We start from the raw sequence: 55,693 nt of genomic DNA, 5'->3' as shown, positions 1-55,693 counted from the left end.
CAGCGCCAAGCACCACGGCATCGCCGCCTGCCTGTGCCAGCCCTGCCAGCGCCTTATCCTTCGCCAGCCGGGTCACATACTCATGCGCAGGCTCTTTCGGAAGAGGATCTTCACAGATATCAACGGGGCGGCAGTGGAAGTGAACACCGATCTGTTCAAGCAGTTCACGTCGACGCGGGGAGGCTGAAGCCAGAATCAGGTGTGGCATAACAGTTTCACTGTATGTAGAAAGTGTGACGAACAGCCCGCAACAGCAGATACAGCCAGGGCCAGACCAGCGCGCTGACCAGTGATGGCAGCAGGAACAGTAATGACTCGCCCGTCGTGCCGGTCACACTTTGCATCCAGTGGAACAGCAGCTGATTGATGCCCACCAGTACCAGCACCATCAGCGACTGCTGCCAGAGCGGAAACATGCGCAGGCGCTTGTACAGTACCAGCACCAGAAAAGCGATCAGCGTCAGCGACAGGGCGCTGAGACCAAGCACGCTGCCCCGCACCACATCCAGCAGGATACCGAGCATAAAGGCACTGCCCAGACCAACCCGATGCGGCAGCGCCATCACCCAGTAGATCAACATCAGCACAACCCATTCAGGCCGGGCCCATACCAGCAGGTCCGGCAGCGGCATCTGGCTCAGCACCAGCCCTACCAGGAAAGTGGCAAAGATGATTAAACCTCCGCCACGCGCCTCACTCATCCGCAACCTCTTCCTGCGGGGCTGTCAGCACCGGGTGATATTCGACCAGCAACAGATGGCGGCTGCGATCCAGCCGAGCCGATGGCTCCGCTTTTACCAGCGTGAAGGGGCGTCCCGGGTCGCGAATCACTTCCGTCACTCGAGCGACGGGATAGCCGCGCGGAAAACGGCCACCCAGGCCAGAGGTCAACAGCAGATCATCCACACGAATATCGGCTGTATCGGGCACATGCTCCAGCTCAAGCTCATTCAAGACACCCTTGCCAAGCGCAATGCCACGGTAGCCATTCCGATTGATCTCGACGGGCACTGCAGAGCGGGCATCCGTCACCAGCATGACTCGGCTGGTATAGTGCGCCAGCGACACCACCTGTCCCATGACTCCGCCGGCATCCAGAACCGGCTCGCCGATGAAGACATCATCTTCCGAGCCACGGTTGAGGATCACTTCATGCTGGAAGGGGTCGGGGTTCACGCCTATGAGTTCGGCCAGACGCGTGGGCGCCTCAACGCGCTCACCGGCACTGAGCAGCTCACGCAGGCGGATATTCTCTGCAGTCAGCGCCGCCATCTGCTGCACTTTGCGCTCCAGTACCAGCGTCTCTGCTTTCAGGCTCTGATTTTCACGCAGCAGGCTGGCACGATCGACCACCAGATCCGACAGGCTGTCCGCCACCCGGGACGGCATATCGACCACCCACTGCAGCGGCGTGACGACGAGAGAAAGCCAAGCGCGACCTTCCTTCATTTTGGGCCAGTTGAGATCAGCCACCATCAGCAGCACAGCCAGAAACACCAGCAACAGAAACAGCCGACGCGGTGAGCCGCCACGGAAGATCGGTTTAATAACCCACCTCCCGTGCAGCCGGGCACAGGTGACCGAGGTTACTCAACAGTCGCCTCTGCACCCGCAATCACTCGTAGGTCAGCAGTTCAAAGGAGTGCTTATCAAGCATTTCGAGGGCCTTGCCACCGCCACGGGCAACACAGGTCAGCGGATCTTCCGCCACGATCACCGGCAAACCGGTCTCTTCGCTGACCAGACGGTCGATATTGCGCAGCAGTGCGCCACCGCCGGTCAACACAATGCCGTGTTCGGCAATATCAGCAGCCAGCTCGGGCGGGCACTGTTCCAGCGCACTCTTGACCGACTGCACGATGGCCGACAGCGGCTCCTGCAGCGCTTCCAGAATTTCATTGCTGTTCAGGGTGAAGCTGCGGGGAATACCCTCGGCCAGGTTACGGCCGCGCACGTCAATTTCCAGAATTTCGCTGGAGGGGTAGGCCGTGCCCACCTCCTGCTTGATTCGCTCGGCGGTGGCATCACCGATCAGGCTGCCGTAGTTGCGCCGCACGTAGGTCACAATCGCCTCATCGAATCGGTCACCACCGACCCGTACAGATTCCGCGTAGACAATACCGTTAAGGGAGATCACCGCGATCTCGGTGGTACCACCGCCGATATCCACCACCATGGATCCGCTGGCCTCTTCAACCGGCAGGCCCGCACCGATCGCCGCCGCCATCGGCTCTTCAATCAGATAGACTTCACGGGCACCGGCCCCGATGGCCGATTCCTTGATGGCACGCCGCTCGACCTGAGTCGACTTGCAGGGCACACACACCAGTACTCTTGGGCTGGGGGTCATAAAGCTGTTGTCATGCACCTTGCTGATAAAGTACTGCAGCATTTTCTCGGTGACATGGAAGTCGGCGATGACGCCGTCCTTCATCGGTCGGATCGCCGTAATATTGCCTGGCGTCCGGCCCAGCATGCGCTTGGCGTCAGACCCCACCGCCGCCACGGACTTCTGGTTGCCGTTGACACGAATGGCGACCACCGAAGGCTCGTTCAGCACAATGTCCTTGTCACGGACGTAAATCAACGTATTGGCGGTGCCCAGATCGATGGACAGATCGCTGGAAAACAGGCCTCGAATTTTCTTAAACATGATGACGTGGTTACCCTGAGATTGCCTGACAGGCCTTACCGAACTGGCCGCATTTCTGAAAGCACACAACTCTAACAACGGCAGGGATTTTGGGCAAGGTTCAAACATGCTATCTTATGCGCCATTCACCCTTTCCAAACCCAACTGTTGCGGGGCCTGAGATATTCAGCCGCCCTTAAGCCAACAGACTGATCAGAGCGAGAAACGGACCTATGTCACTGGACCGATCCGATGTGGAACAGATCGCACATCTGGCACGGCTGCAGATCGATGCGGCCGATATCGACGGCTACAGCCAATCCCTCAACAGCATCCTGAGCCTGGTGGATCAGATGCAGGCCACCAACACCGAGGGCGTCGAGCCCCTGGCCCATCCGCTGGATGCGGTACAGCGTCTGCGCCGTGATGAAGTGACCGAGCCGAATCAGCGCGAGGCCCTGCAGGCAGTGGCACCGGCCGTTGAAGACGGCCTGTTTCTGGTACCCAAGGTCATCGAATAATCCGCTTTCAGGTTCAAGGATACCCAGATGTTTGACAAGACACTTGCCGAACTGGCCCAGGGGCTGGAGCGCGGCGATTACAGCAGTACCGAACTGACCCAGGCCTATCTGCAGCGCATCAAGGCACTGGATGGCGTGTACAACAGTTTCATCAGCGTCACCGAAGAGCAGGCACTGGCGCAGGCCAGGGCCGCCGATGAGGCACGCGCCGCCGGCAACGCCGGTGCGCTCTGCGGCCTGCCGATCGCGCACAAGGACCTGTTCTGCACTCAGGGCGTGCGCACCTCCAGCGCATCCAAAATGCTGGACAACTTTATCTCTCCCTACGACGCCACCATCGTCAGCCGACTGAAAAACGCCGGCAGCGTGATGCTGGGCAAGCTGAACATGGATGAGTTCGCCATGGGCTCCTCCAATGAGAGCAGCTTCTATGGCGCCGTGCGCAACCCCTGGAATACCGACTGTGTACCCGGTGGCTCCTCCGGTGGTTCGGCGGCTGCCGTGGCCGCGCGCCTGACACCTGCAGCGACCGGTTCCGACACCGGCGGCTCCATTCGTCAGCCGGCAGCACTCTGCGGCGTGACCGGCATCAAGCCAACCTATGGACGCGTCTCCCGCTACGGCATGATCGCCTTCGCCTCTTCTCTGGATCAGGCCGGCCCCATGGCACGCACAGCCGAAGATTGCGCCATGATCCTAAACGCCATGGCCGGTTTCGACCCACTGGACTCCACCAGCGCCGAACGTGACACCGAAGATTACACCACAGCGCTGAACCAGCCGCTTGCAGGCCTGAAGATCGGCCTGCCCAAGGAATACTTCTCCGCTGCACTGGATGCCGGTGTCGCCGAGCAGGTGCGTAACGCCATTGCCGAGTTTGAAAAGCTGGGCGCAACCGTGAAAGAGGTCAGCCTGCCCAACACCGAGCTGTGCATCCCGGCCTATTACATTCTGGCTCCGGCCGAAGCCTCCTCCAACCTGTCCCGCTTTGACGGCGTACGCTACGGCTATCGCTGCGACAACCCGGTGGATCTGGAAGACCTGTACAAGCGCAGCCGTGGCGAAGGCTTTGGCACCGAGGTCAAACGACGCATTATGGTCGGCGCCTACGCCCTCTCTGCCGGTTACTACGATGCCTACTACCGCAAGGCGCAGCAGATCCGGCGCATGATTCAGCAGGATTTCATCAACGTGCTGAATGAAGTCGACGTCATCATGGGCCCGACCACACCCCAGCCGGCCTTCAAGCTGGGCGAGAAGAGCAGCGACCCGGTATCCATGTATATGGAAGATATTTTCACCCTGTCGCTCAATCTGGCCGGCCTGCCTGGCATCTCCGTACCCTGCGGCCAAACTCAGGGCCTGCCGGTTGGCCTGCAGATCATCGGCAACTACTTTGCCGAATCGAAGCTGCTCAACATCGCGTATCAGTTCCAGCAGGCAACTGACTGGCACACACAGATCCCGGCCGGAGTGGAGGTGTAATCATGGAATGGGAAGTCGTCATCGGGCTGGAGATTCACGCTCAGCTCGCCACCAAAACCAAGATTTTCTCCGGCGCCAGCACCGCTTTCGGTGCCGAGCCCAACACTCAGGCCTGCGCCGTTGACCTGGCACTGCCGGGCACCCTGCCGGTATTCAACGAGAACGCCCTGCGCATGGCGGTGATGTTTGGCCTCGCAGTCAATGCCGAAATCGGCAAGCGTTCCGTGTTCGAGCGCAAGAACTACTTCTACCCGGACCTGCCCAAGGGCTATCAGACCACCCAGCTGGCCGAGCCGATCGTAGGCCCTGGCTTTGTCGACATCGAAACCGAGGACGGCGTGCAGCGCCGCGTGCGCATTCACCACGCCCATCTGGAAGAGGATGCCGGCAAGTCGCTGCATGAAGACTTCCACGGCATGACCGGCATCGACCTGAACCGTGCCGGCACCCCGCTGGTCGAGATCGTGTCCGAGCCGGACATGCGCTCCTCCAAGGAGGCGGCGGCCTATGCGCGCAAGATCCACGCCATCGTCACCACACTGGGCATCTGCGACGGCAACATGGCCGAAGGCTCCATGCGCTGTGACTGCAACGTCTCCGTGCGTCCCAGGGGTCAGGAAGAGCTGGGCACTCGCACCGAGCTGAAAAACATCAACTCCTTCCGCTTCATCGAGCGTGCCATCGACACCGAAGTGGCGCGCCAGATCGACCTGATCGAGGATGGCGGTCGAGTAGTGCAGGAAACCCGCCTGTACGATCCGGACAAGAACGAAACCCGCAGCATGCGCTCCAAGGAAGAAGCCAACGACTACCGTTACTTCCCCTGCCCGGATCTGCTGCCGGTCATTATCGATGACAGCTACATCGAGGCGATCCGCGAAACCCTGCCGGAACTGCCGGACGCCCGCCGTGAGCGCTTCATCAGCGAATACAGCCTGTCCGAATACGATGCCGGTGTACTGTCCGCCTATCGCGCCCAGGCCGACTACTACGAGCAGGTGGTGAAGCAGTCCGGCGATACCAAGCTGGCTGCCAACTGGGTGATGGGCGAACTGGCCAAGTTCCTCAATCAGAACGACACCGACATCAAGGACAGCCCTGTTTCAGCCGAACAGCTCGGCGGCCTGCTGGTGCGCATCAAGGACAACACCATCTCCGGTAATATCGCCAAGAAGGTATTCGAGCTGATGTGGAGCAAGGGCGGCAGCGCCGATGAGATCATCGAAGCCGAAGGCCTGAAGCAGGTTACCGACACCGGTGCCATCGAGAAGATCGTTGACGAAGTGATTGCCAGCGCCGACAAGCAGGTGGAGCAGTACAAGGCCGCGGAACCGGACAAGCGCGGCAAAATGCTCGGCTTCTTCATGGGTCAGGTGATGAAGGCTACCGGTGGCAAGGCCAACCCGGGCGCCGTCACCGGCATCCTGAAGCAGAAGCTGGACGCGCTCTGCGACTGAGCAAGCGATAGGCTCTGAAGCAAAAAAGCCGGTTTCCGCGAGGGACCGGCTTTTTGTTTGAAGCGGCTAATACTGCACTATTCAGCGTCGGCATGCTCGCCAATGACTGACCGTCTGCCGCCATGGATGGCGGCAGTCGAGCCCTCAGGGACGAGTTCATGGCGCGTCAGGCAGTGGTGAGCGTGCCGAAGTCGCCACTGCTCATTAAGCCCCTCAGATCAACTCAACAAAACTGCCCACAACCCGATCCGGCAAGCAGTTTTCCACCGGCTCACCATGGTTGTAACCGTAGCTGACGCAGATCACCGGGCAACCAGCGGCGCGGGCGGCCAGCACATCGTTGCGTGAATCCCCCAGCATCAACGCCTGCTCAGGCTGACAGCCAAGGGTTTCCATCACCACATGTAATGGCAGCGGATCGGGCTTTTTCACCGGCAGGCTGTCACCGCCCAACACCTGTGCGAAGTAATGATCAATCTTCAGCGCCTGCAGCAACGGCGTGGTAAACGCCATCGGTTTGTTGGTCACCACCGCCATGGGCACCCCGGCCTGCTGCAGATGCAACAGCACCTCTTCCACGCCCGGGTAGAGTTTGCTGTAGCGCCCGTTGCTCTGGGTATAGGCCGAAAGAAATACCTCGAATGCCGCCTGGAACAGCTCAGACTCCACCGAATCATCCGTTGGATACATCTCGCCGGTCAGGGCGCGCATCACCAGCACCGGCGCGCCATTGCCGACCCACTGGCGCACCCGCTCTTCACCCGCCGGCTCACGCCCCAGCGCCTGCAGCATGTTATCCACAGCCGCGGTCAGATCCAGCGCGCTGTCTACCAGCGTGCCGTCCAGATCAAACATCACGCAGGCGGGCAATCCGCCATTGAACAGATGGCGCATCAGCCAGCTGCCTTCGCCAGCTCGGCACGCATCTGCGCAATCGTCGTGGCGTAGTCATCGGTATTGAAAATGGCGGAACCGGCGACAAAGGTATCAGCGCCCGCCGCGGCGATCTCGGCAATATTGCCGATACCCACACCGCCATCCACTTCCAGACGGATATCAAAGCCGCTGTCATCGATGCGCTGACGTACCTGGCGCAGCTTGTCCAATGTGGCCGGAATAAACTTCTGGCCGCCAAAGCCGGGGTTAACCGACATCAGCAGGATCATGTCCACCTTGTCCATAACATGATCAAGGTAGTGCAGCGGCGTTGCCGGGTTGAACACCAGGCCGGACTGACAGCCGCCGTCACGGATCATCTGCAGCGAACGGTCGATATGCTCGGAGGCTTCCGGATGGAAAGTGATGTAGCTGGCACCCGCCTTCAGAAACTCACTGATCATGTGATCTACCGGCTTCACCATCAGGTGCACATCGATCGGCGCTCCGATACCGTAGTCTCGCAGTGCCTTGCACACCATCGGGCCGATGGTCAGGTTGGGCACATAATGGTTGTCCATCACGTCGAAGTGAACAATATCCGCACCGGCAGCCAGTACGTTTTCAACCTCTTCCCCCAGACGGGCAAAATCGGCAGAGAGAATGGAAGGAGCAATCTTGAAATCGGCCATGGGAACTCGTTCGCTGGTTAACAATGCGCCTATTGTACCCAAGCTGCCAACGCTATTCAGCACCCACGCCAGCAATCCTCTTGCGGCCATGCAAGCCAGCCTCGATAATCAGGCCATGTCTATTCATTTGAAGCTCATCACATTTGCCTTCGGCGCTTTGCTGCCTCTCACTTTTGCTCAGGCGCAAACGGATGCCACGGAGGATGATACCGCTCCGGCACGCCATGCGGCGGGCAGCCTTGATGGCGCAGAACTGCTGCTGTTGCAGCTCGAAGCGAATGCAGAGCTGATTTCACTCAAACTGGAAGAAAACACCTTCTTTCTGGTTTTTCGCCCTGCCGTTGCCCCGGTTCCGGTTGGCAACCTGTTGATCATGCCGGATACGGGTGTTGGCGCGGGGTGGGCCGAGCAAAGTACCGCCATCAGCCGCTATCTTGCCGAACATGGCTGGAATACTCTGATATTGCAGCCACCCAGCCCCCCAACCCCGGCCCTGCCTGAACGCACTCTGCCCAGCATGCGGGCCATTCGAGCCGGCTCGACCACTGACGCCCCACCCGCCACCGGCGACAGTGCTGCCGAATCGGCTCAAGCCGAGTCAGAAGACTCTGCCAACGAAGCACCCGAGATGCCCTTTGCGGAGCAGGTACGCCAACGCCTGTCTCTTGCACGCACGGAATTGCAACAACGTGGGCATGAGGACACCGAGACCAATGTGATTCTGGGCATAGGCAGCAGCGCCCCTTGGGCGGCAGCACTTGCAGCAGATCTGGGAGATGAATGGGATTTGGTGATGATCAATCCGCGCCCAAGTGAAATCGCTGACACCGGCCTGATCGAACTGTTGCCGCGCATCGAAGGCCGAATTATTGACCTTTACTACCTGCCACTGCCCGGCTACCCGGAGGCCGCACCGGATGCGCAACTGCGCCGCCAGCTGGCCATTCGCACAGAGATGCACGATTACCATCAGAGTCGATTACCCGGCGTATTCAGAGGCTGGCAGCGAGAAATGCCACAGCTGGTACGTCAGCTACGCGGCATCATGGAACGAGTACTGCTGGCCGAGCCGGAAACGCCAGAACCCGAGCTGCTGCCGCCGCCCGACACACAGACCCCGCCAGGTATACGCAACCCGCGTCCGGCGCAAGGCCCCGGCGCGGTATGAGTCAGCGCATGCCCCGGGCTGCCTTGATGCGGTCATAGGCCGCCTGTATTTCCTGGGTTTTTTCCTTGGCAAGCTGAACCATGTCTTCCGGCAACCCCTTGGCGATCAGCTTGTCCGGATGATGTTGACTCATTAGCTTGCGCCAGGCCTTTTTGACATCGGCATCACTGGCTTCGGGGCTCACGCCGATTACACCGTAGGCATCCGCCAAAAGACCAGCTTCGTTATAGCCCGGCTGCTGATGTGACTCCCAGGAGTGGCGACGGAAGGCATCTTCCGCGCGCATGCGTGACATCAGCAGTTCCATTTCCTGCTGGGTGAAGCGCAGTTCGGAAAAGACCTGTTGCAGAATGGCCTGTTCAGCCGGGCTTATCTCGCCATCCGACATCGCCGCCTGCAGCTGAATCTCCACGAACATCAATTTCACTGTCGGCCGCTGACGCAACACGATCGCCAGCGGCCTGAGTACGCTGGTGATATCAAACTCTTCCTGCTTACCTTCAGAGAAGTGGTCAATGGCTTCACGCCGGCGGGCTTCAGTAAGGTTCATTCGGGTCATAACCTCACGGGCGAACGCGATTTCGTTTTCAGTGACCCGCCCATCCGCCTTGGCAACCTTGCCCATGACGCTGAAGGTCGCACGAAAAAACAGCTGCTGCGGATTGAAAGCCTGCAATTTGCGGCTCAGACCACGCTGGATCAGAAAGCCGATCGCACCACCAATCAATAAACCGAATGGACCACCACTGATCAAACCGATCAAACCACCGGTGATCGCCCCGGCTCGAAAACGGCGCAACTGCTGAAACAGGTTTTCCATTGCAACTCCTTAAAGCCTGCCCTCATGCAGGCGCTGATCCAGTTGTGCCAGGCGCTCCGGCGTACCAACGTCCTCCCAGCAGCCCCGGTGTCGCTCCCCGCTCACCTGCCCACGTGCCATCGCCGCGCGCAGCAATGGGGCCAGTGCAAAAGCGGTTTCGGTTACACCCTCGAACAGCTGGGGAGTGAGGACGCTGATGCCGCTGAAGGTCAGCCGTCCGCTTCCCTGCTCACTGACACGCCCGGTAGCCTCCAGCACAAAGTCGCCTCGCGGGTGCCACAAGGGGTTGTCAGTCAACACCAGATGGGCACCTCCTGGTGGGGGATTGATGCTGACCAAGCCGTTCAACGGGTGAGTGCTGAACACATCTCCATTCAGCACCAGAAAGGGTTCATCACCCCGTTCACACAACAGTGGCAAGGCCCGGCGTATGCCCCCGCCGGTTTCCAACGGCTCATCTTCAGCTGAATAGCTGATGCGTGCACCATAGCGACTGCCATCCTGGAGACAGTCTTCAATCTGCTGCCCAAGCCAGGCGTGATTGATCACGATATCAGTGATGCCGGCAGCCACCAGCCGTTCAATCGGGTATTCAATCAGCCGCTTTCCCCCCACGCGAAGCAGCGGCTTGGGCGTCGTCAGGGTCAGCGGTCGCATGCGCGTCCCTAGCCCTGCCGCCAGAATCATCGCGCGCATCACTGCCACCAGCGCTCGATCTGCTTGCCGGCAAACTGCGGATGCGCCACGAAGGCAGGTACCACACGCCGATCCAGCCAGCGTACGAACGGCGCCAGCTCCTCATAACGTGATGCGACCCGGTACAGGTAGGCAAAGGTTCTGGGCAGATCATCCAGATACCCTGCCTTGCCGTCGCGCAGCCAGAGCCGAGCGAAAATGCCCAGCACCTTGATATGGCGCTGCATGCCCATCAAGTCGAACTGCTGCTGAAACAGTCCCTGCTCTGCCACATCAAGACCATCCTGCTTCAAACGCTGGCGAAACGCCTCTACCCAAAAACGCACCCGCTCGTCCGGCCAGTCGATATAACAGTCACGTAACAGCGAAACCAGATCATAAGTTACAGGCCCCGATACGGCATCCTGAAAATCGATAATGCCCAGTCGGCCATCGTCGATCAGCATCAGATTGCGCGAGTGATAATCTCGGTGCACGCTGACTTGTGGTTGCGCCAGCGCGGATTCAATCAGCAGCTTGGCCACCAGACCAAGGAGGTGGTATTCCTCTTCCTGCAGCTCCAGCCCCAGCAAACGGGTCAGAAACCACTCGGGAAACAGCGCCATCTCGCGCGCAAGCATCACACGGTCATAGGGGGGTAATGCAGGCTGATCGGTTGTACGTTGAATCTGCCGTAACGCTTCGAAGGCAGCGGCATAGTGCTGTTCTACCGTTGCTTCGGACAGCTGCGGCAGCAGAAGCTGGTCTCCAAAGTCCTCCAGCAGCATGAAACCCAGCTCAAGGTCGCTGGCTATCACCCTCGGTACCGCAATACCCTGTGCATGCCAGGCCTGAGCAATGGCCAGAAAAGGCTCACAATCCTCATGTTCGGGCGGCGCATCAACGGCAATCCAGCTGCCCTCGGGGCCGGTAGCTCGGAAGTAACGGCGGAAACTGGCGTCACCGGAGACTGCCTGCAGTCCGGCGTCCACCTCCATCTCCTGTGCAGCCGCCTGCTGCTGTACCCATTCTGAAAGCTGTTTCAGCCGTTGCCCCATTCGCCCTTATCCTCTAGCACTTGAAGTTGTGAATGCTTTATCATGCATGGCTCGGTATGGTACTCGACTTACGGGCTGGCGTGAAACCGGCCACGACCGCAACTGGATGGCGATCTGATGCCCTTTAACACCCGCGCTGCATTCAAACTCACCCTTGCCATTGCTGCTGCCATCTGTACTCAGTCAGTACAGGCACAGGAGAGCAACGAACGACTCTGGAGCTGCAACCTGACTCCGTCCGGAGAATGGGACTGTGAAGTCAATGAAGCCCTGATGCAGCAACAGGAAAGTACACCGCCTGCCAGCCAGACGGCCGCAGAGGCAGACTCTTCAGCCGAACAGAACACAGCAGAGCTCAATGACTCGGCAACGACGGATACAGCCGTCACCGCCGCGACACCGACAGAAACTGCAGCTGAAACAGGTACAGAGCCTGTCAGTATCAGCACTGCGCCTGCAGCGCCAGCCTCGACTGCCTCAGAACTGAGAACAGGTGCTCCAGCGGCCATTCAGTGGCCCGAACCTGCTGCTGCGCAGTCACGGCCGGCCCCCGTCATGGCCCAACAGGCTGCAGCCACGCCCACCTCCGGGGACTGGAGCTGTGTCGCTGTTGACAGTGAATGGGACTGCAGCCGTCAGAATGAGATTCCCGGCTCTCGCCCAGGTATGGCCATGGCCGGATCGAGCGCCGCCATGACGGGCAAACCGGAGTGGAGCTGCGAAGCTGACGGCAATGAATGGGCCTGTCAGCAGGTCGCCACCCAGACACCTGCACAACCTGCGAGCCCGCGCTCCAACATCGCGACACCTGTCAGCCAGGCCGCCCTGGACTGGTATGCCTACGCCCCTGGCGAGGCACCCGGTGCCTGTACCGGCCGCTATATTGAGCCTGAATTTGCCTTTCTGGAAGATGACCGCCCATTTGATCAGCAGCCGGTCTATATCAATGCGCTCAGGTCCAGCACAGAGCTTGGCGGGATCACCCGGCTGGAGGGCGGTATCGAAATACAACGCGGTGGACGCCTGTTTACAAGTGCCAGTGGCGAGTTTGACCAGGGCGCACGCGTTGCTCGCCTGCTCGGCGGTGTCAATTACCGTGAAAAAGGGCTGCTCCTGCTGAGTGAACAAGCAGAAGCGAATATGATCAGTGGCGATACCCGCTTCAGTGGCGCACAATATGTAATGCATGAGCAACACATGCGCGGCAGTGCTGACAGTATCACCCGTTTCGGTGATCGTCGTATTCTGTTGAACGAAGGCGCGGTCACCTACTGCGAACCTGGCAGCGATGCCTGGCAGATCGCAGCGGATTCCATCGAACTCAATCCCGAAACTGGGCGCGGCGTCGCCAGACATGCCACGTTTGATGTTGCCGGCATCCCTATTCTGTACACCCCTTATCTGTCATTCCCGATTGATGATCGTCGCCAGTCAGGCTTCCTCTACCCCAGCCTTGGCTACTCGGAAAGCAATGGGATCGATATAGCCATTCCCTACTACTTCAATTTGGCAGAGAATTTCGACGATACCCTAACGCCACGTTACATCGGCGAACGCGGGCTGCTGCTGGAAAACGAATTCCGCTTTATGAACAGGTGGTCACACAGCACTCTGAGTACAGCCTGGATGTCCGATGACAGTCGTTATAACGACAGTCGCTGGCTTTTTGGCGTCGATCATAAGGGCACCCCTTATGACAACCTCTATAGCCGTATCGACTTCACCCGCGTCAGTGACGATGATTACTTTGAAGATCTCGGTACCTCACTCGAAGTTCAGCGTGACAACCACCTCGATCAGCTGTTTGAACTACGCTATCTGCAGCCGGGCTGGAATCTTGCATTGCGTACCGAAAGCTATCAGACCATTGGTGGTTCCACCCCCTATGAACGTTTGCCACAGGTGCTGCTGACAGGGCATCAGAACCGTATTGCCGGCATATTGGATATTAGCTATCAGGCCGAGTACACGCGCTTCGAGCGTGACCTCGACAGTATTTACTCTATCACCAATGACCCAACTGCCAGCCTGGCAAAGCGTGATGCTGCAGCAACCATTGGGGACCGCATTCATATTCGTCCTCGCCTGAGCATGTCACTGGATAGCCCCTGGGGGTTCATTCGGCCCGCCGCCACACTCTGGCACTCGTCCTATGACCTGGAAAATGAGCGCGATGGCGCCTTGGGAGGTAGTCAGTCAATCACTGCCAGTATTTACAGCCTGGACAGTGGACTGGTACTTGAACGTGATTTTGGCCTCGCTGAAAGCAACTATACGCAAACGCTTGAACCTCGTTTATTCCTGCTGCATTCGGACGCCGATGAGCAGCCGGATTCACTGATTCCCCGGTTTGACTCGTCTCAGCTTGGCTTTACCTACTCCAGCCTGTTCCATGAAACCGGCTGGAGTGGTAACGACCGGGTGGCTGACACGACTCAGGCAACCATCGGTTTGTCCAGCGCCCTGTATAATGCCCTGGGTGTGGAAAAGCTGCGTGTAGGGGTGGCTCAGGCACAGTATTTTGCTGATCGTGAGCATGTTGGCCGTCCGGGTGACAGCACCACAGGCTCTACTGCAGGCAGCTCCAATCTTGCCACTCTGGCCAACTGGAGCATCACACCCAGCCTGCGGCTGAGTCATGATGGCGAAGTTGATCGCGACAGTTATGAATTTCTGGAACACAACTACAAGCTAAGCTATTTGCCAGGTGACAAACGCCTGCTCTACGTGAGCTATCGTGACAGTATCGAAAAAGATCTCGACGAAGGTGTTCAGCAGCTGGACGTTGCTTTCCGCTGGCCGCTTAACAAAAGCTGGACCAGTTACGGCCGCTGGCAGCATGACCTGGACAACAGCGAAAACCTTGAAACCCTGCTCGGGGTCGAATACGCCAGCTGCTGCTGGAAGGTACGCCTGACCGGCCGAAGCTGGGTAGTTGATCCCAATACGGTTGCCCAAAACCAGTTTGAAACCGACACAGGCGTCTTCCTGCAGTTCGTTTTCCGGGGCCTTGGCGCCTTCGGACAAGGCAGTGGCCGCGAGTTCCTGGAAGATATCACCGGATATGATGAGGATGAAAATGGCTCTTTCTAAACTACGGCACCCCCTTGCGGCCTTACTGCTGCTGATCCTGCCACTGACACCCGTCAACGCCGAGTTGCTCGATCGCGTAGCCGCCATCGTGAATGAAGACGTGGTGCTGGAAAGCGAGCTTGAACAGCGACTGGAGATGGTTACCCAGCAGATCAGCGCCCGCGGCGAAGATACTCGTTTGCCGCCGGAAGACGTACTGCAACAGCAGGTACTGGACCGCTTGATTCTGGAAAGCATTCAGACACAAATTGCCCAGCAACAGGGCATCCGCGTATCTGATCGCCAGCTGAACGATGCGCTGGAACGCATCGCCCAGCAAAACAATATGACGCTGGGGCAGTTCCGCGAAGCACTGATTGCCGAGGGCCAGGATTACAATGCCGCCCGCGAGCAGATTCGACGCGAAATTCTGCTCAGTCAGGTGCAGCAGAGCAACGTCAATCGTCGCATCACCGTCTCTGACCAGGAAGTACAGAACTTCCTCGATTCGGAGTTGGGGCAGCAGGAGGTTCAGGCAGAATTCCAGCTGCGCAACATCCTGATTGCACTGCCGGACGGGGCATCGCCCCAGATGATTCAACAGGCTGAAGAAAGGGCTCGCGAGCTGTATCAGCAACTGCAGGACGGAGCCGACTTTGCCGAGCTTGCACTGGCTGCATCCAACGCCCCCAATGCCCTGCAGGGCGGGGAGCTGGGCTGGAGGCGTGAATCCGAGCTGCCCGAGCCACTTGCTGCAGCCATCAGCAAGCTGAGCCCTGGTCAGATCAGCCAGCCAGTTCGCACTCCCGGTAGCTTCCACATTCTCAAGGTCGAAGACAAGCGTGGTGGCAAGGTCCAGCTGGTCAACCAGGTTAATGTACGCCATATTCTGCTGACGCCAAACGAGATTCGCAGCCCCGAACAGACCCGCCGCCTGATCGAAGAGCTGTACCGCCGTCTGCAGGATGGCGAGCCCTTTGATGAACTGGCCCGCCGCTACAGTGACGATGCCGCCAGCGGCTCGCAGGGCGGAGACCTTGGCTGGACCCAGAATGGCCAGATGGTGCCTGAATTTGAACAGGTAATGAACAGCACCGACAAGGGTGAAATCAGTGAGCCTTTCCAGTCTCGTTTCGGCTGGCACATTCTGCAGGTACAGGACTTCCGCACACAGGACATGGGAGAAGAGATGCTTGAGTCTCAGGCACGCAACAGCATTCGCCAGCGCAAGTTCTCCGAAGAGCTGAACAACTGGCTGCGCGAGATTCGCTCTCAGGCCTATATCGAGCGCAAGATTTGACCGTGAGCTGTCCGCGCCTTGCCATCACCCCCGGGGAGCCTGCCGGTATCGGCCCCGAGCTCTGCGTCCAGCTGGCCCAGCAGGCCTTTCCCTGCCAGCTGGTCGCCGTAGCGGACCCGGAGCTGCTGCGCCTGCGTGCTGCAGCCCTGGGCCTTGAACTTGAAGTACTCCCCTTCAATAGTGCCGAGCCGGCAGTGCCCGCACCACCAGGCGCCATCTACTGTCAGCCAGTACAGCTCACGGCCAAAAGCGAACCCGGCCTGCTGAACCCGGCCAACGCTTCCTATGTACTGGAAACCCTGAGACAGGCAACTCTGGGCTGTCTTTCGGGCAGCTTCGATGCGCTTATCACGGCGCCTGTACACAAGGGCGTAATCAATGACGCCGGCATAGCCTTTACCGGCCACACCGAGTTTCTGGAAGAGATGACCGGCAGCCACAAGGTTGTGATGATGCTGGCCACTGAAGGGCTGAAAGTCGCCCTGGCAACCACTCACCTGCCACTTGCCGCCGTATCCGCCGCCATCACCCAACCGCTGTTGCGTGATGTCATTGCGGTGCTGCTGCATGATCTCAAGCGATCATTTGGCATCGAACAGCCTCGCATACTGGTGGCCGGGCTCAACCCTCATGCCGGTGAAGGTGGCCACATGGGCCGAGAAGAGATCGATGTGATCGAGCCGGTACTGGCGGAGTTCAGACAGCACGGAGCTGATCTGGTGGGCCCCCTGCCCGCTGACACGCTGTTCACCGAACACCATCTCAAGGATGCCGATGCGGTGCTGGCCATGTATCATGATCAGGGACTGCCCGTTCTCAAGTACATGGGATTCGGTCGAGCGGCCAACATCACACTGGGGTTACCGATCATCCGCACTTCGGTTGATCACGGTACGGCGCTTGACCTGGCCGGCACTGGGCTGGCCGACATTGGCAGCCTTCAGACCGCGCTGCGTTTTGCCCTCGACATGGCCCGCCATCAATCAGGTAACTGATCAATGAGTAAAAAACCCGTTGGACACAAGGCGCGCAAGCGTTTTGGCCAGAACTTTCTGCACGATCAGGGCGTCATAGGACGTATCATCCGTGCCATTAACCCCCAGCCGGGCGAACATATGGTCGAAATCGGCCCGGGCCTTGGAGCACTGACTGAAGAACTGCTGGACGCCTGCAATGGCGAACTGGATGCCGTGGAGCTGGATCGGGATCTGATTCCGGTACTGCGCACGCAGTTTTTCCGTTATGCCGACACCTTCACCATCCATGAAGCCGATGCCCTCAAGCTCGACTTTGCCGGCCTGAAACAGGATGAGCGGCCGTTGCGCATTGTGGGTAACCTGCCCTATAACATATCGACACCATTAATTTTTCACCTGCTCAGTTTCAATGGCCTGATTCACGACATGCACTTCATGCTGCAAAAGGAGGTCGTTGAACGCCTGGCCGCAGGTCCGGGCGAGAACCATTACGGCCGCCTGGGGATTATGGCCCAGTATTATTGCCGCATAGAGCCGCTGTTTATTGTGCCTCCGGAGGCTTTTTCGCCGGCTCCCAAGGTCGATTCAGCCATTATCCGTCTGGTCCCCTACGCCGAGCCCCCGGTTCCGGCAAAGGATGTGCACCTGTTGCAAACAGTAGTGCGTACCGCCTTCGGCCAGCGCCGTAAAACATTGCGTAACAACCTGAAAACGCTGATTGATGCCGATCAGCTGGAACAGCTGGGCATCGACCCGGGACTACGCCCGGAACGGCTGACACTGGCACAGTTTGTCAGCATCAGCGATGCTTTGACTGCGTCATGAACCCTGCTCACAGGCAAGAGGAAACCGAAAAACTGATGCAAAATCTGGACTACAGTCGGAACATCGAGATCCGTGTTGACACCGCCTACCTGCCGGAACAGTCCGAGCCGGAGGCGCACCGTTTTGTTTTTTCCTACCGGATCAGCATTACCAACAACAACGCCGAAAGTGTTCAGCTGCTGAGCCGGCGCTGGCGCATCACCGACGGCAACGAACATGTTCAGGAAGTGGAGGGGGAAGGCGTGGTCGGAGAAAAGCCGGTCATCGAACCCGGCCATACCTACGAGTACACCAGTGGCACCGTGCTCGCCACTGAGGTTGGCAGCATGCAGGGACACTACCATATGGTAACGGGTGACAATCAAGGCTTTGACGCTCAGATTCCCCCGTTTACTCTGGCCCAGCCCAACGCACTGCACTGAGTGTCAGAACAGCCCCGGTTGACGCCGGGGCAACGCGGCCCAGTCGACAAACCCACACACACCTGGTCGCTCCTGTTCCAGCCTTTGGGCAAACCAGCGCGCCAATTCCGGGGCCATCGCATTATCGGGCGTGTGCATGAACATGAAGGGTGTCCTGCCCTCATCAATCCATTTCAGTATTTGTCCAACCCAAGGCTCAAGCCACTGGTAGCCCAGCTCCAGTGCCAACGGCGCGATGAAACGCACCATGGGGGTTAATCCTGTCGCCAAGACCCTAAGCGGCAAGTCCGGTTTCTGCTGCAGGGCCTCTCGACTGACAGGGTCAGCTGCCGGGTTGGCAAACAGGGCTCTGGTATCAAAACTGATCCGATTGATCCCTGTTTCCATCAGCAGTCTGTTCAGACATCGCTCCGGCTCCCCACCCTGAAAGAACGCCTGATGCCGAACCTCTACCCCGTAACGCAAACCGGCTGGCAGCTGTTGCAGAAATCGTTCAAGCAGAATCAGGTCACTCGGCCCAAAGCTGGCAGGTAGCTGCAGACAAAGCATCCCCAACCGCTGTTCCAGCAACAGCATATGGTCCAGAAACGCGCCCAGTTCAGCTCCACAGCCGCGCAGACGCGCTGCATGGCTGATGCTTTGGGGAAATTTGAAACAGAAACGGAAATCTTCAGACGTTTGGCTCTGCCAACGCAACAACGTATCGCGCCCGGGCAGCCCATAGAAGGTCGTATTGCCTTCCACTGAATTGAAGCAGGCGGCATACTGGGCCAGATCGGACTGTTGTGAGTCCGTCTGGAAACTGTGATCCCACTGCGGATGTTTCCATTGCGGCAGGCCAATGTAGTAGTCTGACGACATCGGTAGGGTCTTGTTATACTGCGACTTCACATTCCAGTGCCGACATTGGCACGGCTGTACAGGGTACTCAAAAACAATGGATTTCGCCTCACTTCTCGGGATTTTTTCAGGCATTGCCCTGATCGTCAGCGCCATCCTGTTGGGCGGCAACCCCGATGTATTCGTCAACGTACCCGGCCTGATGATCGTAGCCGGCGGGACTATTGCAGCCACTCTGCTGACAGTACAGTTCAAGGATGTACTGAACGCCTTCAAGGCGGCCTGGATCGTATTCACCCAAGACAAAACCAATGCGCAGGAAATGATCGATACCATGCTTGAGCTGAGCCGGGTATCACACCGTCACGGTCTGTTGAAACTGGGTGATGTAGAAAGCGACTCCCATGTACTGAAACGCGCCTGCAACCTGCTGGCCGAAGCCGCTTCCGAGCAGGTAATCAGGAACACCCTGCAGAATGAGATCGACTCGTTGATCGCGCGCCACCATTCGGTACAGGACGTGTTTCGTAAGATGGCCGCCTACGCACCAGCTTTCGGCATGCTGGGCACCTTGATCGGTCTGATACAGATGCTCAGTCAGTTGAGCAATCCGGAAACCATTGGCCCTGCGATGGCCGTTGCTCTTTTGACTACTTTCTATGGCTCACTTCTGGCCACCATGGTGTTCCTGCCCATTGCCGGCAAACTGCACGCACGTACCCTGTCGGAAGTCACCAATCTGGAAATTATCCGTGAAGGCTGCATCAGTATCCTCACCAATGACCATTACATGCACGTCTATGAGCAGCTGGCCTCCTACCTGCCGGAAGCCCAGCGCAAGCCAATTAAAATCGGCAAGGCACAAAAGGCCAGTGAAGAGGATGCTAAAGCAGCTCGCAAGAAGCCCGAGGCTTCTCGGTGAGCAGTCGTCGACGTGAACTGACAGACGACTCCGGCTCTCCAGGCTGGTTGATGACCTATGCCGACTTGATGACACTGCTGCTGGTATTCTTTGTTTTGCTGTTTTCCATGTCCAACCTGGAAAAGGAACGCTTTGCCGATGCAATGCGTTCATTCCAGACCGCTTTCCAACGAGCCGTCTCCGGCGCGCCCAACAGTATCGTGCCACTGGAACATAACGCCCCTACCACTGACTCAACCGCAATTACCGATACCATTTTGCAAACCCCCGAAGAGCGTCCACAGTCCGATCAGGATTCCGATGCGGACCAGGAAGCCCGTGCACTGGAGCTGGAATGGCAGCAGCTGACACGTGACATGCAGCGGGCATTCGAGCTGATGCAGATGCAGGATGCGGTCGAAATCGGCGCCCCCAAAGATGGCAAGCTCTCTCTGCGCGTCAAGGGGGCTGCCCTGTTTGGCTCCGGCTCTGCCGAGTTCAATCGCGCCATGCTGCCGATGCTGGATGCGCTGCTTGAGACGCTGGTGGTCAACCCAGGCTACAAGCTCGAAATTCAGGGCCACACCGACGATATTCCGATCAGTACAGCCCAGTTCCCGTCAAACTGGGAGCTGTCGGCCGTACGTGCCACCACGGTACTGCGCTATATGGTCGATGCCGGCATCAACCCCAAACGACTGACGGCAACTGGCTACGGCTCTTCGATTCCGCTGGTACCGAACATCTCGTCAGAAAACAGGGCTATCAACCGCCGTATTGAATTCGTTTTGGAAAAACGGGCTGTAGAACAATGAAACCAAGGATCCATCTACCTGAACTGGCCGACAACGGCCGCAGGGCCTATCGTCTCAAAGTGAACGAGGACGACCCCATCTGGGTTGAGATACAGGGTATGAGCGTACACCTGGAAGACCTGTCTGAAACCGGTATTGCCTTTTTTGCCGAAGCAGACCTGTCGCTCCGCTGCTATCCCGTCAGGCTGAAATTCCAGATCGAAGACCGCGCATTCAGTTTTGATTGTTCGCTTCAGTTGGTACGCCAGGTAAATCAGCTCTGGTGTGGCGACCTGTCCGGCCTGTCCGAGTTTGAGCACAGAATGCTGTCGCAGTTCGTGACCTGGTGCCAAACACGTGCCATCCGACGCGATAGAATGAAAACGTAATAAACTCTTGACCTTAGCTTAATCCGTGCGTAGTATACGCGTCATCAAGTTGATGCGGGGTGGAGCAGTCTGGTAGCTCGTCGGGCTCATAACCCGAAGGTCGTTGGTTCAAATCCAGCCCCCGCTACCAAATTTTAAGAGGCAGATCAGGTACTTACCGGTCTGCCTTTTTTCGTTGTGTGTTCAGAACACTGTCATGTGACAAGTTGTGACAAAACCTGTGACATAAAAACGCTCCCATCCAACTGGTCGCTTTTTGTCCTGACCTTAAGGCATCCTTGCCTATCATCTGTACTCTTGGCGCTTCACACGAGCCAGCGCCAAGTTTTGAGTGCCCTTTCCTTACACTGATCGCCCGTCTGCTCATCCAGAGTGGATTCGAGGAAATCTCCCTTTGTTGTTCTACCTCCAGGCCTCCGTGACCACAGCGGCTCCAGAGGCCTGAACACACTCCGTACTGGCTACCACTCTACTACTGAGTCAGAGGGTCACCCTCTCCCCCCCTCATCTTTGACATGCGTTATGAGGCTCTCAATCTCACAATTGAAGTAAAAACAGAGCTTATCCAGGTTATCCGTCACCGTACTACTGCCTTGGTGGTTCAACATCTTCGACAGGGTCATCCTGTTGATTCCCGTTTCCTGTGCAATCTCAGAAACAGTAATCCTTCTTTTCTCCTGGAATTCCTTTTCGGCGATCAGTTCCTTGAGGTGATAACGAATCATGCATACCTCTGATAAAAATAATTATCACAAGATGCTTGAAATAATCATCTGGGGTGTTATATTAACAATCAGATGATAATTTAAATCATCAAACGATAGCTTAAAGACGAAGAGGCATGATCTCATGAATAACACATATCTGACAACGGAAGAGCTGTCCTCCCGCATCAAGTACGACCCTCGCACTATCCGGCAGAACCTGAAGGACTCAGTGCTTATTGAAGGCAAGCACTACATTCGCCCTTTCGGTGGCCGGAAGATCCTCTACATCTGGGAGACCATCGAAGAAGACATGCTCAACGCTACACATACCAGCAGCCTAGAGATCCCGATGGCAAACGGCGGGGTGTGCTATGGGTAAGGTCCGGGCACGGAAAGAAACTGGCAACCTCTACATGGACTTCAGCTACATGGGTGTGCGCTGCAGGGAACAGACAGCCCTGCCCGATAGCCCGGCAAACAAGAAGAAAGTGGAGGCTTTGTTGAAGCGCATCGAAGCATTGATTGTGCTCGACCAGTTCAACTATGCGGATTTTTTCCCAACCAGTAAAAATGTCAAAAAGTTTGCTGAAAAGCCTAACTTTGTTGCAGCAACTGAGAGCAACGAGAAGAACAGCGGCAGCAGCTGCCCTCTCTTCTCAGAGTTTGCCGAGCAGTGGTTCTCTGAAGTCAAAATTGAATGGCGTAACTCGCATATACGCAATGTGCGCTCACTGCTGGACAGTTCCATCTTGCCATTTTTTGGTGAAAAATCGATCGATCAGGTCACCAAGGGCGATCTGATGGAGTATCGCAGCCAGCAGTCAAAGATTCCAGGACGCAACGGGAACACGTTCATCTCAGCCAAAAGCCTGAATAACCGCATGGGCTTAGTGAAGCTAATTATGGACGAGGCATCGGATCGTTTCGGCTTTGAGAACCCTTACCGGAATATCAAGCCACTGCGGTTGCAGAAGGTACACATCGAGCCTTTCTCACTACTTGAAGTCAATCGCATCATTGAAAACGTGCGTGAAGACTACCGCAACTACTACACCCTGCGGTTCTTTACCGGCATGCGCTCTGGCGAGATCGATGGTCTCAAATGGGAGTACGTCGACTTCGACAAACGCCAGATTCTGGTTCGAGAGACCTTGATCGCTGGTCAGACGGAATACACCAAGACCGATGGCTCCCAGCGAGAGATTCCGATGCTTGGCCCTGTGTATGACGCGTTGAAAGACCAGTTCCAGAGTACCGGCCGGTTGAGCCCCTATGTGTTCTGCAATACCGAAGGCAAGCCATTGGATCAGAACAACGTTACCAAGCGTGTCTGGTATCCGCTCCTGCGTTATCTCGGACTCAAAAAACGCCGTCCTTATCAGACTCGCCATACCTGCGCCACGCTGCTGCTGGCGTCTGGAGAGGTCGCAGAATGGGTCGCTCGATTCCTTGGACACTCATCCACAGAAATGCTGTTCAAGGTCTACTCGCGCTATATCCCCAACCTGACGCGAATGGACGGCTCTGCATTTGAAAACCTTGTTCGCACTCATAAAGACAAGAACGACCAGTCATCCGACTGACAGGAGAAGCGTTATGAACATTTCTAACACTCTGGCTGACCATACACAGCCGTATCACGACCTTCTGCGCATCACCAGCCTGGTCACCCACACCGATCAGGACGGAGAACCTGTTCATGAGTTGAAACTCAGCTGCTGGAGCATGACATATACGGCATTTGCCAACGCACAGTGCTGGATCGAGGCCGATGCATTGGGTCACCTGTCGCTGGTTGAGGTAATGGGGCACTGTGTCTGGGAGGATCAGATCCCCGTGCTCTACCTGACCTATATTGGCAAGCCCAAGCTGGACCAGTTTATGTCTCTTCCCTGCCTCTATACTCTGCCTCGGGATCTCTGTCCTTTGCCGGATATTTCAGACCAGCTGGTACATGCAATTGTTGGCTTGAAAACCAAGCCCCTTCAGCACTTCGTGAAGCTGGTACTTGAACGCCGTGATCGCCTGCAAGCGTTCATGCAACTGCCGGCCAGTCAGAATGATCATCACGCCTACCCTGGAGGATTACTGGAGCATTCACTGTCGGTTGCACGTAATGTGATTGGAATGATCCAACTGAACGAACCCGAAATGCCGATCGAGATGCAAGAAGCTGGATTCATCGCCGGGCTCCTGCACGACATTGGTAAGACGAGGACCTATCGCAAGGGTGGCTTTCAGCAACCCATGGCATTGCTAATGGATCATGATCAGCTGACTCTGGAGCTGTGCTCCGTTGGACTGTCCTACCTGGATCGTGCAATGCCGGATATTGCCAACATGTTGCGGCATGTTTGGACCTGCGCATCACCCGGAGCACGCTATGGGAAACCCGCAATGACGACTTTGGCTCGGTATCTCCGGGATGCCGATGGACAAAGCGCCATGAGTAGCACCCATAAGTGGGTTTCACGCAACTATTCAAAGCGGGGCATGCTCAGCAGCAAGCACCAGCGCCTTTGGCTCCCCGCCACCAATCAACCTGTGTACAAGTCAGCTTGAATTTTTATCTGAGTACTGCTGCATACAACCCCCGTATTAACTTTTAAGGATAACGTCTATGTCCGATAAAGATCCCGCCATGAAGAATATTACCGAAGTCGACTCAGGGTTCATGGTTCGTAAACACGTCAACGGCAAGCGCCATCAGCTGTTTTTCGGCAATGCTGCCTACGGTAGCCGAGATCAAGCACTGGCAGCGGCCATGCGCGCGCGCGATGAGCTAGTCTCCTCACTGGAAGAGAAGCGCGTACTGCCAACCTACAATTACCATAATCCAACCGGGCTGACGGGGATATCATGGCACTGCAAAGCCAACCCTCACCGCAACGGCAATATCTCTCATCAATTCCGTGTGCAGGCACCTAATACAGCAGGTGGAAAAGCATTTAAAACCAGCTTCTCAGTCAAAGAACACGGACTCTGGAAAGCATACCTCAATGCCGTTGTCTGGCGGATTGAACACACATTTTCTCTGCTGGAAGAAGCACCGAATACCGCCCGTTCGTTCCGGCATTTTATGACTCATTATCTGAATACGCTTACTCATTCAGCGCCAGGACCACACCGAGATGAACTGAATCTTCGCTTGAGCGCACTACTCGCAGATACCACTACACCAAAAACCATCCGCATAATGGTGATCGAGTTGTTGGTGGCCGAACGGCGGTACGCTGCCTGAAGCGCCTTTTACTCCCCGGGCCAGTCATACCGGCATGACCGGCCCGTAACACCTCCCTCAATACACCCTGAAGTTCCAGTCTCTCGCTCTCACATTTCCACAACCGTCTGGTACGATAGTGTTTTTCCCAGTCGGATCTGCCAATGGCCACTCAGTCCAGCACCCTCTATCAACTTCACATTGAACTGGAGAACGTTCAACCTGCTGTGTGGCGCCGCCTTCTAATACCCTCCGAGGTAAAACTCAGTGAGCTGCATCCCATTTTACAGGCCGCGATGGGTTGGCAGGATCTGCACTACTACTGCTTCGTCACCGCTGATCAACAATTCTTCACTGATGAAGAAGTCATCGACCAGGGCTTTGAGGAATGGCAGGACGATACAACAGCTCGTTTGCAGGATATCCTAACGACTGCCAAGCCGGAGCTGTTCTACGAATACGATTTTGGTGACGGCTGGCGACATCGTATTCGTATGGAAAAATCACTGCCATTAATTGGCGCACAACCGAGCGAGGCAATCTGCCTCGCCGGTGAAAATGCCTGCCCACCCGAGTCTTGTGGTGGGATAACGGGCTACCAACACCTTGTCGCTATTCTGAAAGACCCTCAGAATGAAGAGTATGATGAGTTGTGTAACTGGCTGGGCACTGACTCTTTTGATCCTGCTTACTTCGATAAAAAGTCTGTTAATGCCCGATTGGAGGCGATGCACCACTACAGCCCGTTGCTGGTTCATGATGAGCTCTTTGAGGCCTTCAAGTCCGTACAGCCTGAAATTGACCGGTTATTACAGCAGGGTGAGTTTGAGTCCGACATGATCAGACAGGCATTTATTGATCAGTTTTTGCTTCACATCATGGAAGATGATGAACAACCGCTGGTTGAGCTGCCGATGTCGCCTCACCTGCTGCATCAGTTACTCTATCACCCCTTTGAAGCACCGGAAGTGCTGCAGTTTAACCCTACAGCGGCTATGCCTGAAAACTCGCCACTGTTGGCGCTGTTCAAGACACTGGCCGACTGCGCTGAAGAAAAGGGCATCAAACTGACCAAAAAAGGCAACCTGCCACTGGCGGTCGTGCGCAAAATGGTCGATGCAGTCGATCCCGCTCTGTTGCACTACAATCGATTTATCTGGCAACGCGGCTATCGATCCGAAGAAGATGTGCCACCAGTGCATTACAGCCGCATCATCTCAATGGTGAGCGGCCTGTGCCGCGTCGTCAAAGGTCAGTTAGTACTTACACGAAAAGGCCAGACCATTCTGAAAAAGCAGGACTGGGCTGCTGCCTTCCACACCCTGATGCAGGGGCTGTTTACCCAATTCAACTGGGCCTATGTGGATAACTATCCGGCAATGCCATCGATCCGCTTAACGGCATTGGCTTTGCTTTACCGTCTGCACACACAGCAGGACAAGCTCAATAGCATAGATGCAACCAACTATCTGAGGGAGCTTTTTCCGCATATGTTGGCCGAGCTCGATGAGGACGGCTTCCATATGTACCGGGAGCCCGGTGAGGTATTTGCTCATGTTGTGAAACATCGTCTGGTGACACTGCTTACGTTGGCGGGGCTGGTAGAGTTTGAAGAGGGTAAAACAGCCTCTTCGGCTGAGAACGATGAATTTTGGATGGAGTTGAGTCAACTTGGCAATAACTATTTTATATGGAAGGTTTTAGCCACATAATATTTATATTAGATGCCTATTATAACATTTGAAGAGGCTGACATAAAACAACAGCCTACTCACAACTGAATGTAGACCTCGGGCAAAACCATCCTGACATGCTTTGCTATGTATCAATTAGTTGTTCAATTATTCGGGTAAGCATAAGCTAGTATGGCTACATCAAAGGCTATCACATCAAGTAATAGGTATTGTTACCTTTCGTAAAAGGCCGAGGTTCAGTGACACTGAGAACTTCTGGTCACTGAACAGCGCCACTTATTATGCTTTTTTCAGTGAGTAAGACCACTGTGTGTAATCACATCAACTTTGTTGGGGTCGTACCCTTCCGGGTGGTATGAGCTGATCAGATAGTCATAGACGTTAAAAATCTGAGATCCACCAAAAAAATCATAATGATGCTCTGTTGAACCTTTCGGCTGATTTTTAACGTAAGACACTGTCACAAGCCCTGCCAAAGCTGTAAATATCAGACACTGAGCAAAGATGGTGGCAAGGCGGGATCTGTTTTTTATCATTGTGATCTCCCACTTTTTGCTTGTTCCAGAGCTACCTTCTACCTGCAGCCCGCACCGCGAATCGTCCAAATGGACTAGAGCGCTGTGCAGGGCAGTTTCAGGCCGCTACATGTTGGGGTATGTCGGGCCTCCGGCACCTTCGGGCACTACCCAGGTGATGTTCTGGGCCGGGTCCTTGATATCGCAGGTTTTGCAGTGAACGCAGTTCTGCGCGTTGATCTGGAACTGTGGGCCGCCCTCGCCTTCCACTACCTCATACACACCTGCAGGGCAGTAACGCTGTGCCGGCTCGGCATATGTCGGCAGGTTGTGACTGATCGGAATGCTCGCGTCTTTCAGCTGCAGATGGCAGGGCTGGTCTTCCTCATGGTTGGTATTGGACAGGAATACTGACGAGAGCTTGTCGAACGAGAGCACGCCATCTGGCTTGGGATAGTCGATCTTCGGGGACTGATCCGCCGGCTTCAGCTGGGCGTGGTCATGCTCGGTGTCATGCAGTGTCAGCGGAATCCGTCCGCCAAACCAGTTCTGGTCGATATAGTTGAAGGCGCCGCCCAGCCAGGTGCCCAGTTTGTGCATGGCCGGACCGAAGTTGCGTGAGCGATACAGTTCGTCATACAACCAGGATGCCTTGAACGCATCGCTGTAACCGGACAGGTCACGCCCTCCCTCATCACCGGCCAGAAGCGCTTCGGCCACTGATTCCGCGGCCAGCATGCCGGACTTCATCGCCGTATGCGTACCCTTGATCTTGCTGAAGTTGAGCGTCCCGGCATCACACCCCAGCAACAGTGCGCCCGGCATGGTCATCTTGGGCAGCGCATTGAAGCCGCCCTTGGCGATGGCACGGGCACCATAGGCCACACGCTTGCCCCCCTCCAGCACGCGGCTGATCTCGGGGTGGTGCTTCATACGCTGAAACTCGTCAAACGGGCTCAGCCAGGGGTTGGAGTAGTTCAGGTCGGTGATCAGACCCACGACTACCTGGTTGTCATCGGTGTGGTAAAGGAAGAAACCGCCACTGGCGCCGGACTCACTCAGTGGCCAGCCGGAGCCGTGCACCACCAGACCGGGCTGATGTTTGGCCGGGTCGATGTCCCATAGCTCCTTGATGCCGATGCCGTAGTGTTGGGGGTCCGCATCCCGGTCCAGCTTGAAGCGACTGATCAACTGCTTGCCCAGATGACCACGGCACCCTTCGGTAAACAGGGTGTATTTTGCGTGTAGCTCCATACCCGGCATGTAGTTGGGGCCCTGTTCGCCTGCAGCCGTCACACCCATATCACCGGTGGCGATGCCCTTTACGCTGCCATCCTCGTGATAAAGCACCTCGGCAGCGGCAAAGCCCGGGAACACTTCCACACCAAGACCTTCGGCCTGCTCGGCCAGCCAGCGGCACAGGTTGCCCACACTGACGATATAGTTGCCGTCGTTGTGCATCGGCTTGGGAACAAACGCATTCGGCAATACCGTCGTGCGCTCGGCATCCTTGAGCATAACCACGCGGTCAGCGGTCACTGCCGTATTCAACGGCGCGCCCTGCTCTTTCCAATCGGGAAAGAGTTCATCCAGGGCGCGGGTCTCCATCACCGCCCCCGACAGGATATGAGCACCGACTTCGGAGCCTTTCTCCACCACACAGACGGTCAACTCCCGTTCGGCCGCCTGAGCCTGCTGCATCAGGCGACAGGCCGCTGACAGCCCTGCCGGACCGGCACCGACGATCACCACATCAAATTCCATCGATTCACGACTCATAATGTACATACCTCATCATCGACAGAGTCCGGAACAGGCTGTAACGCACTCAGGCTGGCGATCACCGTATCCACAAACACGTCTGCATTACTTGAAATCGAAAAATAGTCGCTGCGTTGAAGCCAGCTGGTGATATAGCCATCCACCATCGCCTTGATCAGCCAGGATGCCGCCTCGGGATCGATGCTGGCAGGCAACTGCCCACGCTTGATCGCGTTACGAATCACGCTCAATCGGCGCTGATGCTGGTACTGCATGAACTGAGCAACCGGGTCGGATATCTCGCCCACACAGATCCCCGAGCTTTCACGGATGAACATCACCATCATGCGTCTGAAGCTTTGATCAAATTCGATCTTGCTCAGCAGACCCACCAGCAACTGACGCAGCTTGCCCAATGGGTCCTGCTCCTGATCAGACAGGCTGGCATCACTGAGCTGCTTGAACGGCTGCGAATAGAATTCACAGATGGCATCAAACAGATCCCATTTGTTCTTGAAGTGCCAATAGATCGCACCGCGTGTAAAGCCGGCGTCCCGAGCGATATCACTCAATCGGGTCGCGGCTACGCCCTGCTCGGAGAACAGCTCCAGTCCCTTCTCCATAATCGCAAGCCGTGTCGCTTCGGCTTCTTCGCGGGTGCGTCGCATGACGGTTCAGCCTCAGGAAGTAATGGAGCCGCCGTTGAGGGGCAGCACCTGACCGGACATCCAGGAGGCCTCGCGAGAGGCCAGATAGGCCACCGCCGCCCCCACATCTTCCGGCGTGCCGGTACGCCCAACGGCAGTTGCCTTGGCATACTCGGCGTAATCGCCAAAGTTGTTCATGGTGCCCAGCGATACCGCGTTGGCGGTGATGCCCTTGCGCCCAACCTCGTGAGCCAGATGACGCATGAAACCCAGGGCGGCAGACTTGGCAGCGGCATAGTTGGTCAGGCCAAACTGCAGCCCCTGGCGCCAGGACTCGGAGCTGATAATGATGATGCGTCCAAAGCCCTGCTCCACCATGCCATCGACGACACGTCGGGTCAGACCTAGAATGGCGCGCAGGTTGAGGTCCAGCTGGCGTTCGAAATCCTCGTCGGCCAGATCCTTGAAGTGACGCAATGAGTCCGGCATGCCCGGCGGGACACCGGCGTTGTTGACCAGAATGCTGACCGGCCCGAACTCACGCTCGGCGGTAACCACGATGCTTTCACGCACCTGCGCATCGGTGATATCACCCGGCGCAGCGCAGACGTCAAAGCCCTCTTCACGCAGCTGAGCCACGGCGCTCTCGGCACGCTCGGCGTAATAGTCATTGATCACGACCCTGGCCCCCTGGGTTGCCAACGCACGGGCAACACCCAGGCCCATGCCCTGACCGGCTCCGGTCACCAGCGCCACCAGACCTTCAAGTTCAAACAGTTTCTGGCTCATGTTCTTGTCCTTGTATTTGAGCGTTTTCAAGACAGGGCGCCCCACAGGACGCCTTTTCCGTCGATCAGGGGCAGACTTCAAACAGACCCGCCGCCCCCATGCCACCGCCGATGCACATGGCGATAACCACATACTTCACGCCACGGCGACGGCCTTCGATCAGGGCATGACCCACCATGCGTGCACCGGACATGCCGAACGGATGGCCGATGGAGATGGCCCCACCGTTCACGTTCAGGCGGTCATTGGGGATGCCCAGGGTGTCGCGGCAGTACAGCACCTGACTGGCAAAAGCTTCGTTGATCTCCCACAAACCGACATCGTCCACTTTGAGGTTGAAGCGCTCCAGCAGCTTGGGAATCGCATAGACCGGACCTATGCCCATCTCTTCCGGCTTGCAGCCCGCTACCGCGATGCCCTTGTAAATGCCCAACGGCGCGATACCACGACGGTCCGCCTCTTCACGGCTCATCAGCAGCGCCGCAGAGGCACCGTCCGAGAACTGGGACGCGTTACCGGCGGTGACATGCTTGCCATCAGAGACCCACTGGCCGTCCTTCCAGACCGGCGCCAGTTCAGACAGGCTTTCATAGGTGGTCTGCGGGCGATTACACTCGTCACGATCTGCAACCACTTCCTTATGACCGGCCGGCTTGCGATCGGCATCAAACATCAACTGCTGAGCTTTCAGCGGCACAATCTCGTCATCGAACAGACCCGCTTCCTGCGCGGCGGCCGTGCGCTGCTGGCTCTGCAGGGCGTAACGGTCCTGTTCTTCACGACTGATGCCATAGCGCTCGGCCACGATCTCGGCGGTTTCGATCATCGGGATGTAGGCGCTCGGCACCACGCCCTTCACCGCTTCGGACTGGGCGCGATAGGTATTCTTGTGCTTGGTCTGGGTCAGTGACAGCGACTCGACACCACCGGCGATGGCGATTTTCATTTCACCGGCGATGATGCTCTTGGCGGCGACACCGATGGTCATTAGACCGGAGGCACACATGCGATCCAGCGCCATACCGGGCACACTGTCCGGCAGGCCGCCGGTATAGGCACAGAGACGGCCAATGTTATAGGCCTGAGTGCCCTGCTGTACCGCCGCGCCCATGATCACGTCTTCCACCGCTTCCGGTTCGATACCGGCGCGCTCAACAACAGCACGGACCACATGGCCGCCAAGCACCGGCGCTTCGGTATCATTGAAGGAGCCGCGGAACGACTTGGTCAGCGCGGTACGCGCCGTGGATACAATGACTGCTTCGCTCATCTCGATTCTCCTGACTGAGCCGGATTGAAGGTGTAACGGCTGATGGTGTCGATGACGCAACCGGGACGGTCACTGCCTTCGATCTCGACGGTCACGCGCACGGTGGCCTGCACCGCCTGTTTGATCGCTTCCACGGCGATCACTTCACCGCGGCCACGAATGCGGCTGCCCACCGGCACCGCCGCCGGGAAGCGCACCTTGTCGCAGCCGTAGTTGACGCCCATCTGCAGGTTTTCCACCGCCATCAACTGCGGCAGAAACAGGTTCACCAGCGACAGGGTCAGATAGCCGTGGGCAATGCATTTGCCGAACGGGCCGTCAGCGGCCTTCACCGGATCAACATGAATCCACTGCTGATCCCCGGTGGCCTCGGCAAAAAGATTGATCCGCTCCTGGGTGATCTCCAGCCACTCGCTGCAGCCCAGATCCATCCCTTCGGCGGCCAGCAGCGCCTCGGCGCTGCCAAACGTCTGGTTTGCCATCCTCAATCTCCTTAGGCGTGCTGAGAGCTGACCGAGAGCACTTCACCGGTCATGTAGGACGAGTAATCGCTGGCCAGAAACATCATCACGTTGGCCACTTCCCATACCTCGGCGGCACGACCGAAGGCCTCGCGGCTGGCCAGCTGCGCCAGCAGCTCTTCGCTGGAGGCTTTCTTGAGGAAGTCATGCAGCGCGATGGACGGCGATACCGCGTTGATGCGCACGCCATGTTCGGCCGCCTCCAATGCACTGCAGCGGGTCAGTGCCATCACACCGGCCTTGGCCGCGGCGTAATGTGCCTGCTCTTTCTGCGCACGCCAGCCCAGCACCGAGGCGTTGTTGACGATGGTGCCGGCACCGCGGGCCTGCATGTGCGGCAGCATGGCGCGGGTCATGCGGAAGGTGCCGGTCAGGGTGATATCCAGCACCCGGTGCCACTCCTCATCGGTCATTTCGACTACGGTTTTCTGACCGCCAAGACCGGCGTTATTGATCAGCACATCAACACCGCCCAGCGCGTCCTCGGCGGCCAGGATCAGTGCCTGTACATCCTCTTCCACGGTGACGTTACACAGCTGACCGTAGATCGCTTCCAGACCGGTCTCCTGTTTCAGTGCTGCAACCGCCTCTTCCAGACGGCGCGGGTGAATGTCGGAGATCATCAGCGCACGGCAGCCTTCTTCGGCGGCGCGTTTCGCTGCGGAGAACCCGATGCCCGCCCCGGCTGCCGCGGTAATCAACACGGACTTGCCCTTGAGCAGACCGTGACCTTCAACGTATTTCGGAATAGTGCTCATCTGTGTTCTCCTCAGCTGCCCCAGACTTTCTGTGCCGGAACGGCGTCTTTAATCAGTTTGTGTACCACTTCACCCAGCTCGGACGGCTGCCAACGGTCACCCTTGTCCACGCCTTCGGTGGTGCGCCAGCCGTCACAGATGCAGATGCGACCGCCTTCAGACTCGAACACCTTGCCGGTGACATCGCCTGCTTCCTCGGATGCCAGCCAGGCCAGCAGTGAAGACACGTTTTCCGGTGCCCAGTAGTCGAAGCTGCCGTCTTCCGGCTTGGCCATGCGGGTCGCCATGGCTTCAACGGCGGTGGTCATGCCGGTACGCGCGGCCGGCGCGACCGCGTTGGCGGTGATGCCGTAACGGCCCAGCTCGGCGGCCTGGTTCAGCGTCAGCGCGGCAATGCCGCCCTTGGCCGCGGCGTAGTTGGACTGGCCGATGGAGCCCTGCAGGCCCGCACCGGAGGTGGTGTTGATGATGCGTGCGGCAACCGGCTTGCCGGCCTTGACCTGATCACGCCAGTAGTGAACGGCATGGGAAGCGATGCAGAAGTGCCCTTTCAGGTGCACCGACATGATGGTGTCCCACTCCTGTTCGGTCATGGACGCGAACATGCGGTCGCGGTTCACACCGGCGTTGTTCAGCACGATGTGCAGATCACCGAAGCTCTCGATGGCCTGTTTCACCGCGTTGGCGCTGTCTTCGTAATTCGTAATGTCGGAGGTGTTGACGATCGCCTTGCCACCGGCCGCCGTGATCTCGTCCACTACGGCCTGAGCCGCGGCTTCATTGATGTCGTTTACCACCACGGAGCAACCTTCGGCCGCAAACACTTTGGCATGAGCGGCACCCAAACCACCGCCCGCACCGGTAATGATGGCCACACGGCCTTGCAGAATAGACATAGCTTCCCCCTGGGCCCGCCGCAGCGAGCCTAAAAAACCTTAAAATGGATGCTTGGGACTGGAGCGTTAATCCAGCCTTTCAATGATCGTGACGTTTGCCTGACCACCGCCTTCGCACATAGTCTGCAGACCGTAACGGCCACCACGGCGCTCCAGCTCATGCAACAGACCGGTCATCAGGCGCGCCCCCGTGGCCCCCAGCGGGTGACCCAGCGCAATGGCGCCGCCGTTGACGTTGGTCTTGTCGTGGCTGTAGCCGGTTTCCTGCAGCCATGACATCACCACGGATGCGAAGGCTTCGTTGATTTCGACCAGATCGATCTGATCCATGCTCATGCCGGCTTTCTTCAGCGCGGCCTGCGTGGCCGGAATCGGTGCCCGCAGGTGCCAGATGGGATCGTCACCGCAGACACTGATGTGATGGATGCGGGCACGCGGCGTCAGGTTGTAGCGCTTGAGTGCCGCCTCGGATACCACCAGCAATGCAGCGGAGGCATCACAGGTCTGACTGGACACGGCGGCGGTGATCGACGGGTAGGTCGGGTCCACCGGTTCCAGCTCGGCCATTTTTTCCAGCGTGGTCTGGCGCGGGGTTTCGTCGCGGATAACACCTTCAAGGGGCACGATCTCGCGCTCGAAGTGACCGGCTTCAATCGCCGCGATGGCACGGCGATGGCTTTCCAGTGCGAAGGCCTCCATGTCGGCGCGGCTGATGCCCCAATGGTCAGCGATGCGCTGAGCGGCATAGAACTGGTTCACCGGCGCATCACCGAAGCGGGCCTGCCAGCCCTTGCTCTCGGCAAAGGGCGTGGTGAAGCCGTAGGGCTGACCGGCCAGCATGGCGGCGGAGATCGGAATCTGGGTCATGGTCTGGACGCCGCCCACGGCGATCACGTCCTGAGTGCCGCTCATCACCGCCTGGGCCGCGAAGTGCAGCGCCTGCTGTGACGAACCGCACTGACGGTCCACGGTGGTGCCGGCCACGTTGAGCGGCAGACCGGCAGCCAGCCAGCTGGTACGAGCGATATCACCGGCCTGAGAGCCGATGGTATCGACACAGCCAAAGATGACATCGTCATACTCGTCGGCCGGTATGGAGTTGCGTTCCACCAGCGCCTTGAGCACGTGGGCGCCCAGATCAATGGCATGGACATGGGACAGTCCCCCCTTGCGGCGTCCGGTGGGCGAGCGCAGGGCATCGACAATATAGGCTTCAGCCATCATGACCTCCCGAATGTCTGACCCGGGCCCAAGGGCGCGCCGTCAGCAAAAATGGCGTCGCTGATACGCGCCTTGTGGAATCCATGGTCACCCCATGAAGATTCGAGTGCCCAGGTGCGTTTCATGAACATCTGCAGGTCCACTTCCCAGGTGTATCCCATGGCGCCATGTACCTGAATGCCATGACGGGCTGCCAGATGAGCCGCTTCGCCGCAGGCAATGTGTGCCTGAGAGATGTGGAGCGCGGCATCGGGGTTGCCGTGCTGCAGGGAATAGGCGGCGCGATACAGTACCGGCTTGGCGAACTCGATCTTGCCTGCCACGTCGGCCAGATGGTGTTTGACCGCCTGAAAGCTGCCGATCGGCTTGCCGAACTGCTTGCGCTGGGCCACATAGTCCACCGACAGGTCCAGCATGCGCTGAGCCAGCCCCAGCAACTGACCCGCGACCGAAAGCGCACCGCGGTTCAGTGCCGCTTCCCAGATCGGCGCACCGGTGTCGGCATCGGCGATACGGGTTGCACTGTTGGGCTCCCACATCACGCGGCACAGACGCCGCGAAGAGTCGATGCTGGGGTTCTGCTCAACGTCGATCAGCGAACGCGGCACGGCGTGAATTTCGCCTTCGTGGTTCAGCAGCACAAAGTCCGCCATGTGCGCATCCGCCACCAGCGGGTTGACGGGATGACCCACGGCGATGCGCAGGCTGCCTTCGGCAATCTGTTCCAGCCAGCCGTTGCGGTCGCTGACCGACTCGGGCAGTGCGGCAATCATGCTGGTTGCCACATAGGCGGTATCGGCCAATGAATCGGGGATGCCGTAGTAACCCAGCTCCTGGGTCATCAGTGACCAGGCCACATCACCCATGCCAAGGCCACCGGCCACTTCCGGCACAGACAGCGCCGTCAGCCCCTGTTCGGCCATTTTGTTGCGCAGGTCCGGCGAGCGGCCGCTGTCGGTTTCCCAGATTTCGCGCAGTGCTTCCGGGGCCGCTTCGGTCATCAGGAAGCGGCTGATCGCTTCCTGGAAGGCGCGTTCGTCATCGGTAAAAGTGAAGTCCATGGCGCACCTCAGGCTTTTGGCAGGCCGAGCATGCGCTCGGCGATTATGTTGCGTTGAATCTCGTTGGCACCGGCGTAGATCGGTCCGGCCTGGGCAAAGAGGAAGCCCTCCAGCCAGCCATAGTCATCCTCGTTCTGCGCTGCGCTGCTCAACAGTTCGCCACGTGCACCCAGAATGCGCATCGCGGTTTCATGGATTTTGAGATCCAGTTCGGACCAGATGATCTTGTTGATGCTGGACTCGGCACCGATCTTCTCGCCACGGGCCAGACGGCCAACGGACTGATAGGCCGACAGCGCGTAGGACTCGGCACCGGCCCAGACATCCATCACCGCCTCGCGAATGCTCGGGTCACGGTCCGCGGTGGCCTGGTTGGCCTTGTACAGCTCGATCAATTTGCGTACCGGCTGCTGGAAGCGGGCCGGCGAGCGCAACAGCAGCCCGCGCTCGAAACCGGCGGTGGCCATGGCCACGTGCCAGCCGCTGCCCTCTTCGCCGATGCGGTTTTCCACCGGCACACGCACGTTGTCGAAGAAGATCTCGGCAAACGCATCCTTGCCGTTCAGCGCCTTGATCGGGCGAATGGTCACACCCTCGGCATCCAGCGGCACCATCAGGAACGAAAGACCATGGTGGCGCTTGGAGTCGGCATCGGAGCGGAACAGGCCAAAGGCCCAGTCGGCGTAGATGGCACGGGTGGACCAGGTTTTCTGGCCGTTGATCACGTAGTGATCGCCATCACGGATCGCCTTGGAAGAGATCGCCGCCATATCGGACCCGGCGTTGGGCTCGGACCAGGCCTGCGCCCACATGTCGTCACTGGCCGCCATGCGCGGCAGGAAGCGCTTTTTCTGCGCCTCGGTACCAAATTCCATCAGCGTGGGGCCAAGCAGCAGCTGGCCATTCTGGTTCACGCGCATGGGCGCATCGGCACCGTAATATTCCTCTTCGAAGATCAGCCACTCGATCAGGTCACAGCCGCGACCACCGAGCTCTTCCGGCCACATCACCATCGACAGGCGCGCTTCAAACAGCTTGCGCTCCCATTCACGGTGCTGTTCGAACCCTTCACGGGTGTCATAGCTTGCCAGCTTCTGTGCCGGCAGGTTGTCCTTGAGCCACGCACGCACTTCCTGGCGGAACGCCTGCTGGCGGGGGGTATAATTCAGATCCATGGCGAACCTCAGAAACTGGCGTCACGTTTTTCGACAAAGGCACGACGGGTTTCCGCCGAGTCCGGACTGGTATAGGCCTGCAGGGTGAAGCCCTGCTCCCAGCGATACTTGTCTTCCAGATTGCCGTCCTCGATACCGTTCAGCGCCTCCTTGGCGATGCGGATCATGGCCGGGCTCTTGGCCGCGATTTTGGCCGCGGTGGCCAGTGCGGTTTCACGCAGCTGCGCCTTGGGCACAATCGCTTCAATGAAGTTGTAGCGGTCCGCTTCCTGCGCGGTGACGGTTTCACCGGTGAAGAACATCTGGCGCACTTTCTGTACCGGGAACAGGCGCTGCAGGTGGGCACCGCCCCCCATGGCACCGCGATCCACTTCCGGCAGCGCAAAGGTGGCACACTCGGACGCAAACACGATATCCGCCGCACCGGTAATGCCAATGCCGCCGCCCAGCACAAAGCCGTGTACGGCCACGATCACCGGCACCTCACAGCGATGTACCGCCTTGAAGGTGGCGTAGTTGCCGCCATTGACGGCGACGATGCGCTCGGGGTGCTGATCCAGTTCCTTGATATCCACGCCGGCGCAGAAGCCACGCCCCTCGGCCCGAATGACGATGACGCGCACTTCAGGATTGCGGCCCAGCGCTTCAACCCCCTCGGCCAGCTCAAACCACTCGCGGCTGTCCAGGGCATTCACGGGACGCTTGTCGATCACCACTTCGGCGATACCGTTATCAATCTGTGTTGTGTATGCAGTACTCATTTCAGGATGCCTCCTCAAGTGCCTGCCGATTGGCGCGGGAACAGATCGCCTCCAGACAGGTTTCGGCCTCACCGGCGATCGCTGCGATCAATTCCGGTGCGCTGATCAGTTCGTTGATGGCGGCGGCCACCTGACCGCTGGGCAGAATGCCCTCGTCAGGGAAGCCCTGAACCATGGAGCGTTGCAGCAGAACCGGCTGATTGGCCGACATCACCACCTGTGACATCTGCGCCGGGTCCTCTTTCACCGCCCTGAAGAATGTTTTCACCATGTGGCCAAATGTCATGCCGGTCTCGCGCTGCCACTGGCGTGCGCTGCTCAAGGCAATCCAGAGCTTGCGCAGGGGGCTGGCCCCTTCCAGCTTGTGGATGAAGGCGTTTTCCACCATGCGATGACGCATGCCATCCACCGCCAGAGTGACGCGGATTTTCTGCGGGTCCTGCACGGCAAGGTAGCGTTCCAGTGTCTGCTGTGGCGTAGGCGAGTCCGAGGTCATCATGAAGCGAGTGCCCATGGCGATACCGGCGGCACCGGCCGCCAGCGCCGAAGCCAGACCACGACCGGTGGAGTAGCCACCCGCCGCAATCACCGGCACATCGACGGCGTCCAGTACCTGCGGCAGCAGAATCGTGGTCGGTACGCCACCGGTGTGGCCGCCGCCTTCACTGCCCTGGATGGTGATCATGTCGGCACCCAGCTGCACCGCTTTCACCGCGTGCTTGAGCGCACCCACGGTCGGAATGCACAGCACACCGGCGGCTTTCAGCCGGGCGATGGTTTCCTTGTCGGGACCACGGCCGTAGCTGACCGCTTTCAGGCGGTACTGAATCGCCAGTTCCACGCACTGCATGGCGTTTTCCTGGAACATGTGGAAGTTGAGACCGAAGTTGCTGCCACCGGTGGCCTCGATCACTTTCTTGATCTCACCTTCCAGCTGTGACGGTTCGATGGTGGCACCGGCCAGAAAGCCAAAGCCGCCGCCGTTGGTGGTGGCGATCACCAGATTGGCATCCGACACCCAGCCCATGGCGGTCTGGATGATCGGATAGCGGCAGCCCAGACGGCGGGTCAGCTCGGTCTGCAACAGCGGACTCATGCTTTCTCTCCGTTGGCTGACGCTTCTGCCTTGTTCGCTTTCACCATGCCCTTGGCGTCGTAGCCACCCAAGAGGTCACCGGAGATCTGTTCATTGTGTACGTGGGCAAAGTGGTGCCAGGCAAAGGCCGCCTCCATCCCGGTGCGCTTGCCGGCCAGATCTTCAACGTGGTTGATCACCTGCTTGGTCAGCGCCAGCCCCATGCGCGGCTGACGGGCGATTTTGGCCGCGATCTCATAGGTGGCATCGGCCAGCTCATCACGGCTGAAAATCCGGTTGACCATACCCATTTCACGGGCACGCTCGGCGCTCATGCGATCACCCAGAAACAGGAACTCCTTGGCCACACGCGGGTTGAGTTCGTAGGGATGGGCGAAGTACTCCACCCCCGGAATCCCCATGCGCACCACCGGGTCCTGGAAGAAGGCATCATCACTGGCGATGATCAGGTCACAGACCCAGGCCAGCATCAGACCACCGGCAACACAGGCGCCCTGCACCATGGCGATGGTCGGCTTGGGCAGATCGCGCCAGCGGCGGCACATGCCCAGATAAACTTCCTGCTCACGGGCATAAAGGTATTCGCCACCGGGCTTGTTGGTGTGGTCCCACCACAGCGTACTGCGGTCGAATTCCTTGTTGATATCGCGGCCGGGGGTGCCGATGTCATGACCGGCGGAGAAGTGCTTGCCCTCGCCGCGCAGCAAGATCACCTTGACGCTGTCGTCATCCACCGCCTGACGAAACGCCGCATCCAGGGCGTAGGTCATCTGCGAGTTCTGCGCGTTGTTGAACCCGGGCCGGTTCATGGTCACGGTGGCGATACCATCCTTGACGCTGTACAGCACCGGCTGCTCGGTCTCGTAGACCGACTTGTCTTCGCGCTGAACGAATTCCTGCGTTTGATTGGCTGCTGTCATGACAGGCTCCTGTTACTGGTCGGTGGACGCGGTGCGGATACCCGGCGGGTTATCCTTGAGCTGACGGGCCCGCAGGTTGTGCGGGTCCAGTCTGGCGATGATTGCCAGCTGCTCGGCAGTCGGGTGTGCGGTTTCGCCCATGTCCGGCGCCTTCAGCAGCTCAAAGCCGGTATTGGCCTGAACCTCTTCAAAGGTCACGCCCGGGTGCAGGGAACGCACACGGATGGCATGGTCAGGCCCCTCGAAATCCATCACGCACAGGTTGGTGACGATGTGACGGATCTCCATCAGGTCCTGACGCATATGCTCGGACCAGCGCGCCGGGTTGTAGCCCACGCCGGAGACCATATCGACCTCGCCTGCCACGAAGGCGCGCGTATTGTGATTGGGCACGAACAGCGAGTTGATGTGGTTGATGCTGTTGCCCGGCAGACCGCGCACACCCAGCATCGCCACCTTCGGCTTGTCGTAGTCACCGACGATGGACAGGTTGGTCTGACCGAAACGGTCGATCTGGGTCGGGCCGATCATGGCGTGGCGCTTGCCACCCCAGACGCACTCGAACACGCGCTCAAAAGACATGTAGCCGGAATACTTGGGCTCGTAGTCACCACGGGGGCCGACCGGAATCGGCTCCTCGACCAGAAGACACTCGCTGTCGGTCATCATCAGTTCAGGGGTATGAGTCATCTTCGCCAGACTGGCCCCCAGACGCGGGATGATGCCCAGACCGGACGCAAGGATTTCACCGTCGCCGCGGAAGGCTTCGGACGCGGCCACAATCATCAGTTCGGCCAGCGTAAATTCACAGTGGGTCGTCATTGTGCCTCTCCTCAGAATGTCGGCAGCGGCAGGCTGCCCATCGCTGCAACGCCACCATTGGCGGCCTGATAGGCGTCTTCGCCACCGTTCACAAACTCATCCATGTACACCTGCCAGCCGTTGTCATCGCTGGCACTGGCGACATAGCGCTTGAGGTGACTCAGGTCCCAGCCATAGTTCGGCGCGCACATTGTCGGATGAGCACCCTTGGGTGCATGCACCACCCCCTGTACCAGATAGCGTTCAAAGGTGTTGAGGCGAGCGGTGTCACGATCCAGTTCCAGGCGTTCGACCACCTCTTCCGCCGAGACGATGCAACGCTCGGCGGCACGGGCTACCAGATGATCAAAATAGGGATCGCTGCCGGTGATCAGTGTGTTGCCCAGCGTGTCTGCCTTGTTGACATGAACAAAGGCCATATCCAGATTCAGCGCCGGCATCGCCAGCAGCTCTTCGCCGTCGTCGTAGGGCGAACGAATGGTGCGCAGGTCGTTGTATTTCAGAACATCGGTCGCCAGACCACAGCGGGTCGGCAGGAAGGGCACACGCATGCCGGCGGCTCGCAGGCCCCACTGGAACATGCCTTCGTCCAGCTCCATCACCTCGATCTCGCCCGCCTGGCGCACCTTGCGGAACCAGGGCTCCAGTGGAATCGCATCCAGTGTGGCAAAACCGAATATGAGCTTTTTGACCTTTCCGGCCGCACAGAGCATGCCCACTTCCGGGCCGCCATAGGCCACCACGGTCAGGTCCTTTACATCCGAGCGCAGGATCTCGCGCACGATCGCCATCGGCTTGCGCCGCGGCCCCCAGCCACCAAAGCCGATGGTCATGCCATCGCGCAGCTGGGCTACCGCTTCAGCGGTTGTCATCTGCTTGTTCATTCAATACTCCTTTCTCAGGGCCGCTTATTTGAAACCGATCGAGAAGTCATGGCCCCAAACGCTGACACGGGTAAATTCGAAGGCACTGTGCTCGTTCCAGTCCACCTGCAGACCACCAAAGCCGTACTCCATATCGAAGCCGGACGGCGTCTTCATGTAGAAGGAGGTCATGCGGTCATTGAGGTGTTCGCCCAGGGTGGCGGACAGCTTCACGCCATGCGCCTGCATGCGGTCATGGGCGCGCCCCACTTCGGTCATGCAGTCCACTTCCACCATGGCGTGAACACAGCCGGACGGCACCGGGAACTCGGCAATGGCCAGGCTGTGATGACGAGCGTTGTTGCAGTGCATGAAATGGATGCGCAGCGGATCGGCATCCGGCGCCGGCTTGTGATTCATGATGTCGGAGAGACCGAAACCGAGCACGTTCTTGAGGAAGTCGCGGGTTTCGTCAAAGTTGGGCGCCGGCAGAACAACATGGCCCAGCCCCATCGCGCCGGTCACAAAGCGCGGCACGCCCTGCGGTGACACGAATGGCAGGAACTCGGAGCGATGGCCCCAGTACAGCTCATGACGGTTGCCCGCCGGATCGCGAACAATGGCCAGCTGCTGCACCGCGCGCTGGTTGCACAGGCCGGCATCCCCCGCTTCCCAAGCGATGCCCTTCTGATCCAGCTCGGCGATGGCCGCCGCAAAAGCTTCCTCGGACGCCTGCTCCCAGCCGGAGGCTAGATAGCGATTCTCGTTGCCTTCCAGAATCAGCATACGGAAGGGACGCTCGTCCATCTTGACGTAGAGCCCGCCTTCCGGCGCGTCCATGCTCATCATGCCGAGTACGTTCTCGGCATAGTCCTGCCATTCCTTCAGGTTCTCAGACTGGGCAACCAGGTAGCCCAACTCGCGAATATCGATCATCACATCCCTCCGGGGTCTTGTTCTTTTGCCCATTATCAGGAGGGAGGTACAGCGTCTCATCGTCCATTGAGACTAAACAGAATTGGGGAAAATGAATGGATAGCGCCGGGGCTGGCCGAGAACCCAGGACGAAGGAGGTGCCCCCTGCTGCAGGGTCTACACTACAGGTGACATTTGCACATACCCGAGTGAGGCAATCCCATGGCAGCGCATGACAACACCCCCTCAACCGACGACAGACTCCGTGACAGGGCGATGGGGGCCCTGATGGGCGCCTTCATTGGTGACGCCCTGGGGGTTGGGCCGCACTGGTATTACGATCTGGACCAACTGGTCGCCGACTACGGCCCCTGGATCGACACCTACACCCGCCCGCGCCCCGGACGCTATCACGAGGGACTCGAACCCGGTCAGCCCTCGCAATCAGGTATCCTGCTGGAGATGACGCTGCGCTCACTGGTGGACTGTGGAGGCTATGACGAGGCCGATTTCTGCCGTCTGCTCGATACCGAACTGTTCCCCCAACTGGACGGAACCCCGATGCATGGCCCGGGCGGCTTCACCAGCCAGTCCATGCGGGACGCCTGGCACAAGCGCGTTCAGCAGGGGCTGCCCTGGGGGTCCATCGGTGGCAACGCCGACAACACCGAAGCCGCGGAACGCATCATCGCCATCGCCGTGCGCTACGCCCTCACACCCGGCGAGCTGGCCCGGTCGGTCACGGCCAACACGGCACTGACCCAGACAGACGGCACCGTCATGGCCATGACCACCGCATTCGGCGCAGTGCTGGGCATGCTGGTAGAAGGCCATCGCCTCGACAGCGACCTCTCGGACAAACTGATGGCTCGGGTCAAAACCGGCGAACTGCCCTTTCACACCATTACACAGGGCAAACTCGAAGCCCCGTCACGCACGCAAAAGGAAAAACGGAATGAAGGCCTGTTTGCCTCTCCCGATGCGCTGCTCACGCCGTCCTGCATTGCCCGCGCTGCCCACGCCATTCGCATCGAACCCGCTTCACAGGTGGGCCTGCTGTACGGCCTGCCGTGCGCGGTCTACCACCAGTTCCCGGCCGCCTACTATCTGGCGGCCCGCTTCACGGACGACTTCGAGCCCGCGGTGCTGCACGCGATCAACGGCGGCGGCCAAAACATGGCCCGCGCTATGCTGACCGGCGCCCTGAGCGGAGCGATGGCGGGGCTGTCGGGGATTCCGCAACGGTTCATCGATGGCCTGGAGCGGGCTGAGCCGCTGCTGGTATTGGCCGAGACGCTGGCTGGCGATGTGCAGCGTCATGAGGAGTGATGCCCACGGGCATTTCAGTCAGGCCGCTCCAACGCCATGGATTGGTTCCTTTAGGGTTTGTTGAGCCAAAATCCATTACCTTCCGTACTGTAGAGAAACCACAAACGGAGCCAACCATGTTTGCATTTCTTAAGAGCGACCCAACCAAAAAGCTCAAAAAAAGGCACTCACTCCTGCTGGAACAAGCAATGCAAGCTCAAAGAAAAGGAGATATCCGAACATATTCGCAATTAACGGCTGAAGCCGAAAAGGTTTATGGGGAGATTCAAGATTTAAGTATATCCAAGAGCTGAAATTTTGATGCTGCATTGGCATGTTGGGCCAAAGCAATATCGTTTCCTTCGTACACCCACTCTGTATGCGAACGGGCTAACCGAATGGTAGGCTCCGTTCCAGAGCAGCCGGAACTTCAGGAGTTGGCCCATAGCAGACATTAGGCGTTACTGAGGGAGCTCCCTCCATGATAGAAGGCATACAACGTCGCATCACTGACTATAAAAACAGCAATTTTATGTCTTGGCTTAATAATGATTTATCCGCTGACAATCAAAAAGTTAAATACCTAAAAATTAATTTTCAAAAAGATGTTATTTTTAAATTTATAATAAAATTTCCAAAAATATTAATTCATTTAAAATGCTTTGCAAGATCGTGGAGCAATTTAATACTCCTTCTTTTTTCCATGTCAAACATAACACAGGTAACAATAGCTTCTGTTACTAACTCATCCTTATTATTAAAAATCTCTTGCTTAAATGTCAGACTTTTATTTCCTTTTCTTTGAGGACAGGTTTTAACTTTCAAATTGTCACCAAGACGTAATTCCTTTTTATATAAAACATCCAATTTCAAAAGAACGGCTCCGACCTTTCTTTCTTTCATTTCAACAATCGATAAACCAGCCTCTTCATACCAGTGCCTTCTACCTTTCTCAAGGTAGGAAACATAAGCACCGTTATTTACATGATCAAATTCATCGATATCAGACTCGACAACTAAAATATTGGTTACTGTTTCCATTTTCGAATCCCTAAAATAAAATAAATAAAATAAATAAAAAACATGAAAACCATAAAACCGCATTCATATATGCACGCAAGAATATTTAATACTCACATATTAGGGTAATTTGGTCCCCCTCCTCCCTCAGGAATATTCCAATTAATATTCTGGGCTGGATCCTTGATATCACAAGTCTTACAGTGCAGGCAGTTTTGGCCATTGATCTGGAATCGCTGCTCTTCGCCATTCCCAACAATCTCGTAGACTCCCGCCGGGCAATAGCGCTGTGCAGGCTCGGCAAACATCGGCAGATTCTGCTTCAGCGGGATACTGGCATCTGCCAGCTGCAGGTGGCAGGGCTGATCTTCCTCATGATTGGTGTTGGACAGGAACACCGAGGACAGCTTGTCGAAACTGAGCACACCATCCGGTTTGGGATATTTGATCGGCTCATAATGATCCGCTGGTGCCATCTGGGCATGATCCGGGTGGTTGTCGTGCAACGTCACCGGGATGCGGCCACCGAACCAGTTCTGGTCGATATAGTTGAACGCACCGCCCGCCAGCTGGCCGAACTTGTGCATCGCCGGACCGAAGTTGCGCGAGCGGTACAGCTCATCGAACAGCCAGGATGACTTGTAGGCATCGGTAAAGCCACTCAGGTCCTTGCCGCCTTGGTTACCCTTGCTCAACGCATCGAAGATCGCTTCAGCCGCCAGCATGCCGGACTTCATCGCCGTGTGGGTGCCCTTGATCTTGCTGAAGTTCAGCGTGCCGGCATCACAACCGATCAGCAGCCCCCCCGGGAAGGTCATCTTCGGCAGCGAGTTGTAGCCGCCCTTGGCGATGGCACGGGCACCGTAGGAAACACGTTTGCCGCCGTCCAGATGAGGCTTGAGCACCGGGTGGTGCTTCAGCCGCTGAAACTCGTCGAACGGGCTCAAGTACGGGTTCTGATAGTTAAGATCCACGATCAGGCCGACCACCACCTGGTTGTTGTCGGTGTGGTAAAGGAAGAAGCCACCACTGGTGTCCTTGTCCAGTGGCCAGCCGGAGCCGTGAACGACCAAACCGGGCTGGTGCTGCTTCGCCGGGATATCCCAGAGCTCCTTGATGCCCAAGCCGTAGTGCTGGGTGTCCTTCTGCTTGTAGAGTTCAAAGCGGTTGATAAGCTGCTTACCCAGATGCCCCCGGCAGCCTTCGGAGAAGACGGTATACTTGGCGTGCAGCTCAATGCCCGGCATGTAGTTGGGACCCTGTTCGCCTTCGGCGGTCACGCCCATGTCACCGGTGGCGATGCCCTTGACGCTGCCATCATCGTTGTAAAGCACTTCCGCCGCGGCAAAGCCCGGGAAGACTTCCACTCCCAGGGCTTCTGCCTGTTCTGCAAGCCAGCGGCACAGATTGCCCAGGCTGATGATGTAGTTTCCCTGGTTGTGCATGGTCTTGGGTACAAAAAGGTTGGGGATTTTGATGCCCTTGTCTGCGTCCTTGAGCAGGTAGACCTTGTCCTCGGTCACTGCTGTGTTTAGCGGTGCTCCAAGCTCTTTCCAGTCAGGAAAGAGTTCATCCAGCGCCCGCGTTTCCAGCACCGCGCCGGAGAGGATATGGGCACCCACCTCAGAACCCTTCTCGACCACACAGACAGTCAGTTCTTGTTCGCTCTCCTTCGCCTGTTGCATTAGGCGGCAAGCCGTAGACAGTCCGGCAGGCCCAGCCCCGACGATGACCACATCAAACTCCATCGATTCACGCATAATTGAGACCTTTAATTGTGGCAGTGATCAGCCAACCAAAAAAAGTACCCTGCTCTTTGACCAAGAAGAGACAGGGTACAAATGGCAACAGGTAAAGTTATCAGCCGAGCTTAGATTCAAGTTCGGGTACAGCTTCAAAGAGATCTGCCACCAGACCGTAGTCGGCCACCTGGAAGATCGGGGCTTCCTCGTCCTTGTTGATCGCAACGATGATCTTTGATTCCTTCATGCCCGCCAGGTGCTGGATGGCACCGGATATGCCCACAGCGATGTACAGTTCCGGTGCGACGATCTTGCCGGTCTGACCGACCTGCATGTCATTGGGCACAAAGCCGGCATCAACAGCGGCACGAGAAGCACCCACGGCAGCACCCAGCTTGTCAGCCAGCTTTTCCAGAAGGACGAAGTTTTCACCGTTGCCCATACCGCGACCACCGGACACCACCACCTTGGCTGCGGTCAGCTCAGGACGGTCGGACTTGGCCATCTCTTCACCGACGAAAGCAGAAGTACCCGCATCATGAACCGCAGCCACCGCTTCTACGCTGGCACTACCGCCGGTTTCGGCTGCTGCGTCGAAGGCGGTTCCGCGTACGGTGATAACCTTGATAGGATCCAGCGACTCGAAGGTAGCGATGGCGTTACCGGCATAAATCGGACGCTGGAAAGTATTATCGGACTCAACTGCGGTGACATCCGACAGCTGAGCCACGTCCAGCAGCGCCGCGACACGTGGCATCACGTTCTTGCCGGTGGTAGTCGCCGGAGCGATCACATGGCTGTAATTCTTGCCCAGCTCTGCAATCAGCTTGGATAGGTTCTCAGCCAGCTGATGTCCGTAAGCGGCGCTATCCGCCACTAGTACCTTGCTGACACCGGCCACCTGAGCGGCGTCGTCGGCAACGGTGCCACAGCCTTCGCCGGCGACCAGCAGGTGCAGTTCACCGCCGATCTGGGCAGCCGCAGTGACGGCGTTCAGTGTTGCACCCTTCAAGGTGCTGTTGTCATGTTCTGCAATTACCAGAATAGCCATCAGATCGCACCCTTAAATTACTTTGGCTTCGTTTTTCAGTTTATCGACCAGCTCGTCCACACTGCTGACACGGATACCGGCCTGGCGCTCGGCCGGCGGGGTCACTTTCAGCACGCGGGTGTGGGCCTTCAGCTCGACGCCCAGATCAGCCGAGGTCTTAACATCCAGCGGCTTCTTCTTCGCTTTCATGATGTTCGGCAGCGAAGCGTAGCGCGGCTCGTTCAGGCGCAGGTCGGTGGTGATGATCGCCGGCAGGTTCAGGGCGACGGTCTGCAGACCTCCGTCCACTTCACGGGTCACATTCACCTTATCCCCTTCAACCTTGACCTCGGAGGCGAAGGTACCCTGCGGCATATCCAGCAACGCGCCCAGCATCTGGCCGGTCTGGTTGTTGTCGGAATCGATCGACTGCTTGCCGAGGATAACCAAGCCCGGCTGTTCCGCTTCCACGACCTTGGCCAAGAGCTTGGCCACATTCAGTGATTCCGGCATCGCGTCGGTTTCGATCTGGATGCCCCGGTCAGCGCCGAGGGCCAGCGCGGTACGGATCTGTTCCTGGCAGGCCTTGGGGCCAATGGAAACCACCACTACTTCAGAGGCAGTGCCCGCTTCCTTCAGGCGTACGGCTTCTTCCACGGCGATCTCACAGAAGGGGTTCAGGGCCATTTTGACGTTGGCCAGATCCACGTCGGTGTTGTCCGACTTGACGCGTACCTTGATGTTGTAATCGATCACACGTTTGACAGGCACCAAAATCTTCATTGGTGTCATTCCCCTTTATACTGAAACTTCTAAAATAGCTTCCCCACGAGAGCAATATCGTGGGGGCTATAAGCTTATTAATTACTTTTCAAGAGCATTGCGGAATGCTGTCAGGATTTCTGTACCTGGTTTCCCTCGACTGTCCAAATCAGATGCCCATTCTTCGCTGACGTTATTCAAAAGTCCTGTGAGGCGTTCAATATCTTCCTCTGAGAGCTGTACGAATTTAACGCCTTCATCGGCTATTTTCTTTTTATCCTGATTTCGGCGTGCATCGGCTAGTTCACATGCAGTACGTGTGGCATGCTCACCGGCCTCAGTCATAGCTTTTTGGGTCTCAATTGGCAAGCTATCAAACTTTTCCTGACTAATCATATAGCTTGCTACGAATGACCCTAAGTTTACACCTTCTGTTCCAGTCTTAAGATATGGGGTCAGATCGTAGGGCTCAATAGAGCTATGAGGGAAAACAATAGCATTTATAGTGCCTCGTGATAGTGCTTCTCGTGTTTCAGGAGCTGACATTTGTATCGGTACACTACCGAGCTTAGACAACATAATTTCCTGAGCACCTCCTGTCGCACGAACTTTTAGGTTGTTAAAGCTTTCTAGACTGGTAATTTCACCAGAAGAGAATAGTTGGTAAGGAGTAAGTGCAAGAACCATTAATGCACGCACACCTTGTGGAGCAAATTCAGCTTGGTCAAGAATCCCTCCCGGCTTTGCAATCTCCCAAAAAGCCATTGTCCCTTCACAGGACGTAGAGAAACTTCCAGGCAACTGCCCCACCGAGCTAAGAGGCATTTTCTCGGCTACATAGGATGCCCCAACATAACCGATGTCTGTCACACCTGTCTGTGTAAGAGAGAGCATATCCTTGGCTTTGCCAAGCTGCTGCGCAGGAAAATACTGAAATTTAACATTCCCATCAGTTTTTTTATCAATCTCATCCATAAAAGGCATTAGCAAGCCTTCCGCGATATAATGACCACTCGACAAGCTATCCGCAACACGTAGATTTATATCTTGTGCTTGAGCTACACCTGTTGTTGCTAAAAATGCAAAAAATGTATTTTTAATGATAGTATTCATATTTTTCACCTTTTTATTTTTAAAATAAAATATTCTTACTTTCTTACTTTCTTACTTTCTTACTTACTTACTTACTTACTTACTGCATTGTTGATGGTAACCAAAGAATAATACTTGGGAATATCGTGAGCAATGCAATAACAATCAGATGAGCCCAAACGTGGGGCATTACTCCACTGAATAATTCTCCCAAAGGTCGATTGGTATAGCGTGCCACAACAAAAACGTTCAACCCTAAAGGCGGAGTGACCATACCAACCTCAGCCGTCACAACTACCAAGACGCCAAACCAAACAGGATCAAAGCCGAGTTGCATCACTAATGGCAGTACAATTGGGACTGTCAGAATAAGAATCGCTATCTGGTCCATAAAAAAACCCAGGATAAGATAGCCCAAGAGAATGACTGCAATGATGACCCAACGTGAAGTCTCAAGATCACCAACCCATGCCGTAAGATCATTAGTGACACGTGTAAGCGTAAAAAAGTATCCAAAGATATGGGCGCCCAAGATGATGAACAAAATCATGGCCGAGGTTTGTGCAGCCGAGCGAACTGAACTCCAAGTGTTCCGAAGAGTTAGTTTTCTTTCCCACGCTGCAATCAACATCGCACAGAATGCACCCAACGCAGAGGCTTCCGTTGGGGTTGCGATACCAGAGTAAATTGTGCCAGTAACCGCGAAGAACAACAGAACAACAGGGCCAACGCGTTTTACTGAGTCAAATTTTTCCCGGTAACTGTAACGACGCCCTACGGGTGCAGCAGCGGGGTTCAACCATATAAGAACGGCTATTGTTAGAATAATCGTCGCCGTCACCAGCAAACCCGGCAACACACCGCCAATCAATAGTGCCGATACTGGAATATCTGCAATGATGCCATAAAGAATCAATGCAATTGATGGAGGAATCAGCATTGATAGAGTGCCAGAAATAGCTACCACACCACCGGCAAGCTTCGGCTCATAACCTTCTTTGAGCATGGCAGGTATGGAAGTAGATGCCAGTGTCGCTGCCGCAGCTGTAGATGAGCCTGAAATGGCACCAAAGCCTGCGCCAGCTATTGCGGTGGCCATAGCAACACCACCACGTAACCTACCAACCCATGTTGTGGCGGCTCGGAAGAGGTCATTTGCCACACCAGAAATGATGACAAACTCTGCCATAAGTATGAACATCGGTATAGTGATGAGTTCATAGCTATTCGCTGTTGAGACCGGTGATGTCTTTAGAATACCGGTCAAAACTGGTTCACCACCAAATAAATACAAACCTACTGCCCCGGAAACTCCCATTGCCAACGCAACAGGAAGCCCGAAAACAAGCATTAGTATAAGAATTCCTATGACAATGCTAATAATCATTCGCCATGCTCCCCTGTATGAGCTTCTTTGGTGGGTGAAGGAGGTAGTTCAACCAAATCTCGTTGCGAAAATATCGATGCGAAGAAATAAACAGCTCGATAAGCACACCGAATCGATAGTAGCCCCATTCCCACAGACAAAAGAGCATAAGGTACCCATGATGGTAGGGCCAAAGAGTCGGCAAAACGCTCGTCTCGGCTCCAAGCCAGGATGGCTTGTTCAATTCCAAGGTATGCGATGAACGCTACCAGGCTACTAGAAATCCCGAATCCAGAGGCCTGCATCATGTTTCGTAAACGACGAGGCAATATAGGAAGGAAGACATCCAACGCGATATGACCGTGGTGCTGCATGGTGTCAGAAAGAGCAAGGAAGAATAACGCAGCCATAAGATAGTGACCGATCAAGGTATACGGCCAACTTAGCGGTGATGAAAACACATACCGCATTACTACGTCTAAAACAACAATGCCCATGATCACTATCATCGCTAAGCCTGCACCTGCCATTAGTATTTGCTCAGCACGTGCGAGCACTGCAGAAGGTGCATTGGCAGGCTTATGGTCATGAAAATTACTTTCTCTCATACCATTCCCTTTTCTTATACAGTCGTTTAATTTCGACATTATTATGTTTAAGGTAGTCGTCTTTCAAATCGAACTAATAATATTTTGAGCCGCCCGTTCATGCGGCTTATCTATCATTTTACCGTCTATTTTAACGACGCCTGCCTTTGGGACTGATGCAAAGGCTGACAGCACTTTACGGGCCCAAGTGATTTCTTCCTCACTGGGTTTGAAAGCATTATTCACGATTGAAATATGCTTTGGGTGAATTACCGCTTTTGCACTAAATCCATCCCTCTTGGCTTCTTCGGTCTCGGTTTTCAAAACCTCCAAATTGTCCAGCGTTGCGCAAATTGAATCTACTGCTACGACCCCCGCTGCAGCAGCGCCGGCCAAGCACAAATTTCTGGCCATGCGAAAAGGTTCATTATAAATGCCATCAGAAGTGTTCCGGACTGCACCGAATGACGCAGCAAGATCTTCGGCACCCCACATCATCCCCCAAAGCCGGGGATCGGCATTTTTATAACGCCCAAGAGAGAAGAGAGCATTCGCTGTTTCAGTGACTATTGCCAGAATGCGCGTTTGACCAAGTCCATGAGCGGTTTCCAACGCTGCCAAATAGTGTGCCAGTTGCTTCACGTCCTCTGGACCCTCACATTTAGGCAGAACAATGCCATCGGGTGCATGTGGCATCACTGCCACCAGGTCCGCTAGAGTCATCCCCGTGTCCAGAGCATTGACTCTTACAAATCGCTTCTGGCTATTGGCTGGATAGCGAAGCATATCAGCCACAGTCGAGCGGGCCTGTTCCTTTTCATCGATAGCGACGGAGTCCTCAAGATCAAGAATGAGGGCATCAGCTTCACTATCAATGGCCTTCTCGAACTTACGAAGACTATCCCCGGGCACAAAAAGCAAGCTACGCATCAGGCTCCCTCCGTTGACCGTTTGCGCATTAAAGCCATACGCCTACATGCTGCAACGATTGTTCCATCCTGTTTGAAGCAGGTATGTTCGAACTCAACTAACCCCGTATCCGGACGTGACCGGCTTTCACGTTTTGAAATTACACGGGTTTCCGCACGAAGCGTATCTCCATGGAATACCGGATTCGGAAAGCGCACTTCAGACATGCCCAGATTACCGACCGTCGTACCAAGCGTTGTATCCTGAACACTCAATCCCACGAGAATCGCAAGTGTGAACATGGAGTTGAACAGCCGCTGCCCCCACTCTGTACCTTCCGAAAAATCAGCATCTATATGTAAAGGCTGAGGGTTCATCGACATCAGGCTAAACATAGTGTTGTCTGCTTCATTGACCGTCCGTGTCAACTCATGGCGGAAGACATGATTCGGCACAAAATCTTCAAAATACAATCCAGACATTGCTTCAACCCTCAGTAAGATTTCGGAAGACCCAGAACTTTCTCGGCAATGAAGCAAAGCGCTAATTGCGGCGAAACCGGAGCAATGCGGGGGATTAAGCTTTCTCTCAGGTAGCGTTCAACATGGTACTCTTTGGCATATCCAAATCCGCCATGAGTCATAACTGCTGTTTGGCAAGCGTTGAACCCAGCTTCTCCAGCCAGATATTTCGCCATATTGGCCGATGCGCCACAGGGCAACCCGTTGTCGTATTCCCAGGCGGCTTTCATAATCATCAGCCATGCAGCCTCCAGCTCGACAAGACGCTCGGCAAGAGGATGCTGAATCGCTTGGTTCTTACCGATCGGCCGATTGAATACTTCGCGCTCCTTCGCGTAGTCAGTTGCCCTATTGAGAGCGGCGAAGCCTAAACCCACCGCCTCAGCAGCAATTAGTATCCGTTCGGGATTCAAACCGTGCAGGATGTATTCAAAGCCACGTCCTTCTTCACCAATACGGTCACTTTCTGCTATTTCAAAATTTTCGAAGAACAGTTCATTCGAATCGACTGCCTTACGGCCCATTTTGTCGATTTCCTGAACCTTGACTCTATCCCGGTCAATCGGCGCATAGAACAGCGACAACCCATGGGTGGGGGATTTAACTTCCTCTAAAGGCGTAGTGCGAGCTAACAGCAGAATATTGTCTGCAACCTGTGCAGTAGAAATCCACACTTTCTGCCCATTAACAATATATTTGTCTCCACGCTTCTCTGCGCGCAGTTTAAGCTGGGTAGTATTTAGACCTGTATTCGGCTCGGTCACCCCAAAACAAGCCTTGGCACGCCCTTCTGCTATGGGGCGGATCATACGCTGTTTTTGTTCTTCATTCCCAAAGACAGCCACTGGATGAAGACCAAAAATATTGATATGAACTGATGAAGCTCCAGATAAGCCAGCGCCAGATTCTGAAATAGTACGCATCATGATCGCTGCTTCAGATATTCCTAGACCGGATCCGCCACACCCTTCTTCGGTACAAATTCCCAGCCAGCCTTCTGCTGCTAACGCATCATAAAAATCAAACGGAAAACCACCTTTACGATCTTTCTCCAGCCAGTATTCAGCATCAAAGCGGCTACAAATACGGGCAACAGCCTCACGAATTGCGGTCTGATCTTCAGTAAAAGAAAAATTCATTATCTCACTCCTCGCTTATAAAAAGGGCACCATTAGAGACCAACTCAGCAATTGCATTCGCATCAAAGCCCACTTCAGAAAGCACCTCGGCCCCATGCTCTCCAAGTAACGGAGGCAAACGGGACATTGCAGCTGGCGTGCGCGAAAATTTGGCAGGAACAGCCATCGTGCGAATCATTCCTTCTGTTGGGTGCAGGACGGTTTCGAAAAAACCAGTCGAAACAAGATGAGGATCAGTCATTACCGAGGCAAAACTATGCATGGGCATAGCGGGGATATCAGCTTCGAAAAACAACGCCAACCATTCTTCCGTTGTACGTGTCAGCAATATCTCACTGAGTTCGGCATAAACTTCGTCAATATGATCCATGCGGGATGAGAAAGAGGTGAAGCGGGGATCTGCACTTGGCATATCTGGACGCCCAATGGCCTCAAAAAAGCGCTTCCAGTGCCCATCATTGTATACCAGCGCACAGATATAGCCGTCTTTGGTCTGATAGGGACGACGGTCTGGCGACAGGTGACGCGGATATCCCCCCTGGTCAAGCGGAGGCTCAAAGGTCAGCCCCCCCATATGGTCAGCCAACACAATGGACACCATAGTTTCGAACATTGGAACCTCAACTCTCTGGCCGAGGCCTGAGCGCTCCCGTTCAATTACTGCCGCAAGTATGGCATTCACTGCAGCAACCCCTACCACCCGATCAGCTATCGCTGTAGGTACATAAGCCGGGCGAGCGCCCGTGCGAGTAAAACTGTGCGCAAGACAAGCCCCTCCCTGGATTAAATCGTCATAGGCCGGTCGGTCTGCATATGGCCCAGTCTGATCATATCCAACCAGCGCTGTATAGATCAGACGAGGGTTAGCCTGAGTGAGCGTATCTTCTGATAGACCCAGACGCTCCATTGCCTTTGGGCGAATATTCGTGACTAGAACATCAGCTTCCTCGACCAATTTCAGGAATGTGTCGCGCCCCTTATCGCTCTTTAGGTTGAGCACAATGCTTCTCTTAGAGCGATTCGAATTCAGAAAAAGCGGTCCCATTTGATCATGCCGTTTCGGCCCAATCTGACGAACCACATCTCCTTCTCTAGACTCGATCTTGACAACATCGGCACCAAAGTCGCCAAGGATTTGCCCGGCATAAGGCCCCATCAATACTGTTGTTAAATCGAGGACACGCAAGCCATGTAAGGGCTTCATAGATCCACCTATTGTCCATGTGTATGTTGTTTTTGTTCACATATATGAATGATAGATAGCTAGATCCTTCCCTGTCAACCGATAACTTGCATCAAGGTTCTACCCCGTTACTGCGGACACTTCTGAAAAGAGGCACAATGTGCCAAAGGAGTGTTTATGACCCAACGCAGAAAATACAGCACCGAGTTCAAGCGTGAGGCGATTGCCTTAACGCGTCAGCCTGGTATTAGTTGTCGCCAAGTCGCTTTGGAAATCGGTATCAACCCTAATTTACTGAGCCGCTGGCGGCGTGAAGATGATGCATCAACAGGCAGTGCCTTCAAAGGTTCAGGTTCTCCAAGGGATGAGGAAGTTGCTCGTCTGAAACGTGAGCTCGCTCGTGTTAAGAAGGAACGTGATTTTTTGCGCGAAGCGGCAGTGTTCTTCGCCAAGGAGTCGTCCTGAGATATCAGGCGATCCAACATTGTCGCAGTGATTTCCCAGTCCGATTGATGTGC

At 56.5% G+C, this 55,693-nt stretch carries 58 protein-coding genes and 1 tRNA gene (2 of these 59 only partly in view); 21 read left to right on the top strand and 38 right to left on the bottom strand.

Going from position 1 to position 55,693, the window contains the following annotated elements; all coding sequences use genetic code 11:
* From ABIE60_RS10715 to ABIE60_RS10700, 4 genes are all read right to left on the bottom strand, one after another.
* Window positions 1-208, bottom strand: the 5' portion of a protein-coding gene (locus ABIE60_RS10715; RefSeq protein ID WP_354469398.1) for a Maf family protein. The gene continues 374 nt to the left of window position 1, outside the view; the window shows 208 of its 582 coding nt (coding positions 1-208); the start codon lies at window positions 206-208; its stop codon lies beyond the left edge, outside the window.
* Window positions 209-215: 7 nt separating this feature from the next.
* Complete coding sequence (gene mreD / locus ABIE60_RS10710) at window positions 216-701, bottom strand: rod shape-determining protein MreD (protein WP_354469397.1); 486 nt, start codon at window positions 699-701, stop codon at window positions 216-218.
* Window positions 694-1,497, bottom strand: coding sequence for a rod shape-determining protein MreC (gene mreC / locus ABIE60_RS10705; protein ID WP_354469475.1), 804 nt, complete (start codon window positions 1,495-1,497; stop codon window positions 694-696). Before mreC ends, mreD begins: the two co-directional genes overlap by 8 nt.
* A 118-nt stretch (window positions 1,498-1,615) precedes the next feature.
* Window positions 1,616-2,653 carry a rod shape-determining protein gene (locus tag ABIE60_RS10700; RefSeq protein ID WP_091821774.1) on the bottom strand — a complete coding sequence of 346 codons (1,038 nt, stop codon included), beginning with the start codon at window positions 2,651-2,653 and terminating at the stop codon, window positions 1,616-1,618.
* A gap of 212 nt (window positions 2,654-2,865) precedes the next feature.
* Here ABIE60_RS10700 and gatC point away from each other — a divergent pair, with 212 nt between their 5' ends.
* The 3 genes from gatC to gatB are packed head-to-tail and all read left to right on the top strand — an operon-like array spanning window position 2,866 to window position 6,095.
* Window positions 2,866-3,153, top strand: coding sequence for an Asp-tRNA(Asn)/Glu-tRNA(Gln) amidotransferase subunit GatC (gatC, locus tag ABIE60_RS10695; protein ID WP_354469396.1), 288 nt, complete (start codon window positions 2,866-2,868; stop codon window positions 3,151-3,153).
* 27 nt (window positions 3,154-3,180) lie between these two features.
* Window positions 3,181-4,638, top strand: a complete 1,458-nt coding sequence (gene gatA, locus ABIE60_RS10690) for an Asp-tRNA(Asn)/Glu-tRNA(Gln) amidotransferase subunit GatA (RefSeq protein ID WP_354469395.1) — start codon at window positions 3,181-3,183, stop codon at window positions 4,636-4,638.
* A 2-nt stretch (window positions 4,639-4,640) separates the two neighbouring features.
* The gene (gatB, locus tag ABIE60_RS10685; RefSeq protein ID WP_354469394.1) at window positions 4,641-6,095 is read left to right on the top strand and encodes an Asp-tRNA(Asn)/Glu-tRNA(Gln) amidotransferase subunit GatB; all 1,455 of its coding nucleotides are present in this window, start codon (window positions 4,641-4,643) and stop codon (window positions 6,093-6,095) included.
* A gap of 213 nt (window positions 6,096-6,308) precedes the next feature.
* Here gatB and ABIE60_RS10680 read toward each other — a convergent pair whose 3' ends face one another.
* Complete coding sequence (locus ABIE60_RS10680) at window positions 6,309-6,989, bottom strand: phosphoglycolate phosphatase (protein WP_354469393.1); 681 nt, start codon at window positions 6,987-6,989, stop codon at window positions 6,309-6,311.
* On the bottom strand, window positions 6,989-7,663 hold the full coding sequence (gene rpe / locus ABIE60_RS10675; RefSeq protein WP_354469392.1) for a ribulose-phosphate 3-epimerase: 675 nt from the start codon (window positions 7,661-7,663) through the stop codon (window positions 6,989-6,991). The genes ABIE60_RS10680 and rpe overlap by 1 nt, the downstream gene beginning before the upstream one ends.
* Here rpe and ABIE60_RS10670 point away from each other — a divergent pair.
* Window positions 7,650-8,831 (top strand): DUF3530 family protein, encoded by a 1,182-nt coding sequence (locus ABIE60_RS10670; RefSeq protein WP_354469391.1) that lies wholly within the window; start codon window positions 7,650-7,652, stop codon window positions 8,829-8,831. The genes rpe and ABIE60_RS10670 overlap by 14 nt on opposite strands.
* 1 nt (window position 8,832) lies before the next feature.
* Here the strand turns inward: ABIE60_RS10670 and djlA are convergent, their stop codons facing one another.
* From djlA to ABIE60_RS10655, 3 genes are read right to left on the bottom strand one after another with little or no spacing between them, the layout of a single operon-like run.
* The gene (gene djlA / locus ABIE60_RS10665) at window positions 8,833-9,651 is read right to left on the bottom strand and encodes a co-chaperone DjlA (protein ID WP_354469390.1); all 819 of its coding nucleotides are present in this window, start codon (window positions 9,649-9,651) and stop codon (window positions 8,833-8,835) included.
* 9 nt (window positions 9,652-9,660) lie between these two features.
* Window positions 9,661-10,347, bottom strand: a complete 687-nt coding sequence (gene murU / locus ABIE60_RS10660) for an N-acetylmuramate alpha-1-phosphate uridylyltransferase MurU (protein WP_354469389.1) — start codon at window positions 10,345-10,347, stop codon at window positions 9,661-9,663.
* Complete coding sequence (locus ABIE60_RS10655; RefSeq protein WP_354469388.1) at window positions 10,347-11,384, bottom strand: aminoglycoside phosphotransferase family protein; 1,038 nt, start codon at window positions 11,382-11,384, stop codon at window positions 10,347-10,349. Before ABIE60_RS10655 ends, murU begins: the two co-directional genes overlap by 1 nt.
* Before the next feature lie 117 nt (window positions 11,385-11,501).
* Between ABIE60_RS10655 and ABIE60_RS10650 the strand changes: the two genes are divergently transcribed.
* From ABIE60_RS10650 to apaG, 5 genes are read left to right on the top strand one after another with little or no spacing between them, the layout of a single operon-like run.
* Window positions 11,502-14,477 (top strand): LPS-assembly protein LptD, encoded by a 2,976-nt coding sequence (locus tag ABIE60_RS10650; protein WP_354469387.1) that lies wholly within the window; start codon window positions 11,502-11,504, stop codon window positions 14,475-14,477.
* On the top strand, window positions 14,464-15,756 hold the full coding sequence (locus ABIE60_RS10645; protein ID WP_354469386.1) for a peptidylprolyl isomerase: 1,293 nt from the start codon (window positions 14,464-14,466) through the stop codon (window positions 15,754-15,756). Before ABIE60_RS10650 ends, ABIE60_RS10645 begins: the two co-directional genes overlap by 14 nt.
* Before the next feature lie 2 nt (window positions 15,757-15,758).
* On the top strand, window positions 15,759-16,751 hold the full coding sequence (gene pdxA, locus ABIE60_RS10640; protein WP_354469385.1) for a 4-hydroxythreonine-4-phosphate dehydrogenase PdxA: 993 nt from the start codon (window positions 15,759-15,761) through the stop codon (window positions 16,749-16,751).
* Window positions 16,752-16,754: 3 nt separating this feature from the next.
* Window positions 16,755-17,558: a 16S rRNA (adenine(1518)-N(6)/adenine(1519)-N(6))-dimethyltransferase RsmA gene (rsmA, locus tag ABIE60_RS10635; protein ID WP_354469384.1), complete on the top strand. Its 804-nt coding sequence runs from the start codon at window positions 16,755-16,757 to the stop codon at window positions 17,556-17,558.
* A gap of 35 nt (window positions 17,559-17,593) precedes the next feature.
* A complete protein-coding gene (gene apaG, locus ABIE60_RS10630; protein WP_354469383.1) occupies window positions 17,594-17,980 on the top strand; it encodes a Co2+/Mg2+ efflux facilitator ApaG/CorD in 387 nt (128 codons plus the stop codon).
* Window positions 17,981-17,983: 3 nt separating this feature from the next.
* On the opposite strand, the gene ABIE60_RS10625 is transcribed toward apaG, so the two are convergent.
* The gene (locus ABIE60_RS10625; RefSeq protein ID WP_354469382.1) at window positions 17,984-18,841 is read right to left on the bottom strand and encodes a DUF72 domain-containing protein; all 858 of its coding nucleotides are present in this window, start codon (window positions 18,839-18,841) and stop codon (window positions 17,984-17,986) included.
* A 76-nt stretch (window positions 18,842-18,917) separates the two neighbouring features.
* Here ABIE60_RS10625 and ABIE60_RS10620 point away from each other — a divergent pair, with 76 nt between their 5' ends.
* The 4 genes from ABIE60_RS10620 to ABIE60_RS10605 all read left to right on the top strand — a co-directional run bounded on the left by ABIE60_RS10620 (window position 18,918) and on the right by ABIE60_RS10605 (window position 21,034).
* A complete protein-coding gene (locus ABIE60_RS10620) occupies window positions 18,918-19,742 on the top strand; it encodes a motility protein A (RefSeq protein ID WP_354469381.1) in 825 nt (274 codons plus the stop codon).
* Complete coding sequence (locus ABIE60_RS10615) at window positions 19,739-20,536, top strand: flagellar motor protein MotB (RefSeq protein WP_354469380.1); 798 nt, start codon at window positions 19,739-19,741, stop codon at window positions 20,534-20,536. The genes ABIE60_RS10620 and ABIE60_RS10615 overlap by 4 nt, the downstream gene beginning before the upstream one ends.
* The gene (locus tag ABIE60_RS10610) at window positions 20,533-20,904 is read left to right on the top strand and encodes a PilZ domain-containing protein (protein ID WP_354469379.1); all 372 of its coding nucleotides are present in this window, start codon (window positions 20,533-20,535) and stop codon (window positions 20,902-20,904) included. Before ABIE60_RS10615 ends, ABIE60_RS10610 begins: the two co-directional genes overlap by 4 nt.
* Window positions 20,905-20,957: 53 nt before the next feature.
* A tRNA-Met gene (locus tag ABIE60_RS10605) sits at window positions 20,958-21,034 on the top strand.
* A 358-nt stretch (window positions 21,035-21,392) separates the two neighbouring features.
* Here ABIE60_RS10605 and ABIE60_RS10600 read toward each other — a convergent pair.
* A complete protein-coding gene (locus tag ABIE60_RS10600) occupies window positions 21,393-21,629 on the bottom strand; it encodes a helix-turn-helix domain-containing protein (protein ID WP_354469378.1) in 237 nt (78 codons plus the stop codon).
* Window positions 21,630-21,753: 124 nt separating this feature from the next.
* Between ABIE60_RS10600 and ABIE60_RS10595 the strand changes: the two genes are divergently transcribed.
* From ABIE60_RS10595 to ABIE60_RS10575, 5 genes are all read left to right on the top strand, one after another.
* Complete coding sequence (locus ABIE60_RS10595; protein WP_354469377.1) at window positions 21,754-21,990, top strand: hypothetical protein; 237 nt, start codon at window positions 21,754-21,756, stop codon at window positions 21,988-21,990.
* On the top strand, window positions 21,983-23,194 hold the full coding sequence (locus ABIE60_RS10590; protein ID WP_354469376.1) for an Arm DNA-binding domain-containing protein: 1,212 nt from the start codon (window positions 21,983-21,985) through the stop codon (window positions 23,192-23,194). The genes ABIE60_RS10595 and ABIE60_RS10590 overlap by 8 nt, the downstream gene beginning before the upstream one ends.
* Before the next feature lie 13 nt (window positions 23,195-23,207).
* The gene (locus tag ABIE60_RS10585) at window positions 23,208-24,173 is read left to right on the top strand and encodes a TraI domain-containing protein (RefSeq protein ID WP_354469375.1); all 966 of its coding nucleotides are present in this window, start codon (window positions 23,208-23,210) and stop codon (window positions 24,171-24,173) included.
* A 58-nt stretch (window positions 24,174-24,231) separates the two neighbouring features.
* Window positions 24,232-24,852, top strand: a complete 621-nt coding sequence (locus ABIE60_RS10580) for a hypothetical protein (RefSeq protein WP_354469374.1) — start codon at window positions 24,232-24,234, stop codon at window positions 24,850-24,852.
* 143 nt (window positions 24,853-24,995) lie between these two features.
* Window positions 24,996-26,543, top strand: a complete 1,548-nt coding sequence (locus ABIE60_RS10575; RefSeq protein WP_354469373.1) for a plasmid pRiA4b ORF-3 family protein — start codon at window positions 24,996-24,998, stop codon at window positions 26,541-26,543.
* Between the two features lie 623 nt (window positions 26,544-27,166).
* Here ABIE60_RS10575 and ABIE60_RS10570 read toward each other — a convergent pair.
* The 16 genes from ABIE60_RS10570 to ABIE60_RS10495 all read right to left on the bottom strand — a co-directional run bounded on the left by ABIE60_RS10570 (window position 27,167) and on the right by ABIE60_RS10495 (window position 42,537).
* Window positions 27,167-28,819, bottom strand: coding sequence for an electron transfer flavoprotein-ubiquinone oxidoreductase (locus ABIE60_RS10570; RefSeq protein WP_354469372.1), 1,653 nt, complete (start codon window positions 28,817-28,819; stop codon window positions 27,167-27,169).
* Window positions 28,816-29,469 (bottom strand): TetR family transcriptional regulator, encoded by a 654-nt coding sequence (locus ABIE60_RS10565; RefSeq protein WP_354469371.1) that lies wholly within the window; start codon window positions 29,467-29,469, stop codon window positions 28,816-28,818. The genes ABIE60_RS10570 and ABIE60_RS10565 overlap by 4 nt, the downstream gene beginning before the upstream one ends.
* A gap of 12 nt (window positions 29,470-29,481) precedes the next feature.
* Window positions 29,482-30,237: an SDR family NAD(P)-dependent oxidoreductase gene (locus tag ABIE60_RS10560; protein ID WP_354469370.1), complete on the bottom strand. Its 756-nt coding sequence runs from the start codon at window positions 30,235-30,237 to the stop codon at window positions 29,482-29,484.
* 64 nt (window positions 30,238-30,301) lie between these two features.
* Window positions 30,302-31,507: an acetyl-CoA C-acyltransferase gene (locus ABIE60_RS10555; RefSeq protein WP_354469369.1), complete on the bottom strand. Its 1,206-nt coding sequence runs from the start codon at window positions 31,505-31,507 to the stop codon at window positions 30,302-30,304.
* On the bottom strand, window positions 31,504-31,989 hold the full coding sequence (locus ABIE60_RS10550) for a MaoC family dehydratase (RefSeq protein WP_354469368.1): 486 nt from the start codon (window positions 31,987-31,989) through the stop codon (window positions 31,504-31,506). The genes ABIE60_RS10555 and ABIE60_RS10550 overlap by 4 nt, the downstream gene beginning before the upstream one ends.
* Window positions 31,990-32,000: 11 nt before the next feature.
* A complete protein-coding gene (locus ABIE60_RS10545) occupies window positions 32,001-32,786 on the bottom strand; it encodes an SDR family oxidoreductase (protein WP_354469367.1) in 786 nt (261 codons plus the stop codon).
* 11 nt (window positions 32,787-32,797) lie between these two features.
* The gene (locus tag ABIE60_RS10540; protein ID WP_354469366.1) at window positions 32,798-33,682 is read right to left on the bottom strand and encodes an SDR family oxidoreductase; all 885 of its coding nucleotides are present in this window, start codon (window positions 33,680-33,682) and stop codon (window positions 32,798-32,800) included.
* Between the two features lie 66 nt (window positions 33,683-33,748).
* Window positions 33,749-34,903: an acetyl-CoA C-acetyltransferase gene (locus ABIE60_RS10535; protein ID WP_354469365.1), complete on the bottom strand. Its 1,155-nt coding sequence runs from the start codon at window positions 34,901-34,903 to the stop codon at window positions 33,749-33,751.
* Window positions 34,903-35,964, bottom strand: a complete 1,062-nt coding sequence (locus tag ABIE60_RS10530) for an acyl-CoA dehydrogenase family protein (RefSeq protein ID WP_354469364.1) — start codon at window positions 35,962-35,964, stop codon at window positions 34,903-34,905. The genes ABIE60_RS10535 and ABIE60_RS10530 overlap by 1 nt, the downstream gene beginning before the upstream one ends.
* 8 nt (window positions 35,965-35,972) lie before the next feature.
* On the bottom strand, window positions 35,973-37,139 hold the full coding sequence (locus tag ABIE60_RS10525) for an acyl-CoA dehydrogenase family protein (protein WP_354469363.1): 1,167 nt from the start codon (window positions 37,137-37,139) through the stop codon (window positions 35,973-35,975).
* Between the two features lie 8 nt (window positions 37,140-37,147).
* Window positions 37,148-37,900, bottom strand: a complete 753-nt coding sequence (locus ABIE60_RS10520) for an enoyl-CoA hydratase family protein (RefSeq protein WP_354469362.1) — start codon at window positions 37,898-37,900, stop codon at window positions 37,148-37,150.
* A 1-nt stretch (window position 37,901) separates the two neighbouring features.
* Window positions 37,902-38,996 (bottom strand): NAD(P)H-dependent flavin oxidoreductase, encoded by a 1,095-nt coding sequence (locus tag ABIE60_RS10515; RefSeq protein WP_354469361.1) that lies wholly within the window; start codon window positions 38,994-38,996, stop codon window positions 37,902-37,904.
* On the bottom strand, window positions 38,993-39,916 hold the full coding sequence (locus ABIE60_RS10510; protein WP_354469360.1) for an enoyl-CoA hydratase: 924 nt from the start codon (window positions 39,914-39,916) through the stop codon (window positions 38,993-38,995). The genes ABIE60_RS10515 and ABIE60_RS10510 overlap by 4 nt, the downstream gene beginning before the upstream one ends.
* A gap of 12 nt (window positions 39,917-39,928) precedes the next feature.
* Complete coding sequence (locus ABIE60_RS10505; RefSeq protein ID WP_354469359.1) at window positions 39,929-40,738, bottom strand: CoA-transferase subunit beta; 810 nt, start codon at window positions 40,736-40,738, stop codon at window positions 39,929-39,931.
* An 11-nt stretch (window positions 40,739-40,749) separates the two neighbouring features.
* The gene (locus ABIE60_RS10500) at window positions 40,750-41,622 is read right to left on the bottom strand and encodes a CoA transferase subunit A (protein ID WP_354469358.1); all 873 of its coding nucleotides are present in this window, start codon (window positions 41,620-41,622) and stop codon (window positions 40,750-40,752) included.
* A 24-nt stretch (window positions 41,623-41,646) separates the two neighbouring features.
* Complete coding sequence (locus ABIE60_RS10495; protein WP_354469357.1) at window positions 41,647-42,537, bottom strand: VOC family protein; 891 nt, start codon at window positions 42,535-42,537, stop codon at window positions 41,647-41,649.
* A 201-nt stretch (window positions 42,538-42,738) separates the two neighbouring features.
* Here ABIE60_RS10495 and ABIE60_RS10490 point away from each other — a divergent pair, with 201 nt between their 5' ends.
* Both ABIE60_RS10490 and ABIE60_RS10485 read left to right on the top strand, forming a co-directional pair.
* Window positions 42,739-43,845 (top strand): ADP-ribosylglycohydrolase family protein, encoded by a 1,107-nt coding sequence (locus ABIE60_RS10490; RefSeq protein WP_502914950.1) that lies wholly within the window; start codon window positions 42,739-42,741, stop codon window positions 43,843-43,845.
* Window positions 43,845-44,138 (top strand): DUF6435 family protein, encoded by a 294-nt coding sequence (locus ABIE60_RS10485; RefSeq protein ID WP_354469355.1) that lies wholly within the window; start codon window positions 43,845-43,847, stop codon window positions 44,136-44,138. Before ABIE60_RS10490 ends, ABIE60_RS10485 begins: the two co-directional genes overlap by 1 nt.
* A 334-nt stretch (window positions 44,139-44,472) precedes the next feature.
* Here ABIE60_RS10485 and ABIE60_RS10480 read toward each other — a convergent pair whose 3' ends face one another.
* The 11 genes from ABIE60_RS10480 to ABIE60_RS10430 form a co-directional block, all read right to left on the bottom strand.
* Window positions 44,473-44,865: an acyl-CoA thioesterase gene (locus tag ABIE60_RS10480; protein WP_354469354.1), complete on the bottom strand. Its 393-nt coding sequence runs from the start codon at window positions 44,863-44,865 to the stop codon at window positions 44,473-44,475.
* 92 nt (window positions 44,866-44,957) lie between these two features.
* Window positions 44,958-46,604, bottom strand: a complete 1,647-nt coding sequence (locus tag ABIE60_RS10475; RefSeq protein ID WP_354469353.1) for an electron transfer flavoprotein-ubiquinone oxidoreductase — start codon at window positions 46,602-46,604, stop codon at window positions 44,958-44,960.
* 100 nt (window positions 46,605-46,704) lie between these two features.
* Window positions 46,705-47,637: an electron transfer flavoprotein subunit alpha/FixB family protein gene (locus ABIE60_RS10470; protein WP_354469352.1), complete on the bottom strand. Its 933-nt coding sequence runs from the start codon at window positions 47,635-47,637 to the stop codon at window positions 46,705-46,707.
* A gap of 12 nt (window positions 47,638-47,649) precedes the next feature.
* Window positions 47,650-48,399 (bottom strand): electron transfer flavoprotein subunit beta/FixA family protein, encoded by a 750-nt coding sequence (locus ABIE60_RS10465; RefSeq protein ID WP_354469351.1) that lies wholly within the window; start codon window positions 48,397-48,399, stop codon window positions 47,650-47,652.
* 81 nt (window positions 48,400-48,480) lie between these two features.
* The gene (locus tag ABIE60_RS10460; protein ID WP_354469350.1) at window positions 48,481-49,491 is read right to left on the bottom strand and encodes a TRAP transporter substrate-binding protein; all 1,011 of its coding nucleotides are present in this window, start codon (window positions 49,489-49,491) and stop codon (window positions 48,481-48,483) included.
* Window positions 49,492-49,570: 79 nt separating this feature from the next.
* A complete protein-coding gene (locus tag ABIE60_RS10455) occupies window positions 49,571-50,857 on the bottom strand; it encodes a TRAP transporter large permease (RefSeq protein WP_354469349.1) in 1,287 nt (428 codons plus the stop codon).
* Window positions 50,854-51,444, bottom strand: a complete 591-nt coding sequence (locus ABIE60_RS10450; RefSeq protein WP_354469348.1) for a TRAP transporter small permease — start codon at window positions 51,442-51,444, stop codon at window positions 50,854-50,856. The genes ABIE60_RS10455 and ABIE60_RS10450 overlap by 4 nt, the downstream gene beginning before the upstream one ends.
* 63 nt (window positions 51,445-51,507) lie before the next feature.
* Window positions 51,508-52,353, bottom strand: a complete 846-nt coding sequence (locus tag ABIE60_RS10445) for an HpcH/HpaI aldolase/citrate lyase family protein (RefSeq protein ID WP_354469347.1) — start codon at window positions 52,351-52,353, stop codon at window positions 51,508-51,510.
* Window positions 52,353-52,814, bottom strand: a complete 462-nt coding sequence (locus ABIE60_RS10440) for a MaoC family dehydratase (RefSeq protein WP_354469346.1) — start codon at window positions 52,812-52,814, stop codon at window positions 52,353-52,355. The genes ABIE60_RS10445 and ABIE60_RS10440 overlap by 1 nt, the downstream gene beginning before the upstream one ends.
* Window positions 52,815-52,825: 11 nt before the next feature.
* Window positions 52,826-53,992: an acyl-CoA dehydrogenase family protein gene (locus ABIE60_RS10435; protein ID WP_354469345.1), complete on the bottom strand. Its 1,167-nt coding sequence runs from the start codon at window positions 53,990-53,992 to the stop codon at window positions 52,826-52,828.
* A gap of 4 nt (window positions 53,993-53,996) precedes the next feature.
* Window positions 53,997-55,196: a CaiB/BaiF CoA transferase family protein gene (locus ABIE60_RS10430; RefSeq protein WP_354469344.1), complete on the bottom strand. Its 1,200-nt coding sequence runs from the start codon at window positions 55,194-55,196 to the stop codon at window positions 53,997-53,999.
* Between the two features lie 156 nt (window positions 55,197-55,352).
* Between ABIE60_RS10430 and ABIE60_RS10425 the strand changes: the two genes are divergently transcribed.
* Window positions 55,353-55,693 (top strand): IS3 family transposase gene (locus tag ABIE60_RS10425; RefSeq protein ID WP_354469343.1). Its coding sequence is split into 2 segments (ribosomal slippage): window positions 55,353-55,593 and window positions 55,593-55,693, totalling 1,155 coding nucleotides (it continues 813 nt past the right edge of the window); the frame shifts between segments, so codons are not numbered across the junction.

The organism is Marinobacterium sp. MBR-109, assembly GCF_040547565.1.
In the GTDB taxonomy this organism is placed as follows: Bacteria; Pseudomonadota; Gammaproteobacteria; order Pseudomonadales; family Balneatricaceae; genus Marinobacterium.
Note: the sequence above shows the minus strand (reverse complement) of the source record. Positions and strands in the feature narration are given on the sequence as shown.

Excerpts from the sequence above, each read along its gene's own strand:
- mreD (WP_354469397.1), bottom strand. The coding sequence starts at position 701 with ATGAGTGAGGCGCGTGGCGGAGGTTTAATCATCTTTGCCACTTTCCTG.
- ABIE60_RS10700 (WP_091821774.1), bottom strand. The coding sequence starts at position 2,653 with ATGTTTAAGAAAATTCGAGGCCTGTTTTCCAGCGATCTGTCCATCGAT.
- gatC (WP_354469396.1), top strand. The coding sequence starts at position 2,866 with ATGTCACTGGACCGATCCGATGTGGAACAGATCGCACATCTGGCACGG.
- gatA (WP_354469395.1), top strand. The coding sequence starts at position 3,181 with ATGTTTGACAAGACACTTGCCGAACTGGCCCAGGGGCTGGAGCGCGGC.
- gatB (WP_354469394.1), top strand. The coding sequence starts at position 4,641 with ATGGAATGGGAAGTCGTCATCGGGCTGGAGATTCACGCTCAGCTCGCC.
- ABIE60_RS10680 (WP_354469393.1), bottom strand. The coding sequence starts at position 6,989 with ATGCGCCATCTGTTCAATGGCGGATTGCCCGCCTGCGTGATGTTTGAT.
- rpe (WP_354469392.1), bottom strand. The coding sequence starts at position 7,663 with ATGGCCGATTTCAAGATTGCTCCTTCCATTCTCTCTGCCGATTTTGCC.
- djlA (WP_354469390.1), bottom strand. The coding sequence starts at position 9,651 with ATGGAAAACCTGTTTCAGCAGTTGCGCCGTTTTCGAGCCGGGGCGATC.
- murU (WP_354469389.1), bottom strand. The coding sequence starts at position 10,347 with ATGCGCGCGATGATTCTGGCGGCAGGGCTAGGGACGCGCATGCGACCG.
- ABIE60_RS10655 (WP_354469388.1), bottom strand. The coding sequence starts at position 11,384 with ATGGGGCAACGGCTGAAACAGCTTTCAGAATGGGTACAGCAGCAGGCG.
- ABIE60_RS10650 (WP_354469387.1), top strand. The coding sequence starts at position 11,502 with ATGCCCTTTAACACCCGCGCTGCATTCAAACTCACCCTTGCCATTGCT.
- ABIE60_RS10645 (WP_354469386.1), top strand. The coding sequence starts at position 14,464 with ATGGCTCTTTCTAAACTACGGCACCCCCTTGCGGCCTTACTGCTGCTG.
- rsmA (WP_354469384.1), top strand. The coding sequence starts at position 16,755 with ATGAGTAAAAAACCCGTTGGACACAAGGCGCGCAAGCGTTTTGGCCAG.
- apaG (WP_354469383.1), top strand. The coding sequence starts at position 17,594 with ATGCAAAATCTGGACTACAGTCGGAACATCGAGATCCGTGTTGACACC.
- ABIE60_RS10625 (WP_354469382.1), bottom strand. The coding sequence starts at position 18,841 with ATGTCGTCAGACTACTACATTGGCCTGCCGCAATGGAAACATCCGCAG.
- ABIE60_RS10620 (WP_354469381.1), top strand. The coding sequence starts at position 18,918 with ATGGATTTCGCCTCACTTCTCGGGATTTTTTCAGGCATTGCCCTGATC.
- ABIE60_RS10610 (WP_354469379.1), top strand. The coding sequence starts at position 20,533 with ATGAAACCAAGGATCCATCTACCTGAACTGGCCGACAACGGCCGCAGG.
- ABIE60_RS10600 (WP_354469378.1), bottom strand. The coding sequence starts at position 21,629 with ATGATTCGTTATCACCTCAAGGAACTGATCGCCGAAAAGGAATTCCAG.
- ABIE60_RS10595 (WP_354469377.1), top strand. The coding sequence starts at position 21,754 with ATGAATAACACATATCTGACAACGGAAGAGCTGTCCTCCCGCATCAAG.
- ABIE60_RS10590 (WP_354469376.1), top strand. The coding sequence starts at position 21,983 with ATGGGTAAGGTCCGGGCACGGAAAGAAACTGGCAACCTCTACATGGAC.
- ABIE60_RS10585 (WP_354469375.1), top strand. The coding sequence starts at position 23,208 with ATGAACATTTCTAACACTCTGGCTGACCATACACAGCCGTATCACGAC.
- ABIE60_RS10580 (WP_354469374.1), top strand. The coding sequence starts at position 24,232 with ATGTCCGATAAAGATCCCGCCATGAAGAATATTACCGAAGTCGACTCA.
- ABIE60_RS10575 (WP_354469373.1), top strand. The coding sequence starts at position 24,996 with ATGGCCACTCAGTCCAGCACCCTCTATCAACTTCACATTGAACTGGAG.
- ABIE60_RS10570 (WP_354469372.1), bottom strand. The coding sequence starts at position 28,819 with ATGAGTCGTGAATCGATGGAATTTGATGTGGTGATCGTCGGTGCCGGT.
- ABIE60_RS10565 (WP_354469371.1), bottom strand. The coding sequence starts at position 29,469 with ATGCGACGCACCCGCGAAGAAGCCGAAGCGACACGGCTTGCGATTATG.
- ABIE60_RS10560 (WP_354469370.1), bottom strand. The coding sequence starts at position 30,237 with ATGAGCCAGAAACTGTTTGAACTTGAAGGTCTGGTGGCGCTGGTGACC.
- ABIE60_RS10555 (WP_354469369.1), bottom strand. The coding sequence starts at position 31,507 with ATGAGCGAAGCAGTCATTGTATCCACGGCGCGTACCGCGCTGACCAAG.
- ABIE60_RS10550 (WP_354469368.1), bottom strand. The coding sequence starts at position 31,989 with ATGGCAAACCAGACGTTTGGCAGCGCCGAGGCGCTGCTGGCCGCCGAA.
- ABIE60_RS10545 (WP_354469367.1), bottom strand. The coding sequence starts at position 32,786 with ATGAGCACTATTCCGAAATACGTTGAAGGTCACGGTCTGCTCAAGGGC.
- ABIE60_RS10540 (WP_354469366.1), bottom strand. The coding sequence starts at position 33,682 with ATGTCTATTCTGCAAGGCCGTGTGGCCATCATTACCGGTGCGGGCGGT.
- ABIE60_RS10535 (WP_354469365.1), bottom strand. The coding sequence starts at position 34,903 with ATGGCTGAAGCCTATATTGTCGATGCCCTGCGCTCGCCCACCGGACGC.
- ABIE60_RS10530 (WP_354469364.1), bottom strand. The coding sequence starts at position 35,964 with ATGGACTTCACTTTTACCGATGACGAACGCGCCTTCCAGGAAGCGATC.
- ABIE60_RS10525 (WP_354469363.1), bottom strand. The coding sequence starts at position 37,139 with ATGGATCTGAATTATACCCCCCGCCAGCAGGCGTTCCGCCAGGAAGTG.
- ABIE60_RS10520 (WP_354469362.1), bottom strand. The coding sequence starts at position 37,900 with ATGAGTACTGCATACACAACACAGATTGATAACGGTATCGCCGAAGTG.
- ABIE60_RS10515 (WP_354469361.1), bottom strand. The coding sequence starts at position 38,996 with ATGAGTCCGCTGTTGCAGACCGAGCTGACCCGCCGTCTGGGCTGCCGC.
- ABIE60_RS10510 (WP_354469360.1), bottom strand. The coding sequence starts at position 39,916 with ATGACAGCAGCCAATCAAACGCAGGAATTCGTTCAGCGCGAAGACAAG.
- ABIE60_RS10505 (WP_354469359.1), bottom strand. The coding sequence starts at position 40,738 with ATGACGACCCACTGTGAATTTACGCTGGCCGAACTGATGATTGTGGCC.
- ABIE60_RS10500 (WP_354469358.1), bottom strand. The coding sequence starts at position 41,622 with ATGAACAAGCAGATGACAACCGCTGAAGCGGTAGCCCAGCTGCGCGAT.
- ABIE60_RS10495 (WP_354469357.1), bottom strand. The coding sequence starts at position 42,537 with ATGATCGATATTCGCGAGTTGGGCTACCTGGTTGCCCAGTCTGAGAAC.
- ABIE60_RS10490 (WP_502914950.1), top strand. The coding sequence starts at position 42,739 with ATGGCAGCGCATGACAACACCCCCTCAACCGACGACAGACTCCGTGAC.
- ABIE60_RS10485 (WP_354469355.1), top strand. The coding sequence starts at position 43,845 with ATGCCCACGGGCATTTCAGTCAGGCCGCTCCAACGCCATGGATTGGTT.
- ABIE60_RS10480 (WP_354469354.1), bottom strand. The coding sequence starts at position 44,865 with ATGGAAACAGTAACCAATATTTTAGTTGTCGAGTCTGATATCGATGAA.
- ABIE60_RS10475 (WP_354469353.1), bottom strand. The coding sequence starts at position 46,604 with ATGCGTGAATCGATGGAGTTTGATGTGGTCATCGTCGGGGCTGGGCCT.
- ABIE60_RS10470 (WP_354469352.1), bottom strand. The coding sequence starts at position 47,637 with ATGGCTATTCTGGTAATTGCAGAACATGACAACAGCACCTTGAAGGGT.
- ABIE60_RS10465 (WP_354469351.1), bottom strand. The coding sequence starts at position 48,399 with ATGAAGATTTTGGTGCCTGTCAAACGTGTGATCGATTACAACATCAAG.
- ABIE60_RS10460 (WP_354469350.1), bottom strand. The coding sequence starts at position 49,491 with ATGAATACTATCATTAAAAATACATTTTTTGCATTTTTAGCAACAACA.
- ABIE60_RS10455 (WP_354469349.1), bottom strand. The coding sequence starts at position 50,857 with ATGATTATTAGCATTGTCATAGGAATTCTTATACTAATGCTTGTTTTC.
- ABIE60_RS10450 (WP_354469348.1), bottom strand. The coding sequence starts at position 51,444 with ATGAGAGAAAGTAATTTTCATGACCATAAGCCTGCCAATGCACCTTCT.
- ABIE60_RS10445 (WP_354469347.1), bottom strand. The coding sequence starts at position 52,353 with ATGCGTAGCTTGCTTTTTGTGCCCGGGGATAGTCTTCGTAAGTTCGAG.
- ABIE60_RS10440 (WP_354469346.1), bottom strand. The coding sequence starts at position 52,814 with ATGTCTGGATTGTATTTTGAAGATTTTGTGCCGAATCATGTCTTCCGC.
- ABIE60_RS10435 (WP_354469345.1), bottom strand. The coding sequence starts at position 53,992 with ATGAATTTTTCTTTTACTGAAGATCAGACCGCAATTCGTGAGGCTGTT.
- ABIE60_RS10430 (WP_354469344.1), bottom strand. The coding sequence starts at position 55,196 with ATGAAGCCCTTACATGGCTTGCGTGTCCTCGATTTAACAACAGTATTG.